We start from the raw sequence: 55,688 nt of genomic DNA on the forward strand, positions 1-55,688 counted from the left end.
GCCGGGTGAACCTGCCGGAGCTGTATAGCGAAAGCCGCGAAGCGGCCTACCACTACAGCGGCGGCGTGAACCTGCGCGCCGTGTCGGCGTTCGTTCCGGCCGCGCTGATCGCCATCGTGCTGGCGCTGGTGCCGGCGTTCGATGCGCTGTCGCAGTTCTCCTGGTTCTTCGGCGCCGGCCTCGGCGCGCTGATCCACTACACCCTGGCCGACCGCAAGCGCCGCTACGCGGATGTCTCCGGCGAGCCCATCGCGGTGGATGCAGCGCACCATTGAGCCTGGATTATCGAGCTTGTGGATAAACGACAAGGCCGCCTTCGGGCGGCCTTGTCCGTTCAGGGCGCCAGCAGGAAATCCAGCACCGCACCTTCGAACTCACGGGGAAACTCGATGTTCGACAAGTGCACCGCCGGCAGCATGAACAGGCGCGCGCCGGGGATCGCCTGGGCAATCAGCTCGCTGTGGTCCGCGGCGGTCACCGTGTCGAACTGCCCGGCGATCACCAGCGTGGACAGACGCACATCGCGCAAGGCGCTGCGCAGATCGGTTTCCTGCACCGCAGCGAAGGACCCGGCCAGCCCATGCCGGTTGGTCGCCAACAGCGTGGCGCGGAACGGCTCCACCTCCGGCCGCCGCGAATCCAGCCAGGCTGGCGGGAACCAGTTGGCAAGGAAGGTCGCCGCAGTGCCCTGCAGATCTTCCGCCGCCAGTACGTCGGCGATGCGCGCGTCCCATTGCTCCTGCGGCCCGAGCCAGGCGGAGGTGTTCGCCAGCACCAGTCGCTCGATGCGCTGCGGAGCCTTCAGCGCCAGCCACTGGCCAACGAAGCCGCCCAGGGAGAGTCCGAGGAAATGCGCACGCTGTACGCCGAGCGAATCGAGCAGCTCGATCACGTCTTCTCCCAACCGCGCCAGTGAATAGGGACCAGCGGGAACGCTGGAGGCGCCGTGCCCGCGAGCGTCGTAGCGCAGCACGCGGAAGTGCTCGCTCAGCGCGGCAACCTGCCCGTCCCACAGGTGCAGGTCGGTGCCGATGGAGTTGGACAGCACCAGTAGGGGCCGCTCGGCGGGGCCGTCCAGGCGATAGGCAATGCGCGCATTGTCGCGGGTAGTCAGATAGTGCAGCTGGCTCATGGCAGCCTCTCCTCAAGGGGTGTGAGACGAGGCTAGTTGCGGCGGACTCTGGAAGAAATTACAAAGAGTGAACGCTCTCTGTCAGGAAAGCTGACATGCACGACTTCACCCTGCACGACCTGCAGTGCTTCGACGCGGTGGTCGAAGCCGGCGGCTTCCAGGCCGCCGCCCAGCAATTGCATCGTTCCCACCCCGCGGTTTTCGCCGCCGTGGCCCGCCTGGAGCGCCAGCTCGGCTTCGAGCTGCTGGACCGCAGCGGCTACCGCGTCGCCCTGACGGCCGCCGGCGAATCCTTCCACCGCCGCGCCCGGGGCCTGCTGCGCGAACTGGGCAGCCTGCGCGACCACGCCGCGCACCTGGCAGCCGGTGAGGAAAGCGAACTACGGGTGGTGCTCGGCGACTTCTGCCCGCGCCCCACCCTGCTGGAAAAGCTCGCACGCTTCTTCGCCACGCAACCCCGCACGCAGCTGCAGTTGTATTTCGAAAGCGTCAGCGGGCCGCTGGAGCGGCTGCTCGATGGCGAGGCCGGGCTGATCCTGCACCGCGTGGACAAGGCCGACCCGCGCCTGGAGTGGCTGGACCTGGGTCAAGTGGACTTCATCCCGGTAATTGCGCCGGGGCTGCTGACGGACATCACGGATATCCGCCCGGAGCACCTGCGCTCGCTCACCCAGTGCGTGATGCGAGACAGCGCCCGGCACTCGCCTCCCGTGGACTTCTTTGCCCTCGAGGGAGCGCCGCAATGCACGGTGCCGGACCAGGCGATGAAGAAGGAGCTGGTGCTGCACGGCCTCGCCTGGGGCCACCTGCCGCGCCACCTGATTGCCGAAGAACTGGCCGACGGTCGCCTGCGCGATCTCAGCGGAACCCACCTGCCCGGCCACCGCGAGGAACTGGTCGCCGCGCGCCTGCGCGACCGCGCCCACGGCCCGGTCGCGCAGCGACTCTGGAGCTTCCTGCAGCAGGCCTGATCAACTGCGGCTCATCGGCCCGCGCACCGGCTGTTCGCGCATGTAGCTGACCTCGCTGACCGGCGCACCCGCGGCAATCAGCGCCTCACGCTGCTGTGCGATGGGCGTGCGGGCGATGGCGCGTTCGAACTGGTTGAGCTTCTGGAACGCCGGCAGCGCAAAGGCCGCGGCGAGCATGGCCGCCAGTTTCGGCCAGCGCTGGGCATCCAGCTCGTAGCGGGCGAACTGCGCGTTGCGCATGAAGCAGGCGACGCTGATGTCGGCGATGGACAGCTCACCGAACAACCAGCCGCTCTCCGGCAACTGCGCCTCGAGGTAATCGAATACTGCCGGCAGGTCGTGCTGGTAGGTCTGCTCCAACAAAGCGGCGTCCGGCTCACGGCCCCACACGCCGCGGCCGATCACCAACTGGTCGAACAGCTGCCAGATCACCACCTGGCCCATGCGGCTGTCGGCAAACTCCTCGATCCAGCGGGCGCGGGCGCGCTTGGCGATATCCGCCGGGTACAGCGCCGGCTGTGGATAACGCTCTTCCAGGTACTGGCAGATCACCGAGGAGTCGTTCAGCACCAGTTCGCCGTCCACCAGCACCGGCACCTGGCGCAGCGGGCTCAGGCGCTCGAACGCCTCGTTGCCAAAGAAGGGCACGACGGAGTCGATGCGGTAGTCCACGCCCTTCATTTCCAGCAGGACCAGCGCCTTGCGCACATAGGGCGAGAGGAAGGAACCGATGATCAACACAGGGTCGGACATGGCGAGGCTTTCCGCGAGAAGGGTCGCCCGATTGTAGAACGACGCCGAAAAGCGGGCGACCGGCAGCAAAAGCCGACGGGTGCCAATTGCGCGCGTGACCGCACTTTGCGATCATTTGCGAATGGTTATCGTTTTTTAACTTGATCCCATTCGAGATCATTGGGGGAGTAGCTTGTCGGCCATCCAGATGGGTAGCGGCGAACTCGTTGGCGCCTTGTATCGCGATCACCGCGACTGGCTGACTGCCTGGCTGAATCGCAGCCTGGGCTGTCCGCAGCGCGCCGAAGACCTGAGCCAGGACACCTTCGTCCGCGTGCTCGGTCGTCGCGAGCTGCCCTCCCTGCGCGAACCGCGCGCCTTCCTGGTGACCGTCGCCAAGGGCCTGCTGGTGGACCACTGGCGCCGCGTGGCGCTGGAACAGGCCTACCTCGACGAACTGAAATGCCTGCCCGAAGCGGTGCAGCCCTCCGCCGAAAACCACTGTCTGATTCTCGCCGACCTGCGCGAGATCGACCGCCTGCTGGGCAAGCTGTCCACCCGCGCGCGCAGCGCCTTCCTGCTCAACCGCCTGGACGGCCTGGGCCACGCCGAAATCGCCGGGCAACTGGGCGTTTCCGTGCCGCGCGTACGCCAGTACATCGCCCAGGGCCTGCGCCAGTGCTACGTCGCGCTCTACGGCGAGCCGACGTGAAGGGACCGGTTTCCCTGCAGGTACTGGACGAGGCGATCAGCTGGCAGCTGCGCCTGGGCTCCGGCGAATCGCGCCCCGACGATGAAGCAGCTTTCGCCCACTGGCATTCGGCCCACAGCGAACACGCCCGTGCCTGGAGCCAGCTGGGCATGCTCGACCGCAGCCTGGCCGGCGCCGCACCCAAGGCAGCGCGCAACGCCTTGCTGCGCTCGCCGGGCGAATCCCGACGCAAAGTCCGGCGCCTGGCTGGCACCGGCTTGTCGTTGCTGCTGGTCGGCGCACTGGCGCTGGGCGTCGGCAACCGTTACACGCCGGTGCGCTATGCCTTCTCCGATCTCGTCACCGCCACCGGCGAGCAGCGCGAACTGCGCCTGCCGGACAACACCCGGCTGGTGCTCAACAGCCGCACCGCCGTCGATGTGCGCTTCGACGCCGAGCAGCGGCGCATTGTCCTGCTCAGCGGCGAAATCCTGGTGGAGACCGCCCACGGCGACAGCCGTCCGTTCATCGTCGAAACCGACGAAGGCCGCCTGCGTGCCCTTGGCACGCGCTTCCTGGTGGAGCGCGACGACGGCGACAGCACCTTGCTGAGCGTCCTGCAGTCCGCCGTGGCCGCACGCCCCGAACAGCTGCCGGACGAACGCGTGGTCAACCAGGGCCAGCAGGTGCGTGTGCGCGCCGATGGATTTGGCGCGCTAGAGGCCAACAGCGTCACCGCCGATGCCTGGACCCACGGCATGCTGGTGGTGGACAACGTGCGCCTGGGCGAGCTGATCCACCAGCTGGCGCGCTACAGCCCCGGCTACCTGGCGCTGGACCCGGCGCTGGCGGACCTGCGCATCACCGGCAGTTTCCCGCTGAAGAACATCGACCTGGCGCTCAGCTCGCTGGAACCGACGCTACCGGTGCGCATAGAGAAGCACGGCCAGTGGTGGTCCCGCGTGGTGCCGCGCGGCTGAATCCCCTGTAGGAGCGGGCCATGCCCGCGATGGCATCCCGCGCGATACGGACCTGTCGCGGACGGAGTCCGCTCCTGGGAAAAGCTGCCTCGGCGAATACCCGAAAAAAATTTTCACCCGGCCCTATCACTTTTCAATTCTCGTCCGGCAAGGAGGCATCGAGAACCGTTTTCATTCAGGAGTCGTTTTCAATGCGCCGCCCGTTCGAACTGTCGCTCCGCCCCTGCCTGCTGGTCACCGCTATCCTGCTGGCCACCTCGTCGGCCATCGCCGCCGAAACCGTGCGTGACTACCAGGTACCCGCCGGCCCGCTCGCCAGCACCCTCAACCGCATCGCCGCCGAAGCCGGCCTGTCGCTGAGCCTCGACCCGGCGCTGGCCCAGGGTCGCAACGCGCACGCCGTGCAGGGTCGCTACGATGCCGCCGGCGCACTGCGCCAGGCGCTGCAGGGAAGCGGGCTGGAACTGGTGGAAAGCGAATCGGGCAGCTACAGCCTGCGCCCGGTGCCCAGCGACACCCTGTCGATGTCCGCCACCACCATCAGCGGCACCCAGGAAGACCCGGACGGCCCGACCGTCGGCTACCTCGCCACCCGCACCCGCGCCGGCACCAAGACCGACACCCCGCTGCTGGAAGCCCCGCGCTCCATCTCCGTCGCCACCCGCGAGCAGATGCAGGACCGCAACGTGCAGAGCCTGGACGACGCAGTGCGCTACATGCCCGGCGTGATCGCCAGCAGCTACGGCAACGACACCCGCGCCGAATGGCTGAAGGTGCGCGGCTTCGAGCCGACCCAGTTCCTCGACGGCCTGCCGCTGCCCAAGGGCTCCTACGTGATGCCCAAGCTGGAAACCTGGGACCTGGAGCGCGTTGCCCTGCTGCGCGGCCCGGCCTCCTCGCTGTACGGCCAGACCCCGCCCGGCGGCCTGCTGGACATGACCAGCCGCCGTCCGGAAGCCGAGAGCAGCCATGAAGTGCAGCTGCAGGTCGGCAGCTACGAGCACAAGCAGATGTCCTTCGACAGCACCGGCAAGGTCGACGATGCCGGCAACCTGCTCTACCGCGTCAGCGGTGTGGTGCGCGACAGCAACACCCAGGTCGATCACGTCGACAACAAGCGCTACAACATTGCCCCGAGCCTGACCTGGAACTTCGACGAAGACACCAAGCTGACCTTCCTCTCCCAGTTCAACCGCGACGATACCGGCATCACCAGCCAGTTCCTGCCGCTGCAGGGCACCAAGCTGTCCACGCCGGCAGGCGAGGTGAAGTACCACGAGAACCTCGGTGATCCGGACTGGGAGTTCTACGACAAGACCTACTACGCCCTGGGTTACGCGTTCGAGCACCGCATCAACGACGTCTGGCAGTTCCGCCAGAACCTGCGCTACACCAAGAGCGACCTGTCCTTCCAGGGCATCACCGCCGGCGGCAGCGCCTACTCGGTAGCCGACGACGGCACCCTCTCCCGTGGCGCCAACGTGGTCGACGAAGACATCAGCCAGTTCGCCATCGACAACAACCTGCAGGCCGACTTCTCCACCGGCCCGTTCAAGCACACCCTGCTGCTGGGCCTGGACCACCAGCGCGCCAACACCAACTACAAGTGGCTGTACGGTACCGCGCCGACCAGCAACATCAGCAAGCCGATCTACGGCCAGGACTTCAGCAACGTCGTCTACACCGCGTACAACGACTACAACCAGAAGATGCGCGATACCGGCCTGTACGCCCAGGACCAGATCGCCCTCGACAACTGGCGCCTGACCCTCGGCGGTCGCCAGGACTGGGCCCACACCGGTTCGAAGTTCTACAACGCCGATGGCGCTACCGATACCCGCCGGGACAGCAATTTCAGCGGTAACGCGGCGCTCAGCTACGTATTCGACAACGGCGTGGCGCCCTACGTGTCCTATGCCGAGTCGTTCCAGACCGAAGCCGGTGGCACCAACGGCGCGGCCTTCGAGCCGAGCACCGGCAAGCAGTACGAGCTGGGCGTGAAGTACCAGCCGGTGGGCACCGACCTGATGCTCAGCGCCGCCGTCTACGACCTGACCCGCAAGAACATCGTCCTCACCGGCAGCGACTTCATCAGCCGCCCGGTGGGTGAAGCTCAGGTCCGTGGCTTCGAGCTGGAGGCCGTCGGCAACGTCACCGAGAACCTCAAGGTGACCGCCGCCTACACCTATGCCAACAGCAAGATGACCAAGGTCGCCAACCCGCTGGACAAGAACCGTCCGCTGCCGCTCACCCCGGAGAATCAGGCCTCGCTGTGGGCCGACTACACCTGGCATGACGGCCTGCTCGACGGCTTCGGCCTGGGCTTCGGCACCCGCTACGTCGGCGAGACCCACAACATCGCCATCGGCAGCATGGGCTATGTACGCGACAAATCGGACGGCGACACCGGTTCCTACACCGTCTACGACGCCGCGGTGCACTACGACCTGGGCCGCCTCGACAACAGCCTCAACGGCCTGAACGTCGCGCTGAATGCCAACAACGTATTCGACAAGGAATACATCTCCACCTGCGACGGCTTCTACTGCTACTACGGCGACCGTCGCAACGTGGTCGCCAGCGTCAACTACAAGTTCTGACGCCCGCGCAGCGCTACAGGCACTCGTAGGGCGCATAACGCGCCAGCGTTATCCGCCGGCACAACGGCGGATAACCGGTTCCAGGTTATTCGCCCCAGGCTTCCGGTGGCCCGCGCAATGCGGGCCGCCCCTACGCAATGCCCACCGTCACCTCTCCCCAGACCACGCTCGCATCGTCATGGATCTTCAGACGCGGATAATCCAGCGCCTGACCATCGGCGCTTTCCAGCGCACGCAGTTCATCGATCAGCGGCTCCACACCACGCTCGGGCAAGGCCGCGAACAACGCGCCCAGATCGTAGCGGCGGAAGTCCAGCAGCCGGTCGAAACCATCGGTGACCAGCATGAACGCCCTCAGCCCCACAGGGTCGAGCACCCGGCGTTGCACGTGGGGAATCCAGCGCTCGCTCGGGTCAAGGCACCAGTAGCCTTCCGGCGTGTTGGCCCGCGCGCGGTTGCACCGCACCCATTCACGACTGGCCTGCCAGAGCTGCGCATGGCTCCAGTGCGGATTCGCCTCGCGGAGCGCCAGCAGGCGCTGCACCGACTGGCGATCGATCTCTTCCAGCGGCGTGTCGCCGAAGCTCTCGACACGGCCATCGTTCCAGGCCAGGTGGATGCAGGTATCGCAGAGATTGAGCAACTCCAGCGAGCCGTCGCCCAGCACCCGCAGCAGGCTCAGGCAAGCGCTGGGCAGGTTGAGATCCAGGCTCACGGCCACGCCGGAGTCACGCCGGAAGTCCGCAGCGATGCCCGCCTGCAATTGCGCCAGCAGCTCGTCGGTCGGTACATACGGCTGCTCCTCCAGCAAGCGCTGCAGGTGCGCATTGGCGCTCTGCGCCAGCCAGCGCGCGTCACTCTCGCCACCCACCAAGCCCTGTCCGAGACTGGTCGCACCATCCAGCACCCAGGCCGCCTGCGCGGTGTAGCCGATGGCATCGTCGTTCACCGGCGAACCCTGGCGGCAGGCCGCCCCGCGTACGGAAATCGTCGTCACAAGCCGTTCTCCTTCGTTTCGTCGGCCACACTGACCGGCGTACAGTCTCACCTGAATCCGGACCCTGCCAAGGAGAGCCCCATGCTTTGCGTCCTGTCCCGCCCCCTGAGCGGCCTGCTCCTGACCGGCCTGCTGCTGGCCACCGGCGCCCATGCCGCCGAGGTGAAGTACTTCGACCTGCCCAAGGGCTCCGGCCCACACGATGTAGCGCCCACCGAGGACGGCAAGGTCTGGTACACCGCGCAGAAGCTCGGCGTTCTCGGCCGGCTCGATCCGCAGACCGGGCAGACCGAACAGATCAGCCTGGGCAAGGGCTCCAGTCCCCACGGCGTGATCGCCGATGGCAACGGCGATGCCTGGGTCACCGACAGCGGCCAGAACGCCATCGTCCACGTGGATGCGCAACGCCTGGGGGTGGAAGTCATCCCGCTGCCCAAGGAGGCGGCCAACGCCAACCTCAACACTGCGGTATTCGATGACGACGGCGTGCTGTGGTTCACCGGGCAGAACGGTTTCTACGGTCGTCTCGACCCGGACAGCCGCGACCTGAAGGTCTGGCCGGCGCCGCGCGGCAAGGGTCCGTACGGCATCGCCGTGGCTCCGGATGGCGGTCTCTGGTACGCCTCCCTGGCGGGCAACTACATCGGCCAGATCGACGGCATCGAAGGCAGCGCCACCCCCTTCGATGCGCCAAGCAAGGACGGCGGCCCGCGCCGCCTCTGGGCAGATTCCGTGGGGCGACTCTGGGTCAGCCAGTGGAACGCCGGGAGCCTCGCGCGCTTCGATCCCAGCGACAACCAGTGGAAAACCTGGAAGCTGCCGGGCGATCATCCGCAGCCTTATGCGGTCTACGTCGATGCCATGGACCAGGTATGGCTGAGCGATTTTTCCGCCAATGCGCTGCTGCGCTTCGACCCGCAGAGCGAGAAATTCACGGCCTTCCCCAGCGATCACGAACACGCCAACGTCCGCCAGCTGCTTGGCCGCCCCGGCGAAGTGTGGGGTGCCGAATCCGGCACCGATCGCCTGGTGCTGATCCGCGATTGAACCGATGACCGAACCCCAGGAGTTGCTGTCGATGAGTACCCGTCCCGTCCTGTTCCACGCCGCCGCATCGCCCTTCGTGCGCAAGGTCATGGTCCTGCTGCACGAGACCGGCCAGGTCGACGCCGTGGAGCTGTACGCCGCCGTCCACACGCCCATCGCGCCGGACGCCGGCGTGCTGCACGACAACCCCGCCGGCAAGATCCCAGCCCTGCGTCTGGCCGACGGTCAGACCCTGCACGACAGCCGGGTGATCCTCGAATACCTCGATCAGCAGCACGCCGGCGAGCCGCTGATCCCCCGCGAAGGCGCAGCGCGCTGGCGGCGTCTCACCCTAGCCTCGCTGGCGGACGCAGTGCTCGATGCGGCCGTGCTGATCCGCTACGAAACCGCCATGCGTCCGCAGGAAAAACACTGGGACCAGTGGCTGGACAACCAGCAGCTGAAGATCGTCCGCGCCCTCGCCTACTTCGACGGTCCGGCCCACTTCGAGCTGGCCGAGCGCTTCGATATCGCCGCCATCGGTGTGGGCTGCGCCCTGGGTTACCTGGACTTCCGCCAGCCGCACTGGGACTGGCGCGCGGATTACCCGCAACTGGCGAAGTGGTTCGCCGAGGTCAGTCAGCGGCCGTCGATGCAGGCCACGGTTCCTGCCTGACCCCTGGATGGGTATCGCTACGCTCCACCCATCCTACGGTGCGCAGCTCATTGAGCGATCCGGTTTGCTCCATACTCGCCAGCCGGCACCGCCCAGCCCCCTCTCCCTTTGAGAGAGGGTTGGGGTGAGGGCGAAGCCTGCGCGCCAGAACTTCACCTCGCACAAACCGCGCCGCACCGCCCGGCGCTGAAACCGCTCATCCCGCACCACCCGCCGCTCCAGCCCCAGTTCGAACAACCCGGCGATCCGCCGCGCCAGCCGCCTCCCCACTTCGCGCTCCTCGCGCAGTCCGCTCCAGGCACTCATCACTTCTTCCCCAATCGGTAGATCGGCAGCGCCAGCAGCAGGCCGAGTTGCGCCACGCCCATGCACATTTCCAGGAAGGAACGCACATGGGGATTGTTCGCCGCGTCCTCGACACCCGTGAGTTGAGTCCACAGCTCACCCGGCAGCAACAGCGCCAGGTGCGCCATCGGCTTGCCGGTGGCCACCAGCAGGGCGATCCAGTCGAAGCGGCCGAGCAGCATCAGCACCGGCAGGCACAAACCACTGAGCAGAAGGCCGGCGAACAGACACAGGGAAAAACGCATCAGGTTGGGCATCTCCATTCTCCTCAGCGCTGCACGCGCACGTCTTCCAGTGAAAATTCCAGGTCATCGCCACGGGGCTTGCCGATGCCGTACCAGTCCAAGTGACGGGTCAGCACCATCACGCCACCGAGCACGCCGAACAACAGCAGCGAACCCATCAGCAACGCGTAGTCCTCGGCGCTGAGCAGCGCGTAGAGCATCCCGTAGAGCCCAGCCAGCCCGAGGCTGAACCCGGCTCCGCGCCACAGGCTGCGCAGCACGTGGCAGAGGTAGAAGCCGATCAGCCCGACGCACGCGCCAGCGGACAGCAGGTAGGCCAGCTCGAAGCCGACATGCTCGGAGAGCGACAGCAGCAGCAGGTAGAACAGCGCCAGTGCCATGCCCACCAGGGCGTACTGGATCGGGTGCACCGACAGGCGCTTGAGCACTTCAAAGAGGAAGAAGCCGGCGAAGGTGAGGACGATGAACAGCAGCGCGTACTTCACCGCGCGGTCGGTCTTCAGGTACTGGTCCACCGGGTCCACCAGCGCGACACCGAAGCGGTGCTGGCCGAACTCGTTGCACTCCGCCGAACTGGCACGGGAGGCGTCCGGATCGACCGCTTCGACCGCACGGGCGACATCCGCCTGGGCCGGCGCGGTGCAGGCACGCAGTTGGTCCTCCAGGTTGGTGGCGAAGAAGCTGGTACGCCAGCGTGCGCTGAAGCCCTGGTCGCTGACGCTGCGTTCGGTGGGCAGGAACTCGCCGCCGAAACTGGGGTGCGGCCAGTCCGAGACCAGGTTGACCTGGCTGTCGCGGCCGACCGGGGTGATGTCCAGGCGGCTGCTGCCCAGCAGCGACAGTTCGAAGGCGTAGTCGAATCGCTGCTCGTGATCGCTGGCCTTGAGTGGCAGCACCGCATGCACGCCGTTGCCGAGGAACTGGCTCTGGGTGCCCGGCTGGAAGTCGCGCAGTTCGTCACCGACCTTCAGCTTCGGTGCGTTCTCGATGCCGCGCACGTCGCTGATGCCCACCGCCAGCAGCGGGTCGTCGAAACGGTAGCTGCCCAGGTCGCTGGTGATGCCGTAGTTGGCCGGCAGGACGAAGCTGCCGCTGACCTGGCTCTCGGCATGGAACAGGCGCGCCTCGTAGATACCGCGATGGCGCAGCTCGGTGCGCATCTGTCCGTCGAGGCTGAAAACTTCCGGCAGGAAGTACAGCCGCCCACGCACTTCGCGCTCCTGCAGCACGCGCTGCTGGCTCGCCTTGTCCAGGCGCCAGCCACGAATGGTGCGGGTGTAGGGCACGACCACCAGCGGGCCGGTGAGCTGCTGGCTGTAGCTGGCGCTGCGGGCGATGTCCTGCAGGACTTCGTCGCGGTAGTTCTGACGCTCGTCGACGAGGCCGTCGATCATCAGCAGGGGTATCAGCAAGAGGACGATCAACAGCGCGATGGCGCCGAGCTTGATGCCGAGGTGGCGGTTCATCGAAGGCTTCTCCGTTGGTGGACGACGGGGCAAGCCTGGGGCCCGCGCGTGGCGACGCTCAGGGCGGAGTGTGGAGACTGTGTGGGTTTTATGTGGCGGCGGAGCAGCCAGTAGGAGCGGGCCATGCCCGCGAGCGGCGCCGACAGGCGCCTTATGTCTACGGCAGGGACAGACTCGCGCGCACGCCACCTTCGACGTTCTCGACGCTCAGCTCACCGCCATGCAGCGCCGCCACCTCGGCGACGAAGTTGAGGCCCAGGCCAGTGCTCTTGCGTCCGCTGATCGGGCGCGGCAGCGAGTAGAAACGCTCGGTCAGACGCGGCAGGGCGAACTCCGGAATCGCTTCGCCCTGGTTGAACAAGTCCACCCGCCAGCCTTCGCCGTCGGGCTGCGCAGCGAAGCGAATCACGCCACCGGCCGGGGTGAAATCCAGCGCATTGTCCAGCAGGTTTCCCAGCGCCTGGCGCAGCAGGAAACGCTCGCCCACCACGCATGCCTGCTGGGGAATCGCGTTCTCCAGCTGCACGCCCTGCACCCGCGCCATGCGCTCATCGATCAGCTCATCCGCCAGCTCGTGCAACGCCACCGGCACATGCTCCTCCAGCCCCTGGCGCTGCTCCACCTGGGCAAGGTTCAGCAGGCGCTCGATCAGCTGCTGCAGGCGCTCGCTCTCCCCGGCGATGTTGCCGACGAAGCGCGCACGCTGCTCGTCGGGCATCTCGCCCTCGAGCAACTCCGCCGCTCCGCGAATCGCCGCCAGCGGGCTCTTCAGTTCGTGGGTCAGGGTATGCACGTAGCGTTCTACGTAGTCCTTGCCTTCCAGCTGCACACGCATGTGCTCCACCGCGCCAGCCAACTGCGCCATCTCGCCGCCGCGGTAGCGGGGCAGCTCGGCGCGCCGGCCCTCGCTGACCGCCTGGGCGTAGCGGGTCAGGCGATCCAGCGAGCGGCTCAGCCACCAGGACAGCCCCGCGCCCACCAGCAGGCCGAGCACGATCAGCCCGGCGCCGAGCCACGCCAGACGGCGCTGCGAGCGATCAATGTAGGGCTGCAGTGTGCGGTTGGGCTTGGAGACCGAGACCACGCCGATGATCTTCTCGCCGTCGCGGATCGGCGCAGCGACGTACATCACCGAGGACTCCGGATCGTCCGCCGACTCACGGCTGGAGCGCGCCCCGTACTCACCATTGAGGGTCCGATAGACGTCGTTCCAGCGCGAATAATCCTGGCCCACGGCCCTGCCGAGGGAGTCCAGCAGGACGATGCCGCGCGCATCGGTGACGTAGATGCGGTGGTTCACAGCCGTCTTGTTCACGCCCCAGATATCGGCCTGCGGGCTGCGCGCGCCGTAGGCGCGGAGCATGTCGGGCAGCCGGCTCTGGTCGAGGGTGCCACTCTTCACGTCGGCCTGGAGAATCTCGGCCAGCAGGTTGGCGGTATCCACCAGCGTCTCTTCGCTGGACTGGCGCACGCCGGGGCGGATTTCGTCCATCACTGTGCGCAGGACGAACCAGCCGGTCAGCCCGACGAAGAAGAAGTAGACCAGGAAGATCCGCAGCGACAGGCGCATCAGCTCTTGTCCGGCGCGTAGCTGTAGCCCAGCCCGCGGTGGGTCTGGATCGGTTCGGCGGCGGGGACGACCTGGCGCAGCTTGGCGCGCAGGCTCTTGATGTGGCTGTCGACATTGCGCTCGTAGCCGGCATCGGCGGCGACGCCCAGCGCATCGAGCAGCTGCTCACGGCTGAACACGCGCTCGGGGCGCGCCAGCAGCGTTTGCAGCAGGCGGAATTCGTGGCGGGTCAGCGCCAGCGAGTGGCCATGGTAGCGAATCTGGAAGCGCTCTTCGTCCACCTCGAACGGGCCGTTGCCGGCGGTCGCCGTGGCCGGCGCTTCACGCGGCGCGGTGCGCTTGAGGATGGCTTTCACCCGCGCGGCGACTTCACGCGGGCTGAAGGGTTTGACCACATAGTCGTCGGCGCCGATCTCCAGGCCCACCACGCGATCGATCTCGGCGTTGCGCGCGGTGAGGAAGATCACCGGCACCTCGGAGAAGCGCCGAAGCTGCTTGCAGGCTTCGAAGCCGCTGATGTCGGGCAGGCCGACGTCGAGGATGACCAGATCGAATGCGTCACGCTGCAGGCGTTCGAGGGCGGGGCCGGCGAGGTTCAGCCAGGTGGTCTCGAAACCCTCGGCCTGCAGGGCATAGAGCAGCGTGTCGGCGATGGCGGCTTCATCTTCGACGATGAGGATGTGGGGCATGGGATTCCGATTCCCGGGAAAGTTCCGGAAGGGTCCATCATGCCCCGCGCCGCGTCAATCGAGGATCAGGAGCAGCTCGGCTTGCCGGCCACGAAGCGCTCGCCCGGGTCCACCGCAACGTGGAATTTGCGCAGGCCCTTGGTGCCCATCAGGAACGGGTAGTTGAAGTGGCTGCGATCGGTGAGGTTGACCTCGATGGTGCGCTGGTCGCCGCCCAGGCACACCGGCAGTTCGATCACCGGGCGCTGGCTGAGGCCGGGGCTGGCCTCTTCCTCTTCGTCCTCGCCGGCGGATTCGGTGCGGTTCTTGATCTTCGAGATGCGCGAGAGCTTGTGCTCGTACACCGAATCGCCGCCGTCCTTGGTGGCCAGCTTGAAGCGCACCCAGTCCTCGCCGTCGCGCTGGAAGATCTGGATGTCCTTGGCCGACAGCGACGAGGTGTAGGCGCCGGTGTCCATCTTGGCCTGCAGGGTCTGGTCGAGCTCGGGCAGGCTGACCCATTCGTAGCGGCCGTAGAGCTTGGTCTCGGCGGCCAGGGCGAGGCCGGGCAGTGCGATGCCGGCCACAGAGAGAAGCGAAAGCAGAGCGAGGGCGCGTTTCACGCGAAATCTCCGGGGTGGAATACGTCGCATAGGACTAGCACGGCGGCCATTGGTTCGCCATACCCGCGCCGCTTGGGCCGGGACAATTGTCTGCGTATCATGGCCGCGCCACCGTCGCACAAGGAATGGACCCCATGCCGGCAGTCAAAGGCGTCATCGCCAGCCTCCTGCTGTTGCTCAATACCCTGATCCTGATCGGGCCGATGCTGCTGATCGCGCTGCTCAAGCTGGTGATTCCCGGCCAGGCCGCGAAGGACGCCTGCTCGCGCGGGGTGATGTGGATCGCCGAGACCTGGGCGGAGATCGACAAGGCTATCTTCGCCCTGATGACCCCGACCGTGTGGGACATCCGCGGCGCCGCCCAGCTGCGCGGCGACACCTCCTACCTGGTGATCAGCAACCACCAGTCCTGGGTCGACATTCCGGCGCTGGTGCAGGCGTTCAACCGCAAGACGCCCTACTTCAAGTTCTTCCTGAAGAAGGAGCTGATCTGGGTGCCCTTCCTCGGCCTGGCCTTCTGGGCGCTCGACTATCCCTTCATGAAGCGTTACAGCAAGGCCTTCCTGGAGAAGCACCCGGAGCTCAAGGGCAAGGACTTGGAGATCACCAAGGCGGCCTGCGAGAAGTTCAAGCGCATGCCGGTGACCGTGGTGAACTACCTCGAAGGCACGCGCTTCACCCCGGCCAAGCAGGCCCAGCAGCAGTCGCCTTACCAGAACCTGCTCAAGCCCAAGGCCGGTGGCGTGGCCTTCGTCCTGGCGGCACTGGGCGAGCAGCTCGATACCCTGCTGGACGTCACCCTGGTCTATCCGAAGGGCCCGCGACCGGGCTTCTGGGACCTGCTGTGCGGACGCGTGCCGCGCGTCATCGTCGATATCCAGGCGCGCGAGATCGACCCCGCGCTATGGCAGGGCGATTACGAGAACGACCCGGAATTCCGCCAGTACGTGCAGCACTGGGTGTCGCAGTTGTGGGAGCAGAAGGATGCGCGCATCGAGCAACTGCGCCAGGAGTTCTGACGCTCCCTACGCGCCTCGTCCGGCGACCGGCGCAGCCGGCGTCAGCGGGGCCGCCGGCGTCCCCCAGAGTCCGCCGAGCGTCCCCAGCAACTGGCTGCTCAGGCCCTGCTCGGTGAAGTAGTCGAGGATCACCCCGGCGAAGCGGCCGATCATCGACTGGTCCATGCCCAGTACGCCGAAGATCTGGTCGACGTCCTGCAGGTTGTTGATCCCGCCAAGCAGCGCCGCGGCGTTGCCCAGTCCACCGAAACCGCCCAGCGCCCCGCCCAGATCACCCAGCGAGCTGTTGCCGGCGAGCTGGTCGAGGTTCGGCAGGGATTTCTGCAATTGCGCCGTGTCGGTTTCCTTCAGGCTGTTCATCGCCATCGCCAACATGGCGCCGGTACCGCCGATGGCCTGCTGCTCGCTGACACCCAGCTGCCTGGTGAGGTTGCCCAGCAACGCGCTGGCGGCCGGCGGCACGCCCTGCCCCTGAGTGGCGGGCTCGCTGGTGTCGGTGAAGGTGGCGGCGAACACGGGGGAAACGGCCAGGCAGGCGGCCAGGAAGACGACGGAACGGATGGGCATCGACGGCTCCGGAAAGCGGATGTCCCGCCCCAGGGCGGGGCCGGATCGTCGATAGGACCGGGGCGCGGCGCGGCGGTTCCGCGCCGGCCGGCGGATATCAGGCGCCGGTGCCCCAGAGGCTGCCCAGGGTGCCGAGCAGGTTGCTGTTCAGGCCCTGCTTGCCGAGGTAATCCAGCAGCACGCTGGAAAACTTGCCGGTCATCTCCTGGTCCATGCCCAGCGCACCGAAGGCCTTGCTCACGTCGCCCATGCTGCTGACGTTGCCCAGCAGGCCGCTGGAGGCGCCGCCACCCAGGTCGCCGAGCTGGCCACCGAGGCCGCCCAGGGCATTGCTGCCGGTGAGCTTGTCGAGGCCGGGAACGGTCTTCGCCAACTGCGAGTAATCGGCGGTGCTCAGTTTGTTCTTCGCCAGGCCCAGCAGCGCGCCGGTACCGCCGAGCGCCTGTTCGTCGCTGACGCCGAGCTGCCCGGTCAGGGCGCCGAGCAGGCCGCTGGTCTGCGGCGTGGAAGCCACGCGCGAGGTGTCGGCGCCGGTCGCGCCGGACACCGCCTTGGCGGCATCGCCCAGGTTGAAGGCGAACGCGGAGGAAGTCGCCAGCAGGGCGGCCAGTGCGAGGGTGACACGGGGTTTGACGGACATCGCTGTCTCCTGGGGGTTCCGGACGCCATATCGACCGGGAGGCAGGGCCATTGTTCCGCCCTGGAAGGCGCAGCGGAGGAAAAACGCGCTCCGTTCACAGGGACAGAAATGTCCGGCGTCATCGGGCTGCGCCAGGGAACTCCTGGCCTGCCGGCAATGAAAGGTCATTCGTCCAATCACTCCGGCTGGCGACGAGGGAGAATCGTCTCGCCACTGCCGCGGCGATTTTCCCCGCGATCGGCAAAGATTCCCTAAGCTAGAGCCATCCCCGCCCGACGGACCGACCATGAGCGAACCCTTCATCCTCACGCCCCGAGTGGCCCGCCTGCTGCCCTGGCTGGTGGCCATCGCCTTCTTCATGCAGGCCCTGGACGGCACCATCCTCAACACCGCGCTGCCGAGCATGGCCCGCTCGCTGGAAGAAGACCCGCTGCGCATGCAGGGCGTGGTGATCGCCTACCTGCTCACGGTAGCGCTGCTGATCCCCTCCTCCGGCTGGATTTCCGACCGCTTCGGCACCCGCCGGGTATTCCTCTTCGCGATCTTCCTGTTCAGCCTCGGCTCGCTGCTCTGCGCGCTCTCGCCCAGCCTCGGCGCCCTGGTCGGCGCCCGCGTGGTGCAAGGCATCGGCGGCGCGCTGATGATGCCGGTGGGGCGCCTGGTGATCCTGCGCGTGTACCCGCGCACGGAGCTGGTGCGCATCCTCAGCTTCGTCACCATCCCCGGCCTGCTCGGTCCACTGGCCGGACCGACCCTGGGTGGCTGGCTGGTGGAGTACGCCAGCTGGCACTGGATCTTCCTGATCAACCTGCCGGTGGGGCTGGTCGGCTTCATCGTCGCCCTGCGCCTGATGCCGGACCTGCGCGGCGTGCGCGCAACGCGTTTCGACTCGATCGGTTTCCTGCTCTTCGGTGGCGCCATGGTACTGATCACCATCGCCCTGGAGGGCCTGGGCGAACTGCACATGCCCCACGTGCGCGTGGTTCTGCTGCTGGTGGGCGGGCTGGTGCTGCTGGCGGCCTACTGGTTGCGCGCGCTGCGCATCGAAGCGCCACTGTTCCCGCCCTCGCTGTTCGCCACGCGGACCTTCGCCGTGGGCGTCCTGGGCAACCTGTTCGCCCGACTGGGCAGCGGCTCCCTGCCCTTCCTCACGCCGCTGCTGCTGCAGATCGGCCTGGGCTTCTCGCCGTCGCGGGCGGGCATGACCATGATCCCGATGGCCCTGGCGGCCATGGTCATCAAGTCGCTGGCGCGACCGCTGCTGGACCTGTTCGGCTACCGCAAGCTGCTGGTCGGCAACACGCTGTTGCTGGGCGCGATGATCGCCAGCCTCGGCCTAGTGGACCAGAACACGCCCTACGCGCTGCTGCTGGTGCAACTGGCGGTCCTGGGCGGGATCAACTCGCTGCAGTTCACCGCGATGAACACCCTCTCGCTGATCGACCTGCGCGACGACAACGCCAGCGCCGGCAACAGCCTGCTCTCGGTGGTCATGCAGCTGTCCATCGGCATGGGCATCGCCTGCGCGGCGGCGCTGCTGGGCGGCTTCAACGGCGATCAGGAAAGCGCCCAGGGCGACGTGCTGTCAGCCTTCCACGCGACCTACTTCAGCGTCGGCATCCTTTCGATGCTGGCGGCGGCGATCTTCTTCCAGCTCAATGCCGACGACGGTCGCACCACGCCACGCCGGGTCGAGCCGGAGCATGGCGTCGACGAACACTGATCAGGGCTTGCAGGTGGGCGCGACGGTCTGGGTCTTCGAGGCGTCCACCGCGCCCAGGTGTTCCAGGGTCCGGCGGCCGAGCAGCACCGGGTAGTCCAGGGTCTGGCGGTCACGCAGGGTGAACTGCTCGCGGTAGACCTTGCCACCCAGGCACACGTCCATCAGCACCACCGGGCTGCGCTCGACGCCGCTCTCGTTCTTGAACTTGAGCACGCGCTCGACGCGCCGCTCGAAGGGCAGGCGCTGCTCCTTGCCGGTGGCCGGATCGGTGAGCATCACGTCGTACTGCACCCAGCGCTCGCCGTTCTTCTTGATCCGGACGATGTTGCGCGCATCCATCACCGAGGTCTGCGCGCCGGTGTCCAGCTTGGCCTTGAGCGGCGCCTGCTCGGGCATCAGCATGAGCGTTTCCACCCAGCCCCAGGTAGCGGGCTGCGCGGGGGCGTCGGCGGCAAGGACACTGCCCGGAATGAGCAGGCCGGCGAGCAGCAGGCGGAAGGTGAATGGCATGGATGGCGGCTCCGGAAAGGCTATGGCGGCACTATAGGCAATAAAAAACCCCGGATGTTTCCACCCGGGGTTTCTTGGCTGACGCCAGGAAGCGTTTAGGCTACCTGTACGCGCTCGGCCTGCATGCCTTTCTGGCCCTGCACGACTTCGAAGGTGACTTTCTGGCCTTCGGCCAGGGTCTTGAAGCCGTTACCTTCGATAGCGCGGAAGTGTACGAACACGTCCGGGCCGCTTTCCGGGGTAATGAAGCCGTAGCCTTTGGTCTCGTTGAACCACTTGACGGTGCCGTTCTGACGATTCGACATGGTGTTCTCCTTGGAACGTATTTTTAAAATTAGCCACGAATGGCCAGGAACTGAGTTGCAAGGAGTTACAAGGAGTCGAGCAGGACGGGGTGGAATAACCGACCGCATCAGGTCACGATCGACGGCGACCCATGCAAACACAGTGCAGAAACTCTACGACAAAAATCTGCGGAAAGCGAATCTCTTGAAAAAACCGCGGATCAGCACCTGGAGAAAATCGGACGAGTGGCCTCAAACCCTTGCCATATCAGCTTCTCAGCCCTCCTGAGGGTGCTCTCCTGCTACACTGCGCGGCCATATGGATTCACCCGGGCTCCCTTCGTGACCACCTCTGCATTTTCCAGCCTCGCGCTGTCGGCCGACCTGCTGGCCAACCTCGACTCTCTCGGCTATCGCGAGATGACGCCGATCCAGGCCGCCGCCCTGCCGGCGATCCTCAAGGGCCGTGACCTGATCGCCCAGGCCAAGACCGGCAGCGGCAAGACCGCCGCCTTCGGCATCGGTCTGCTCAGCCCGCTGAATCCGCGCTACTTCGGTTGCCAGGCACTGGTGCTGTGCCCGACCCGCGAGCTGGCCGACCAGGTGGCCAAGGAAATCCGCCGTCTGGCCCGCGCCGCCGACAACATCAAGGTACTGACCCTGTGCGGCGGCACGCCTTTCGGCCCGCAGATCGGCTCGCTGGAGCACGGCGCCCACGTGGTGGTCGGCACGCCCGGCCGCATCCAGGAACACCTGCGCCGCGGCACCCTGAAGCTCGATGGCCTGAACACCCTGGTACTCGACGAAGCCGACCGCATGCTCGATATGGGCTTCTACGACAGCATCGCCGACATCATCGGCCAGGCGCCGGCGCGCCGGCAGACGCTGCTGTTCTCCGCTACCTATCCCGACGGCATCGGCCAACTGGCGGCGAAATTCCTGAAGAACCCCGAGCGCGTGGAAGTGGAAGCGCTGCACGATGACAGCCAGATCGAGCAGCACTTCTACGAGATCGATCCCAAGCAGCGCCTCGATGCCGTCGTCCGCCTGCTTCAGCATTTCCGCCCGCAGTCCTGCGTCGCGTTCTGCCATACCCGCCAGCAGTGCATGGAAGTCGTCGAGCAGCTCAACGCCCGGAAGATTTCCGCACTGGCCCTGCACGGCGACCTGGAGCAGCGCGAGCGCGACCAGGTGCTGACCATGTTCGCCAACCGCAGCTGCAGCGTGCTGGTGGCCACCGACGTGGCCGCGCGCGGGCTGGACATCGCCGCACTGGAAGCAGTGATCAACGTCGAACTGTCGCGCGATGCGCAGATCCACATTCATCGGATCGGTCGCAGTGGTCGTGCCGGCGAAAAGGGCCTGGCGCTATCGCTGGTCACCCCCGCCGAAGCCAACCGCGCACAGGCCATCGAAGACCTGCAGGGCGCGCCGCTGAACTGGGAGCGCATCGACTTCCTCAAGGCCAGCGACACGCCGCTGCTGCCGCCGATGACCACCCTGGCCATCGCCGGCGGGCGAAAGGACAAGCTGCGTCCCGGCGACATCCTCGGCGCGCTGACCGGCGACGCCGGGCTCAAGGGCACCCAGGTCGGCAAGATCGCCATCTTCGACTTCCAGGCCTTCGTTGCCGTGGAACGCGAGATCGCCAAGCAAGCGCTGAAGCACTTCAACGAAGGCAAGATCAAGGGCCGCTCGTTCAAGGCACGCATCCTCTGACGTCATTCCCCCTGTAGGCGCGCGCCATGCCCGCGATCAAGCGCATGGCTTGCTCCTACAGGTACGACATCCAACCTGTCGCGCTCGCGATAGCCGCGCCCGGAGCGATCCGCTAGTCTGAGCGGCAGACATCCGGAAGTCCCGCACGCGCATGCTCTCCTCCCCACTGCTCCAGTCTCTGCGGCGCCTCTGGGCGCTGGACAAGTTCGCCTACAGCCTGCGGGTGTTCGTCGCCCTCAGCGGGGTCATGCTCGCGTGCTGGCTGCAGGGTCGGCCGGAGCTGGTGATCCCGCTGTTCCTCGGGGTCATCGCCAGCGCCCTGGCGGAAACCGACGACCACTGGCTGGGCCGCCTGCAGGCGTTGCTGGTGACCCTCGCGTGCTTCACCATCGCCTCGCTGGCGGTGGAACTGCTGTTCCCCTACCCGCCGCTGTTCGTCGCCGGGCTCGCACTCTCGACCTTCGCCATGACCCTGCTCGGCGCCCTCGGCGAGCGCTATGCGGCAATCGCCTCGGCGACCCTGATCCTGTCGATCTACACCATGATCGGCGTCGACCAGCGCGGTGGTACGCCCACCGATTTCTGGCACGAACCCCTGCTGCTGGTGGCCGGCGCGCTCTGGTACGGCTTGCTCTCGGTGCTGTGGAACGCACTGTTCGCCAACCAGCCGGTGCAGCAGAGCCTGGCCAAACTGTTCCTCGAACTGGGCGAGTACCTGAAGATCAAGTCGACCCTGCTGGAGCCGCTGCGCCAGCTCGACGTCGAAGCCCAGCGCCTGGCGCTGGCACGGCAGAACGGGCGGGTCGTGGTGGCGCTCAACCAGGCCAAGGAAACCATCCTCGCGCGCCTGTCCCACGGCAGGCCGAGCCCGAAGATCAGCCGTTACCTGAAGCTCTACTTCATCGCCCAGGACGTCCACGAGCGCGCCAGTTCCTCGCACTACCCGTACAACCAGCTGGCCGAAGCCTTCTTCCACAGCGACGTGCTGTTCCGCTGCCAGCGCCTGCTCAACCAGCAGGGCAAGGCGTGCAAGGCACTGGCGAAGGCGATCCAGCTGCGCCATCCGTTCGACTACAACGACAGCGAACTGGCCCTGGCCGACCTCAACGCCTCGCTGGAGTACCTGCGCCAGCAGGGCAACCCGGCCTGGCGCGGACTGCTGCGCTCGCTCGGCGCACTGGCGGCCAACCTCACCACCCTGGACCGCAAGCTCAGCGGCGCGAGCAACCCCGACATGCTCGACGACGAGCAGGACAGCACACTGCTGGACCGCTCCCCCCGCTCATTCAAGGACGCGCTGGAGCGCATCCGCCTGCAGGTCTCGCCGACCTCACTGCTGTTCCGCCACGCCCTGCGCCTGTCGCTGGCCCTGGCCGCCGGCTACGGCATGCTGCACCTGATCCACCCGACCCAGGGCTACTGGATCATGCTCACCACGGTGTTCGTCTGCCAGCCGAACTACGGCGCCACGCGCATCCGCATGGTGCAGCGGATCCTCGGCACGCTGGTCGGCCTGGTGGCCGGCTGGGCACTGATCGACCTGTTCCCCAACCCGCTGATCCAGTCCCTGCTGGCAGTGGTCGCCGGGGTCGCCTTCTTCGCCACGCGGAGCACGCGCTACACGCTGGCGACGGCGGCGATCACCCTGCTGGTGCTGTTCTGCTTCAACCAGGTGGGCGACGGCTACGGGCTGATCCTGCCGCGTCTGTTCGATACCCTGCTCGGCGCGCTGATCGCCGGCATTGCGGTGTTCCTGGTGCTGCCCGACTGGCACGGGCGCAGCCTGCACCGCCTGGTCGGCGGCACCCTGGCGTGCAACAGCCGCTACCTGCGGGAAATCATGCAGCAGTACGCCAACGGCAAGCGCGACGACCTTGCCTACCGCACCGCACGGCGCAACGCGCACAACGCCGACGCGACGCTCTCCACCACGCTGTCGAACATGCTGCTGGAACCCGGCCACTTCCGTAAGGACGCGGAGATCGGCTTCCGCTTCCTGGTGCTGTCGCACACCCTGCTCAGCTACCTCTCCGCCCTCGGCGCGCACCGCAACCAGCTGCCACCGGATGTTAACGACGACCTCATCGCCGAGGCCGCCGAACGCCTGACCAGCAGCCTCGACGACATCGCTGCGCGGCTCAACGAGCGACGCGCGGTGGCTATCTACAGCGACGAGGAAGACGCGCTGGCCAAGCGCCTGGAAGAGCTGCCCGAGGAACAGGACGACGCCCACCGGCTGGTGCAGACCCAGCTGGCACTCATTTGCCGACAGCTCACGCCGCTGCGCACCCTGGCGGCGCACCTGCTGAAGAAGGACCTCGGCGCGGAACAGATCGAGGCCACCTGACGTCGAAACTTCCAGCTGCGTAGGAGCGGACTCCGTCCACGAAACCCTTGTAGGGCGGATATCCCGGAACGGGTTATCCGCCAATGGCACCGCGGCGGATAACGCTGGCGCGTTATGCGCCCTACGGTCTGCAAGGGAACACAGCGACGGCTAAAGCCCGTGTTCGTGCATCAGCTCGTCGTAGCTGCCGTCCTCGTGCATCTCGCGGATCGCCTTGTTGAACGCCGCTATGATCGCCGCGTGGTCGGGCACATGCCGGCCAACCAGAATGTGCAGGCCATTCTCGGTCAGCGGCACCGGCAGGAATTCCAGCTGCCCCTTGAGTTCGGCAAGGTCGCCATTGAAGTGCACCCGCGCGGTGATCTCGTCTTCCAGCGTCAGGTCCACCCGCCCTGCCTGCAGCATCAGCGCCGCGTTGACGAAGCTGAACACCGGTACCCGCTGCAGTTTCGGATCGTTGTTGAACGCCTCGGAATAGGCATACCCGCGCACCATGGCGATGCGGTACGGGTAGAGATCGGCGAGCCTGGCGAAGGTGATGGGCGAGCCCTGGCGTTTGATCAGGCGTACGCGGTTGACCAGGTAGGGCTCGGAGTACACGGCGAAGGCTTCCCGCTCCGGCGAATACCAGGCATCCGCCACCAGGTCGTACTCGCCATTCGCCACGCCATGCAGCACGCGCGGCCAGGGCACTTCGATGTACTCGCTGGCGTACCCGGCGCGCTTGAGGGCAGCCTGCACCAGGTGCACCGCCACGCCGTTGCCGGGCAGTTGGCGATCGGCATAGGGCGGCCAGCGGTCCGCAGCGATGCGCAGCACCTCCCCGGCCCGCGCCGCGCTGGTAACGCACAGGAACAAGAGGATCAGCAGCAGGCGCAACGGCATCGGGTTTGTCGTCCAGAGAGAAGCTTTCAAGACTAGACGCTGCCCACGGCGTCGCGCCAACCTCAGAACAGCATCGCCGCGCGCAGGCTCATCCCGCCGCCGGTTTCCGGCACCACGGTCAGGTTGTAGCGCTCGCTTTCCGGGCCTTCGAGGAACAGGTTGTAGGTGAAGTTGGCGAAGAAGTTGCCCACCGCCATCCCCACCAGCACATCGGTGGGATAGTGCTTGTCGCCTTCCACGCGCGACAGCGCGGTCAGCCCGTCGAGGGTGTAGAGGCCGGCCTTGGCGGTGTAGCGCCAGGTCGGGTCCATGTCGATGTAGTCCAGATTGCGGCGGGTGAAACTGGTGTGCACGGCGGTAACGGCAGTGTGCTTGGACGGGAAGGAGTCGTCGGGAATCCCGTCCGGCCGCTCACGCCCGGACCATTCCTTGGCTTCCTCGACGAAGCCGGTCACGGCGTAGCGGTCCGCCGCCAGCAGCGTCAGGTTGCGCCCGCGCCAGCTCCACTTCTCCTCGCTGCTCACGTCCTTGGGTGAAGCCACCAGGGCAGTGACGACGCTCAGGCCGGTGGCGAGGTTGAGCATGCGGTCGGCCGCCTGGTTGGCGTCGCCGCCGAAGAACCAGTCGTGGTTGCTCGCCGACTTCTGCCACTGGTGGTCCCAGCCACCGGCAGCGATCACTGCCGCGCCAGCCACCGGGGCCCAGACGTCGGCACTGGTGACCGCGCGCTGCGCCGAATCCCCTACCCTCTCCCAGCTCATTTGCGGTGCCCCTGCGCAACCGATGAGCGCGGCGCTGGCCGCCAGAGTGGCGACTGCCAGCAAAGTCCGATTCATGATGCTCCCCCATGCGCCCGGCCCGCTCCAGGGCAGCGGACGCGTCAATGCATGAGCGGGGAAGGATAGTCCGGTGCGCTCTGAAGGCCTCTGCCTTCAGTCACTAATCGGTAACTCTTCGTTTCCTTCAGCGGAAAAAGAAAAACCCCGCCGAGGCGGGGTTCTTCAAATCAGACGGAATCAGCCTTTGAAGACGTCTTCCACCGACTGCAGCGGGTAGTGCTTCGGATACGGCAGGGTCGCCACGCCGGTCTCGATGGCAGCCTTGGCCACCGCGTCGGAAACGACGGTGATCAGGCGCTTGTCCATCGGCTTCGGAATGATGTACTCGCGGCCGAACTCGATGGCGCTCACGCCGTAGGCGTCGCACACGTCCTTGGGTACCGGCAGCTTGGCCAGGTCACGCAGGGCCAGGGCGGCGGCGATCTTCATTTCTTCGTTGATGCGGGTGGCGCGTACGTCCAGGGCACCGCGGAAGATGAAGGGGAAGCCCAGTACGTTGTTGACCTGGTTCGGGTAGTCCGAACGGCCGGTGGCCATGATCACGTCGTCGCGGGTGGCGTGCGCCAGTTCCGGCTTGATTTCCGGGTCCGGGTTGGAGCAGGCGAAGACGATCGGGTTCGGCGCCATGCGCTTGAGGTCGTCCGGGCTCAGCAGGTTGGCGCCGGACAGGCCGACGAATACGTCGGCGCCTTCCAGGGCGTCAGCCAGGGTGCGCTTGTCGGTCTCGGTGGCGAACACGGCCTTGTACTGGTTCAGGTCGTTGCGGCCGGCGTGGATCACGCCCTGGCGGTCGATCATGTAGATGTTCTCGACCTTGCCGCCCATGCTCACCAGCAGCTTCATGCAGGAGATGGCGGCGGCGCCGGCGCCCAGGCAGACGATCTTCGCGGTCTCCAGCTTCTTGCCGGCGATTTCCAGCGCGTTGAGCATGCCGGCGGCGGTCACGATGGCGGTGCCGTGCTGGTCATCGTGGAATACCGGGATGTCGCACTGCTCGATCAGCGCGCGCTCGATCTCGAAGCACTCGGGTGCCTTGATGTCTTCCAGGTTGATGCCGCCGAAGGTGATGGAGATGCGCTTGACGGTATCGATGAAGGCCTGCGGGCTCTCGGCGTCGACTTCGATGTCGAACACGTCGACACCGGCGAAGCGCTTGAACAGCACGCCCTTGCCTTCCATGACCGGTTTGGAGGCCAGCGGGCCGAGGTTGCCCAGGCCGAGAATGGCGGTGCCGTCGGAAATGACCGCGACCAGGTTGCCCTTGCCGGTGTACTTGAAGGCCAGTTCCGGATCACGCGCGATTTCGCGCACCGGCTCGGCGACGCCCGGGCTGTAGGCCAGCGACAGGTCGCGGGCGGTGGCGGTCGGCTTGGTCAGCTCGACGCTCAGTTTACCGGGGCGGGGTTGGGCGTGATATTCGAGGGCAGCGGTCTTGAGATCAGACATTTGGGCACTTCCGCTTTTGTTGCTTGTTGGACAGACGGGGGTCCGAGCATACGCACAAACCCCGCACCTGCCAAGGTAGCCCAAGCCCCTGCTGTCAAGACCTCTAGCGTACGACTTTCAGCCAGTCGCCAGCTTTTGGCTGACCAGTTGGATACAAGTCATTCAATAAACGTATACGATTTATCGAGTCAGATTCCGGACCGGATTCAGCCTTCGCGAACTGCTCTACAGTCTGCCCGGATTTGACCTGAATGACGGCGATCCGGCGCGGTTGTGCGAGTTTCTGCTCGTCGGCGCGCATCGGCCGGAAGCTGCGGATGACCTGCATGAAGTGGTCGTCTTCGCTTTCCAGGGAAGCGCGACCTTTGACCACACCAATGAACAGGTAGGCGCGGTCCTTCTGGTAGATCACCGCGGCGCGGCGGGCGGGCGAGCCGGGCACCACGCCGGTGGCGACGTCGAGACCGGCCTGCTGGAAACTTTCTTCGTTCGATAACCGCCCGCCAGCGCCCTTGCGCAGGTATTCCGCCGGGGTCAGCTGGCCTTCGCGGGGCACCAGCTTCATGCCGATGTAGGCCTGCTGGTCGGCGGTGTAGCCCACCAGCGCGGTCGGCTGGTTGAGGATGCCCCAGCCCGACGGGTAGGTCAGGGTGAAGTCCAGCTCCGAGTGGTAGAAGCTCTGCCCACGGCGCACGCCACTGGAAGCGGAGTCGCCGAAGGGCATGCCGTCGATGGCCTTCAGGTAGCGTTCGGCGCCGATCTCGTGCTGGCTGTTGGCGGCCAGGGTCTGGGCGGGGCCGATGACCTGCTTGAGGCGCTGGTCGTTGTCCGGGTGGGTGTCGAACAACCCGTGGTAGCCGACCGGCTGGGCGGCCTGGCCCTTGCGCGCGGCCTCGTCGCGGGCAAAGTCTTCCTGGTTCTTCAGCACCCGCACCACCTGGATCATGGCGGTCGGGTCATAGCCCGCACGGGCCAGGTACTTGGCACCCAGGCCGTCGGCCTCCAACTCCATGTCGCGGCCATAACCGCGCACGAAGGCGGTGCCGAGCACGTTGGTGAGGTCGGCGGCGGCGCCGACACCGGTGCCGATGGCCACGGCCTGGCCGAGGATGTTCCAGGCGCTGGACTGGCTCTGCTGGCGCACGCTGTGGCGGGCCGTGACGTGGCCGACCTCGTGGCCGAGTACGGCAGCCAGCTCCGCTTCCGAGCCCAGGTACGCCATCAGCCCGCGGTGTATATAGATGTAGCCGCCGGGCAGGGCGAAGGCGTTGATGTCGGGCGTGTCGATGACCGTGAAGTGATATTGCAGATTGGGCCGGTCGCTGGCGCGGGCAACCCGCTCGCCGACCTGCTGGACGTAGGCCTGCAGCTTGCCGTCTTCATAGCGCGGATACTGCTGGGCGATCTGCTGGCTGTACTTCTGCCCCATCTCCAGCTCGCTCTGCTCGCTCATCATCACGAAGTCAGACTTGCCGGTGGCCGGGTTGGTGGCGCAGCCGCCGAGAACGCTCAGCAGCGCCAGCAGGGTCAGAATTCCGAACGAGCGCAAGCTCATGGCAATACCTCCATCATCGCCGGGTCGGTCACAGGCAGCATCCATCGCGCCTGTCCGGGTTTCACGCCACCACGTTCGGCGCGGTCGATGACCCAGCCGCGCGCCTCTACCTGTCGACCCTTGAGATCGCGCAGGGTTGCATCGTCGAAACGCTTCACGAGTCTCGCCTCGATCCGCAGCACCAGCGGGCCGTCGAGATCGATCCACAGCCCGCCGCGATTGCGTTGTACCTGCTCGACCCGTCCGCGAACCACTGCGAATCCGCTTTCGTGAAGTTGTTCCGCCGTCTGTACCGGAGAGCGCTTCCACAGACCGAGCCCGGCGCTGCGGGCTTGCCGCTCGGCAGCCTGCTGGCAGGCGGTGAGATCGGTGTTGGGGGCGATAGCTACAAGGTAGCCCAGGCCTTCGGCGAGCAGACGGGATTCGAGGTTGTTGCCATGGGCGTCATAGGCGTGGGCCAGGGTGCGACCGTACTTGTCCTTGCCCTGCTGGCCGGCAACCAGGCCAACCTCGCCGTCATTGGCCGCCACCAGTTCCTGCAGACGACGCTGGGCGGCGACCGCGAAGGCTTCCTCGGAGCGGCCGTGATGGGCCAGTTCCGGGGCGTTGACGCCGATCAGGCGGACGCTGCGGCCGTCGGCGAGCTTGAGCGTGTCGCCGTCCACCACTCGCGCCACGCGCACCGTTTCGGCCGACGAAGGTTGCGGGCAGGCAGCGGCGCTGGCGTCCAGGGAAAAAAGGACAGCCATAAAAAAGGCGCCCACAAGGGACGCCTTTTTCGAATTACCGTGAAAAACCATCGTCGGCCTTTCCCGGAAATCGATCTTACTTCTTGCCGCCGAACATGGCGAAGCGCTGGTTGAAGCGGTCGATACGGCCGCCGGTGTCCAGAACTTTCTGCTTACCGGTGTAGAAGGGGTGGCACTCGGAGCAGACGTCCAGGTGAATGCCCTTGCACAGGGTGGAACGGGTCTTGATCACGTTGCCACAGCTGCAGGTAGCTTCGATGTCTTCGTACGCGGGATGGATTTCCGGTTTCATGGTCTCTTCCTCTCGGTGGTGTGCCGCCACCCAGTCTCTGGCAGAAGCCGAGCCACGGTCATCGAGGACCGCGGGCGGGATCTTTTACCGGGCACCGCACGGAAATTAAGGGCGTGGATCATACCAGAGAACGCCTTCAACGCAAGATCAGGCATGACCGACCGTCGCATCGCCCATGCTACCATCCGACGCTCCCCGCCGCCCCGGAATCCGTCGCGTGCCGTCACCGTCCATCCTGCGTCTCGCCCTGCCCTCGCCGCTGCGCCGCCTGTTCGATTACCTGCCTCCGCGCGGGGTCGACGTGGCACGCCTGCAGCCCGGCGTGCGCCTGCGCGTCCCCTTCGGCCGCCGCGAGATGGTCGGCGTGCTGGTGGACAAGGTGGAAAACTCCGAGGTCCCGGCAGACAAGCTGCGCCCGGCCCTGGCCGTACTCGACCGCGAGCCGCCGATGCCAGCGCACCTGCTGGAGCTGTGCCGCTGGACGGCGCAGTACTACCAGCACAGCCTGGGCGACACCTTCTCCTGGGCACTGCCCAACCTGCTGCGCCAGGGCGACCCGGCCGAGGCGCGCCAGCAGCGCTTCTGGCATGCCGAACCCGGCGCCCGCGAGGAAGACCCGCGTCTGGCCCGCGCGCCGCGCCAACGCGAGACGCTGAAGATCCTCAAGCAGCATCCCCATGGCGTCGCCCACGACCTGCTCAGCCAGTTGCAGATCAACAAGGACAGCCTCGACCTGCTGCAGGAAAAGGGGCTGGTCACGCTGGAGGTGCGCGTCCACAGCGTGGCGCCACACCACGGCCCGTGGCTGGCGCAGGCGGAACTGCCGCTGAATGCCGAGCAACGCGCCGCCTTCGAGGCCGTGCGCGCCGGGTTTGGCAGTTTCCACAGCTTCCTGCTCGCCGGCGTCACCGGCAGCGGCAAGACCGAGGTCTATCTGCAACTGATCCGCGAGACCCTGGAGGCCGGCAAGCAGGCGCTGGTGCTGATCCCCGAGATCAACCTCGGCCCGCAGACCCTGAGCCGCTTCGAGCGCCGCTTCAACGCGCGCATCGCCCTGCTGCACTCCGCGCTGACCGACCGCGAGCGCCTCGACGCCTGGCTGGCCGCCCGCGACGGCGAGGCGGACATCATCATCGGCACCCGCTCGGCGCTGTTCACCCCCATGAAGAATCCGGGGCTGATCATCATCGACGAGGAACACGACGCTTCCTATAAACAGCAGGAAGGCTTGCGCTACCACGCCCGCGACCTGGCCATGGTGCGCGCGCGACTGGAGAACGTGCCGATCCTGCTCGGCTCCGCCACCCCCGCGCTGGAGAGCCTGCACAACGCCCAGAGCGGCCGCTACGGCTTGCTGCGCCTGACCCAGCGCGCCGGCGGCGCGCACCAGCCGAAGTTCCACCGCCTGGACGTGAAAAGCCTGCCGCTGGATTCGGGCATCTCCATGCCGCTGCAGCGTTCGATCAAGGAGACCCTGGCCGCCGGCCAGCAGGTGCTCGTCTACCTGAACCGCCGCGGTTTCGCTCCGACCCTGCTGTGCCACGACTGCGGCTGGATCAGCCAGTGCCCGCGCTGCGACGCGCGAATGACCGTGCACCAGGGCAGCGGCGAGCTGCGCTGCCACCACTGCGACCACCGCGAGCGGCCGCCGCGCAACTGCCCGAAATGCGGCACGGTTGACCTGCGCCCGGTCGGCGCCGGCACCGAGCGCGCCGAGGAGCGCCTGCGCATCCTTTTCCCGGATTACCCGGTGCTGCGTATCGACCGCGACAGCACCTCGCGCAAGAACGCTATGCGCGACCTGTTCGCCACTATCAATAAGGGCGAGCCGTGCATCCTGGTGGGCACGCAGATGCTCGCCAAGGGGCACCATTTCCCGCGCGTCACCCTGGTGGCGATCCTCGATGCCGACGGCGGGCTGTTCTCCGCCGACTTCCGCGCCAGCGAACGCATGGCCCAGCAGATCGTCCAGGTTGCCGGCCGCGCCGGGCGCGCAGAGGAACCAGGCCGTGTGCTGATCCAGACCCACCTGGCCGACCACCCATTGCTGGTGCAGCTCACCGAGCAAGGCTACTTCGCCTTCGCCGACCAGGCCCTCACCGAGCGCCGCTCCGCCGGCCTGCCGCCCTTCTCGCACCTCGCCCTCCTGCGTGCCGAGGCGCACAAGCCGGGGCAGGCCGAAGGCTTCCTCGACGAAGCCTGTGCCGAGGCCGAACGCCTTCAGGCGACCCTTGGCCACGACGTCGACCTCCTCGGCCCGGTACCGGCGCCCATGGAGCGCCGCGCCGGCCGCTACCGCGCGCAACTGCTGCTGATGAGTACCGCCCGCGCACCACTGCATCGCCTGCTCACGCCCTGGCTGCAGACACTCGAAGGCATGCCCAGCGGACGCCAGGTGCGCTGGTCGCTGGACGTGGACCCGATTGACCTGTTCTGACAGATGCGCCGCACGGATAAAACCCGCCGGGCTTGCGCATCCGTCCTACATTGACTTCCATCAGCCGCGACGGATGGCACAGCGGCGAGACTGAACAAGGAGCGCTCCGCGGTTGGCAAGCCATGCCCGGCCACGGATAATGCGCGGTTCTGAGCCCGATAACCGGTCGCGCGCGCCGGATGCACGCGAGCACGGAGAAAACCATGAAAGACACGATTCGCCACCTGATCCAGCAAGCCCTTGTCAGCCTCACCGAAGACGGCACCCTGCCGGCCGGCCTGACGCCCGACATCCAGGTGGAGAACACCAAGGACCGAACCCACGGTGACTTCGCCAGCAACATCGCCATGATGCTGGCCAAGCCGGCCGGCATGAAGCCGCGCGACCTCGCGACCCAGCTGGTCGCCACGCTGCCGCAGAGCCCGGAAGTGGCCAAGGTCGAGATCGCCGGCCCCGGCTTCCTGAACTTCTTCCAGGACCAGGCCTGGCTTGCCGCCAGCCTCGACAAGGCCCTGGCCGACGGCCACATCGGCGTACGCAAGGCCGGTGCGGCCCAGCGCGTGGTGGTGGACCTGTCCTCGCCGAACCTGGCGAAGGAGATGCACGTCGGCCACCTGCGCTCGACCATCATCGGCGACGCCGTCAGCCGCGTGCTGGAGTTCCTCGGCGACACCGTGATCCGCCAGAACCACGTGGGCGACTGGGGCACCCAGTTCGGCATGCTGCTGGCCTACCTGGAAGAACAACCGGTGGATGCCCAGGCCGAACTGCACGACCTGGAAGTCTTCTACCGCGCCGCCAAGAAGCGCTTCGACGAGTCCGCCGAGTTCGCCGACCGCGCCCGCGAGCTGGTGGTGAAGCTACAGGCCAACGATCCCAAGTGCATCGCCCTGTGGACCCGTTTCAACGACATCTCCCTGTCGCACTGCCAGAAGGTCTACGACCTGCTGGGCGTGAAGCTGACCATGGCCGACGTGAAGGGCGAGAGCGCCTACAACGACGACCTCGCGCAGGTGGTGGCCGACCTCACCGCCAAAGGCCTGCTGGTCGAGAGCGACGGCGCGCTGTGCGTGTTCCTCGATGAATTCAAGAACGCCGAAGGCGAGCCGCTGCCGGTGATCGTGCAGAAGGCCGGCGGTGGCTACCTCTACGCCACTACCGACCTCGCCGCCATGCGCTACCGCCACAAGGTGCTGCACGCCGACCGCGTGCTGTACTTCGTCGACCAGCGTCAGGCCCTGCACTTCCAGCAGGTGTTCGAAGTCGCCCGCCGCGCCGGTTTCGTCCCGGCCAGCATGGACCTGGAGCACATGGGCTTCGGTACCATGAACGGCGCCGACGGCAAGCCGTTCAAGACCCGCGACGGCGGCACCGTGAAGCTGATCGACCTGCTGATCGAAGCCGAAGAGCGCGCCTACACCCTGGTGAAGGGCAAGAACCCCGACTTCAGCGAGCAGGACCTGCGCCAGATCGCCCACGCCGTCGGCATCGGCGCGGTGAAGTACGCCGACCTGTCCAAGCACCGCACCAGCGACTACAGCTTCAACTTCGACCTGATGCTGAGCTTCGAGGGCAACACCGCGCCGTACCTGCTGTATGCGTACACCCGCGTGGCGAGCATCTTCCGCAAGCTGGGCAAGACCTATGACGAAGTGGGCGGCAGCATCCACCTGCAGCAGCCCCAGGAAATCGCCCTGGCCGCGCAGCTGGCGCAGTTCACCGACCTGCTCAACAACGTCGCCGTGAAGGGTGTCCCGCACATCCTCTGCGCCTACCTGTACGAGCTGGCCGGCCTGTTCTCCAGCTTCTACGAGCACTGCCCGATCCTCACCGCCGAAGACCCGGCACAACAGGAAAGCCGCCTGCGCCTTGCCGCGCTGACCGGCCGTACCCTCAAGCAGGGCCTGGAGCTGCTGGGTCTGGAAACCCTGGAGCGCATGTAAGCACCCATGGCGAAGAAGAAACCCGCTCCCAAGCGCGGCGCCAGCCGCTACCAGGCCCCAGCCAAGAAGACGTCGGTCCCCGGCTGGGTCTGGCTGGTCGCAGGCCTCGCCATCGGCGGCTTCATCATGTTCCTGATGAAGCTGGAGCCGGGTCGCAACGACGTCAAACGCGAGAAAGCGGAGGCGCCCAAGGCCGTGGTCGGCTCCAACAAGCCTTCCGGCACCGTGCAGCCACAGCAACCGGCCGCACCGACCGGGGTGAAGCCCAAGTACGACTTCTACACCCTGCTGCCGGGCTCGGAAGTCGCCGTGCCGCCGGAAGCCGTGCCGCCGCCGGCCAAGCCGCAGCAGCCGGCGACCGTGGTCGCGACCAAGGAAGAAGCCGAGAAGATCGACACCCAGCGCGCCCTGGCGGCACTGAGTGGGCAGAATCCGCCGCCGCCCGCGGTGGTCAAGCCGGCAACGCCCACCACGCCGCCCGCGACCCAGGTCGCCAGCGCGCAGAAGCAGGCGCTGCCGCAGGTCCCGGCCAGCGACACCGCTCCAGCCAAGCCGACGCCGCCACCGGCGGTGGCCGCGACCCAGTACTACCTGCAGGCCGGCTCCTTCCGCAAACAGACCGACGCCGACCACCTGCGCGCGCAGATCATCATGATGGGCCAGAACGCCCGCGTGGAGTCCGGCACCGTCCGCGACGAAACCTGGTACCGCGTCATGGTCGGCCCCTACGGCGACCGCGCCAAGGCCTCCGCGGCGCAGAAACAACTCGCCGGCAACGGTTTCAGCAACCTGCTGTTACAGCAGCGCCAGACCCGCTGAACCCCGGCCATTCCAAGGCTTGCGCCGACGGGTGGCGCGCGAAATGCGCGCTACTCGTCCGGTGCAGGACTTGAACCCCGCCTTCCTAGTCCCCATCTGACTCTGCATTCGGGCACATCGCCCCGCTAGTGTGGAGTAAGACCCTTGACCACCATCGTATCTGTCCGCCGCAATGGCAAAGTCGTCATGGGCGGCGACGGCCAGGTTTCCCTGGGCAACACCGTGATGAAAGGCAACGCGAAGAAAGTCCGTCGCCTGTACCACGGTGAAGTACTGGCCGGCTTCGCTGGCGCCACCGCCGATGCGTTCACCCTCTTCGAACGCTTCGAGCAGCAGCTGGAAAAACACCAGGGCCACCTGGTGCGCGCCGCTGTCGAGCTGGCCAAGGACTGGCGTACCGACCGCTCCCTGAGTCGTCTGGAAGCCATGCTGGCGGTAGCCAACAAGGACGCCTCGCTGATCATCACCGGCAACGGTGACGTGGTCGAGCCCGAGCACGGCCTGATTGCAATGGGCTCGGGCGGCGGCTTCGCCCAGGCGGCGGCCCTGGCCTTGCTGCAGAAAGGCAGCGACGACATGAGCGCCCGCGAGATCGCCGAGACCGCACTGAACATCGCCGGCTCCATCTGCGTGTTCACCAACCAGAACCTGACCCTTGAGGAGCTCGACAGCGCCGTCTAAGCGCTGTCGTTCCGGAGTAGCACGTCAAATGTCCATGACTCCCCGCGAGATCGTCCACGAACTCAACCGTCACATCATCGGCCAGGACGACGCCAAGCGCGCCGTCGCCATCGCCCTGCGTAACCGCTGGCGGCGCATGCAGCTGCCGGCCGAGCTGCGCGCCGAAGTGACGCCGAAGAACATCCTGATGATCGGCCCGACCGGCGTCGGCAAGACCGAGATCGCCCGTCGCCTGGCCAAGCTGGCCAACGCCCCCTTCATCAAGGTCGAAGCGACCAAGTTCACCGAAGTCGGCTACGTCGGCCGTGACGTCGAGTCGATCATCCGCGACCTCGCCGATGCCGCGATCAAGATGCTCCGCGAGCAGGAAGTGCAGAAGGTGAAGTACCGCGCCGAAGACGCCGCCGAAGAGCGCATCCTCGACGCCCTGCTGCCGCCAGCGCGTACCACCGGTTTCGGTGACGAACCGGCCCGCGAGGATTCCAACACCCGCCAGCTGTTCCGCAAGCGCCTGCGCGAAGGCCAGCTGGATGACAAGGAAATCGACATCGAGGTCGCCGACATTCCTTCGGGCGTGGAAATCATGGCCCCGCCCGGCATGGAAGAGATGACCAACCAGCTGCAGAGCCTGTTCTCCAACATGGGCAAGGGCAAGCGCAAGAGCCGCAAGCTGAAGGTCGCCGAGGCCATGAAGCTGATCCGCGACGAGGAAGCGCAGCGCCTGGTCAACGAGGAAGACCTCAAGGCCCGCGCCCTGGAAGCCGTGGAGCAGAACGGCATCGTCTTCATCGACGAGATCGACAAGATCGCCAAGCGCGGCAACGTGGGCGGCGCCGACGTCTCCCGCGAGGGCGTGCAGCGTGACCTGCTGCCGCTGATCGAGGGCTGCACCGTGAACACCAAGCTGGGCATGGTGAAGACCGACCACATCCTGTTCATCGCCTCGGGCGCATTCCACCTGTCCAAGCCCAGCGACCTGGTGCCGGAACTGCAGGGCCGCCTGCCGATCCGCGTCGAGCTGAAAGCCCTGAGCCCGAGCGACTTCGAGCGCATCCTCAGCGAGCCGCACGCTTCGCTGACCGAGCAGTACACCGCGCTGCTTAAGACCGAAGGCCTGGACATCGAGTTCGCCGCCGACGGCATCAAGCGCCTCGCGGAGATCGCCTTCCAGGTCAACGAGAAGACCGAGAACATCGGTGCCCGTCGCCTGCACACCCTGCTCGAGCGCCTGCTCGAAGAGGTGTCCTTCGACGCCGCCGACCTCGCCAGCGAGCACAGCGACAAGGCCATCGTGATCGACGCGACCTACGTCAACGGTCACCTGGGCGAGCTGGCCCAGGACGAAGACCTGTCCCGCTACATCCTCTAAGCGATCCCTATCGCTGCGACGGGGCGCCTCAGGGCGCCCCGCTGTTTTTCTGCCGGCGCTACAATGCCGGAATCGCCGTCCAGGAGCCGTCCATGCGCATGCCTTCCGCCATCAAGCTGCACAAGGCCTCGAAAAAGCTTTCGCTGACCTATGGGGAACAGTCCTTTGAGCTGCCCGCCGAGTTCCTGCGCGTGCATTCGCCATCGGCGGAAGTCCAGGGCCATGGCAACCCGGTGCTGCAGGTGGGCAAGCTGAATGTCGGTCTGAGCAACATCGAGCCGGCCGGGCAGTACGCGCTCAAGCTGACCTTCGACGACGGCCACGACAGCGGCCTGTTCACCTGGGACTACCTCTACGAGCTGTGCATGCGCCAGGACGAGCTGTGGGCCGACTACCTGGCGCAGCTGGAGAAGGCCGGCAAGTCACGCGATCCGTCGGAGTCTGTCGTCAAACTCATGCTGTAGGTTTTCCCTGCAGGAGCGCCCCATGGGCGCGATCGCGCCCACATGGCTGGTCTGCATAGCAGCCCGTTCCTGCAGAGATGAATCGACTCTCACGCCAATCCCCCCTCCAACTCCTTCGATCTTTCCTCCCCGCCTCCTCCTGCGCACCAACCTTCGTCGGGCAATCGCTCCAGGGCACGCCATTTGCAACATTCCCGTTGCAGACTGCTGCGTGCAGGTCGGTCACCCCGGGTTTGGCGAGATGCCCCCGCTCTAGGGCGCGTTTTCTAACTTTTCCCGACATACTCCTAGGAGTTGGCCCACGCTGCACCAGCTTGCGCGGCGAAGGAAACTCGGGTAACCAAGGCAGTGCAATGTACGGAACTACAGTGCACAGAGCGTGGTTTCCTGAACTTCCAGTGATGCCGCCAAGTAGATGAATCGCGTGGAGCCCTCTCCACGTTCCGCAACCCCGAGAAGTACTTGGCCTTACGTCACGAAAGGTGAGCCCCGCCAGTATGTGTCTCAGGACAATGGAGCGTCGCCGATGACCCAGAAGAACAACAGCGATCTACCCCAGCAAGCCGCGGAAAACACCCTGAATCTCAGCCCGGTGATCGGCATTCAGGGCAAGGACCTGCTCACCTCTGCCCGCATGGTGCTGCTGCAAGCGGTCAAGCAGCCGTTCCACAGCGCCAAGCACGTAGCCCACTTCGGCCTCGAGCTGAAGAACGTGCTGCTTGGCAAGTCCGACCTCAAGCCCTCGGACGACGACCGCCGCTTCAACGACCCGGCCTGGAGCCAGAACCCGCTCTACCGCCGCTACCTGCAGACCTACCTGGCCTGGCGCAAGGAGCTGCACACCTGGATCGGCGACAGCGACCTGTCCAGCCAGGACATCAGCCGCGGCCAGTTCGTCATCAACCTGATGACCGAGGCCATGGCGCCGACCAACACCCTGTCCAACCCGGCAGCGGTCAAACGTTTCTTCGAGACCGGCGGCAAGAGCCTGCTCGACGGTCTTACCCATCTGGCCAAGGACCTGGTGAACAACGGCGGCATGCCCAGCCAGGTCAACATGGAAGCCTTCGAGGTCGGCAAGAACCTGGCCGTGACCGAAGGCGCGGTGGTATTCCGCAACGACGTGCTGGAAGTCATCCAGTACAAGCCGATCACCGAGAGCGTGCACGAGCGCCCGCTGCTGGTGGTACCGCCACAGATCAACAAGTTCTACGTCTTCGACCTGTCGCCGGAGAAAAGCCTGGCGCGCTTCTGCCTGCGCAACCAGGTGCAGACCTTCATCGTCAGCTGGCGCAACCCGACCAAGGCGCAGCGCGAGTGGGGCCTGACCACCTACATCGAGGCGCTGAAGGAAGCCATCGACGCGGTCCTGGCCATCACCGGCGCCAAGGACCTGAACATGCTCGGCGCCTGCTCCGGCGGCATCACCACCGTCACCCTGCTCGGCCATTACGCCGCCCTGGGCGAGAAGAAGGTCCATGCCTTCACCCAGATGGTCAGCGTGCTGGACTTCGAGATGAACACCCAGATCGCCCTGTTCGCCGACGAGAAGACCCTGGAGGCCGCCAAGCGCCGCTCCTACCAGTCCGGCGTGCTCGAAGGCAAGGACATGGCCAAGGTGTTCGCCTGGATGCGCCCCAACGACCTGATCTGGAACTACTGGGTCAACAACTACCTGCTGGGCAACGAGCCGCCGGCTTTCGACATCCTGTTCTGGAACAACGACACCACGCGCCTGCCAGCCGCGCTGCACGGCGAGCTGGTGGAGATGTTCAAGACCAACCCGCTGACCCGCGCCGGCGCCCTGGAGGTCTCCGGCACGGCCATCGACCTCAAGCAGATCACCTGCGACTTCTACTGCGTGGCCGGCCTGTCCGACCACATCACACCCTGGGAAGCCTGCTACCGCTCCGCTCGTCTGCTGGGCGGCAAGTGTGAATTCATCCTATCCAACAGCGGACACATCCAGAGCATCCTCAACCCGCCAGGCAACCCCAAGGCCCGCTTCATGACCGGCCCTGAACTCTCGGCCGATCCGAAGGCCTGGCAGGAAAACGCCAGCAAGCACGCCGACTCCTGGTGGCTGCACTGGCAGAACTGGCTCGCCGAGCGCTCGGGCAAGACGCGCAAGGCACCGACCGCCCTGGGCAACAAGGCCCACCCGGCCGGCGAAGCCGCCCCTGGAACCTACGTACACGAACGATGAAAACAGAACTCCTCCCGCAAGCCGGCGCCGTGGACGACGCCAACACCCCAGAATCGTCGCAGGCCGTGGAAGTGGCCGCGCCGACGAGCCGGCGCGCGCGCAGCAAGCGCAGCGCGGAGGAAATACTGCCGAGCAAGGCGCCGGCGGCGCAGCCCTTCGAGTTCCGCACCATCGAGCTCGACGGGCAGACCATCCGCACCGCCGTGCGTCCGGGCAAGAGGCACATGACGCCGCTGCTGATCTTCAACGGCATCGGCGCCAACCTGGAGCTGGTCTTCCCCTTCGTCGCCGCGCTGGACCCGGACCTGGAGGTGATCGCCTTCGACGTGCCCGGCGTCGGTGGCTCGTCCACCCCCAGCACGCCGTACCGTTTCCCCGGCCTGGCGAAGCTGGCCGCGCGGATGCTCGACTACCTGGACTACGGCCAGGTGACGGCCATCGGTGTCTCCTGGGGCGGCGCCCTGGCGCAACAGTTCGCCCATGACTATCCCGAGCGCTGCAAGAAGCTGATCCTCGCCGCCACCGCCGCCGGTGCGGTGATGGTGCCGGGCAAGCCGCGGGTGCTCTGGCGCATGGCCAGTCCACGGCGCTACATCCAGCCGTCCTATGGCGTGCACATCGCCCCGGACATCTACGGCGGCGCCTTCCGCCGCGATCCGAAGCTGGCCATGGCCTTCGCCAGCAAGGTGCGCTCGTCCGGCAAGATGGGCTACTACTGGCAGCTGTTCGCCGGCCTCGGCTGGACCAGCATCCACTGGCTGCACAAGATCCGTCAGCCGACGCTGATCCTGGCCGGCGACGACGACCCGATCATCCCGCTGATCAACATGCGCATGATCGCCTGGCGCATCCCCAACTCCGAGCTGCACGTGATCGACGACGGCCACCTGTTCCTGGTGACCCGCGCGGAAACCGTGGCGCCGATCATCATGAAATTCCTCCAGGAAGAACGGCAGCGCGCGATCATCCACCCCCGGCCTTTCGCTCCGAAAGCCAGCTGAAGCATCACAGCTTCGTCACAGTCGGCGGGCATCCTGCCTTGACCGATCGCTGCGCAGGCACTTTTTTTAAAGAGCCGAACAACAAACAGGCGTGTTCACGGGTATCGACACGTAGCGCCTGATTAGGGACCCGCGCTGCGGCCGCCTTCGAAGGTGACCGCAGGGCAGCCCGACTGCTGATCCGCTGCCCTGTTTTCGGGCAGTTACCCTCTCGCGTCGATACCCGTGCACACCCCTCGAACCGGCGGCAGGCGTCTGGAACGGGAGTCTCCCGATTCTGGTACAGGCCTTGCGTCGCCATTGTCAGGTCGGACCCTTTACGGAGTGCTGTTCATGCGAGAGAAAGCTGAGCCTGGTAGCGTCCCCGTCCCCACCCAATACATGAATGCGCAGAGTGCGATGGTCGGCCTGCGCGGCAAGGACATACTGTCCACCCTGCGCATGCTGGCGCTGCAGGGCGTGCGCCAGCCGGTCCATTCGGCGAAGCACCTGGCGGCCTTCGGCAAGCAGGTGGGCAAGGTGCTGATCGGCGACTCGCCGCTGCAGCCCAACCCGCAGGACGCACGCTTCCAGGACCCGTCCTGGCGACTGAACCCCTTCTACCGGCGTACCGTGCAGGCCTACCTGGCGTGGCAGAAGCAACTGCTGGCCTGGGTCGACGAGAGCGACCTGAACAGCGACGACCGCGCCCGCGCGCGCTTCCTCTTGTCGATACTCTCCGACGCCGCCTCGCCATCGAACACCCTGCTCAACCCGCTGGCGGTGAAAGAGCTGTTCAACACCGGCGGGCAGAGCCTGCTCAAGGGCGCGCAGCACCTGCTCGACGACCTGATGCACAACGGCGGCATGCCCAGCCAGGTCAACCGCAGCGCCTTCGAGATCGGCCAGAACCTGGCCATCACGCCCGGCGCGGTGGTGCTGCGCAACGAGGTGCTGGAGCTGATCCAGTACAAGCCGATGGGCGAGCACCTGCATGCCAAGCCGCTGCTGATCGTGCCGCCGCAGATCAACAAGTTCTACATCTTCGACCTGACGACCGAGAAGAGCTTTGTCCAGTACGCCCTGAAGAACAATCTGCAGCTGTTCATGGTGAGCTGGCGCAACCCCGACGCGCGCCACCGCGAGTGGGGCCTGTCGACCTACGTCACCGCGCTGGACGAGGCCATCGACGTGTGCCGCTCCATCAGCGGCAGCCGCAGCGTCAACCTGATGGGCGCCTGCTCGGGCGGGCTGACCATCGCCGCGCTGCAGGGCCACCTGCAGGCGCGCCGGCAACTGCGCAAGGTCGCCAGCGCCACCTACCTGGTGAGCCTGCTGGACAGCCAGGTGGAGACCCCGGCCGCGCTGTTCGCCGACGAGCAGACCCTGGAGACCAGCAAGCGCCGCTCCTATCAGCACGGCGTGCTGGACGGCCGCGACATGGCGAAGATCTTCGCCTGGATGCGCCCCAACGACCTGATCTGGAACTACTGGGTCAACAACTACCTGCTGGGCAAGCAGCCGCCGGCCTTCGACATCCTCTACTGGAACAACGACAACACCCGCCTGCCCGCCGCGCTGCACGGCGACTTCCTCGACTTCTTCAAGCACAACCCGCTGGCCCGCCCCGGTGCCATGGAAGTCAACGGCAGCGCCATCGACCTGAAGAAGGTCGCGGTGGACAACTTCCACGTCGCCGGCATCACCGACCACATCACCCCGTGGGACGCGGTGTACCGCTCGGCCCAGCTGCTGGGCGGCGAGACGCGCTTCGTGCTGTCCAACAGCGGGCACATCCAGAGCATCCTCAACCCGCCGGGCAACCCCAAGGCCTGCTACTTCGAGAACAGCAAGATCAGCTCCGACCCGCGCGCCTGGTACTACGACACCAAGCGCCAGGAAGGCAGCTGGTGGCCGCTGTGGCTGGAGTGGATCCAGGAGCGCTCGGGCGAACGCCGGCCGGTGAACTTCGAGCTGGGCAACGCCGAATACCCGGCCAAGGAAGCCGCACCGGGCACCTACGTGCACGTACGCTGAGGCAAGCATGGATCGGGCAACCCGTTGCGGGTTGTTCGCTCCGCGCCTTCCACTGGCACCGTAGAACGCTCTCGAAGGATGGGTGGAGCGCAACGATACCCATGCTGACGGCGCGCTGAGTCGATGGGTATCGCTACGCTCCACACCATCCTGCGTAGATGCCCTGGCAACCCACGTCGCGGGGGCACCATGCAGAAGTTTGCCGCACAGCAATTGGCAGCCACCCTATCCCGAAGCTATCGTCGGCCCCACTGCGGCTGGAACCTGAACACGGATGAAAACGCGCGACCGGATTCTCGAATGCGCCCTGCAGCTGTTCAACGAGCAGGGCGAGCCCAACGTTTCAACCCTGGAGATCGCCACCGAACTAGGCATCAGCCCGGGTAATCTCTACTACCACTTCCACGGCAAGGAACCGCTGGTGCTGGCGCTGTTCGAACGCTTCCAGGACGAACTGGCGCCGCTGCTCGACCCGCCGGAAGACGTGCGACTGGGCGCCGAGGACTACTGGCTGTTCCTGCACCTGATCGTCGAGCGCCTGGCGCACTACCGCTTCCTCTTCCAGGACCTCTCCAACCTCGCCGGGCGCCTGCCCAAGCTCGCCCGTGGCGTGCGGGCCTGGCTCAACCAGCTCAAGCGCACCCTGGCCACCCTGCTGGCACAGCTCAAGGCGCAGGACGAACTGGCCAGCGACACCGAAGCCCTCGGCCAGTTGGTAGAGCAGATCACCCTGACGCTGCTGTTCTCCCTCGACTACCAGCGCATCCTCGGCCACGAGGGCGACGTCCGCCAGGTGGTGTTCCAGGTCATGATGCTGGTAGCGCCGCATCTGCGGCCGGACTCGCAGCTGATCGCCGAGCGACTCGCCAAGCGCTACCTCACCCCCTGACTTATCCCTGCAGGTTTTTGTCTTGCGAGAATGAAAACGCCCGGCGCGAGGCCGGGCGTGGGTGTTGCAGCAGACCGGTCAGGCCTGGGACGGCGGCGGCGTTGCCGGAGCAGCGGCGGACGGCGTCACGGCCGGCGCAGCGGCGGGAGCCGACGGTGCCGGAGTGGCGACCGGAGCGGTTGCCGGTTTCGCAGCAGCCGGCTTGGCGGCGGCCTTGGGTGCAGCGGGCTTCTTCACGGCAGGCTTCTTCGCCGCGGCCGGCTTGGCTGCAGGTTTCGCAGCGGCAGGCTTGGCGGTGGCAGCCGGTTTTGCAGCGGGTTTGGCGGCAGGCTTCGCGGCGGCTTTCGCAGCAGCGGGCTTGGCAGCCGGTTTCGCGGCAGGCTTGGCCGCAGCCTTGGCAGCCGGCTTCGCAGCAGGCTTGGCAGCCGGCTTCGCAGCAGGCTTGGCAGCGGGTTTCGCGGCAGCCTTGGCAGCCGGTTTGGCGGCGGCTTTGGCAGTGGGCTTGGCGGCCGCCTTCGCTGCAGGTTTGGCAGCAGCCTTGGCAGCCGGTTTGGAAGCCGCGGTCTTCACAGCGGGTTTCGCGGCCGGTTTGGCGGCGGCTTTCGCTGCGGGTTTGGCGGCGGCCTTGGCGGCCGGTTTGGCGACGCTGACGCCGGTGAGCTTCTCGATCTGCTTGGTGAGGCTGTCGACCTTGCTGTGCAGGTCTTTCACTTCACGGCTGCTCGGCACGCCCAGGCGCGAGATCGCGCTGTTCAGGCGCTTGTCGAAGGCCTCTTCCAGTTCGCCCCACTTGCCGATCGCGGCGCCCTTGACGGCATCGACGCGCGCCTTCGCGGAACGGGTGGAGGTCTTCACCGCACCCTCGACTTCGGTCTTGGCCAGTTTCTCAGCCTTCTCGCCGTCCTTGACCAGGGTCTCGAACACCTTGCTGCCGTCTTTGCTGACCTTCGAGTAGGCCCCCAAGCCAGCCAGCCAGATCTGCCGCGAGTATTTCTCGATCTCGCCGATCCAACTGGACTCTTTTTTATCGGTAGTTTTTTTGCCAGCCATCCTGCTCTCCTTATTGGGTTCTCGCGACACGCTCGAGCACTGCGCTCAGCTCATCCAGCTTAGCAGAGAGCGCCTCCACATCACGCCTGGAGGGAATTCCGATTCGGTTGAGGGCGGAGGACACGCGCGCATCGAACGCCTCTTCGATCCTGTCGAAGTTCAGCTTGGCCTTGACGCTGTGCAGACGGCCCTTGACGGTGTCGTTGGCGGCGTCGATCTGGGTGCTCACCAGGTCACGGCCTTTCTTCTCCACGGACTCGCCGGACTTGACCAGTTCCTTGAAGTACTCGCTGCCTTCCTGGCCCACGCGAGCGTAGGAGCCCAGGCCTGCGAGCCAGATCTGCCGGGCGTAGTGCTTGGCATCGGAGTAGAGGGAGGATTGGAGTTCTGCGACTTTCTTCTTGCTGACAGCCTTGGCCATGGTGGCACCTCACAGGTTCAGATTCGATGATGTCGAAAGCTGCCCGCATCAGGCGGGACTGTGGGCCAAGGTATCGGGGAAAATTAGAAAACACATACCAGGCTTTGTAGGAAAGCCGGCGCCGCACGAAAACGGCATGGCCCCGCGGGGAACGGGGCCGGCAGGGGGTCAGGCCAGGGCCTTGTCCAGCGCGCGCTCGATCTCGCCCTTGAGCAGGCCGCCCATGGCCGAGAGCATCAGGCCCAGCTTCACGTCCACCGCGACCTTGTCCGCGCCCACTTCGATGCGCCCGTCCACGCCGCTGCGCTTGAACAGCAGGGTGTCGCCCTGCCACTCGCTGCTCACGCCGTGCTCGCGGGTGAGCTTGTCGGCGAGCTTTTCCGCCTTGGCGCGGGCGGCTTCGAGGCCGAGGGAGTGGGAACGTTCGACGTGGATACGGGACATGCTGGAACTCCGCAGTTGACTGACCCCGCCGATCATACGCGCCGCGCCGTATCGCCGCACCCCGCTGGCGGCGTGACCGGGGCGGCGTTTTCTCTGCATCCTGTTAGAATGCCCGCCACTGACTTCCAGGGTACAAACGCCATGAGCGAACCGCGCAAGCCCCAAGCCGGCCAGGACAGCGCCGATCCCACCACGCACTTCGGCTACAAGACCGTGCGCGAGAGCGAGAAGGCCGAGAAGGTCGCCGAGGTATTCCACTCGGTCGCCGCCAAGTACGACCTGATGAACGACCTGATGTCCGGCGGCGTCCACCGTCTGTGGAAGCGTTTCACCATCGAGCTGTCCGGCGTACGCGCCGGCAACCGGGTGCTGGACATCGCCGGCGGCACCGGTGACCTGACCCGCCAGTTCTCCCGCCTGGTCGGCCCGACCGGCGAAGTGGTGCTGGCCGACATCAACGCCTCGATGCTCAAGGTCGGCCGCGACAAGCTGCTCGACAGCGGCGTCGCCGGCAACGTCAACTTCGTCCAGGCCGACGCCGAGAAGCTGCCGTTCCCCGATAACTACTTCGATGCGGTGACCATCGCCTTCGGCCTGCGCAACGTCACCCACAAGGATGAAGCCATCCGCTCCATGCTGCGGGTACTCAAGCCCGGCGGCCGCCTGCTTGTGCTGGAATTCTCCAAGCCCACCAGCAGCCTGCTGTCCAAGGCCTACGACGCCTACTCCTTCACCCTGCTGCCGCTGATGGGCAAGCTGGTGACCAACGATTCCGAGAGCTACCGCTACCTCGCCGAATCGATCCGCATGCACCCCGACCAGGAAACGCTGAAGTCGATGATGGTGGAGGCCGGCTTCGACCGCGTCACCTACCACAACATGACCGGCGGCGTGGTCGCCCTGCACCGCGGCATCAAGCCCTGATGACCCTGCTCCTGCAGGCCGCGCTGGCCAGCGCCGAAGCCACCGTCAACCGCGTGCTGCGGCTCGACGGCGTGGCCCTGCGGCGTCTCGGCCGGCTCGCCGGCAAGGTGCTGGAAGTGGACTGCCAGGCACCCGCGCTGCGGCTGTTCATCCTGCCCGACGCTGACGGCCTGCATTTGGCCGCGCACCACGAGGCGCCAGCCGACTGCACCCTCGTCGCGCCCGCCGGCAGCCTGCTGCAACTGGCCCTGGCCAAGGACAAGACCCGCGTCCTGCACAGCCCTGAAGTGACCATGGGCGGCGACAGCGCGATGCTGCTGGAGCTGGCCGATATCCTCCAGAGCCTGGAGCTGGACTGGGAATACGAAGTCTCCCGCTGGCTCGGCCCGGTGCCCGCGCACCTGCTCGGCGCGCGTTTGCGCGGCGGCATGGCCTGGGCCGGCGACAGCCTGGAAAGCCTGCGCCTGAGCCTCGCCGACTACCTCGCCGAGGAAAGCCGCAGCCTGGTCGGCCAGCACGAAGCCGAAGCGCGCTTCGCTGAGCTGGACCAGTTGAAGATGTCCCTCGACCGCCTCGACGCGCGGATCAACCGCCTGACCCAGAAGATCAAGCCTGACGCATGAAGCTGCTCGCCTTCCGCCGCCTGCTGCGCATCCAGCGCGTAGCCATCCGCTACCGTCTGGACGACATGGTCCTCGAACTGCCCTTCCTGCCCTGGTGGCTGCGCCTGCTCGGCGGGCTGCTGCCCTGGCGCTGGCTGCCGCGCAAGCCGCTGGAGCTCAGCCGTGGCGCGCGCATCCGGCTGGCGCTGGAAGACCTCGGGCCAATCTTCATCAAGTTCGGCCAGATACTCTCCACCCGCCGCGACCTGCTCCCCGACGACATCGCCCTGGAGCTGGCCTTCCTGCAGGACAAGGTGCCGCCCTTCCCGCCGGAACAGGCCGTGGCGCTCATCGAGCAGCAGCTGGGCGCGAAGATCGAGCAGGTGTTCTCCCGCTTCGAGCGCGAACCGCTGGCCTCCGCCTCGGTGGCGCAGGTGCACACTGCGCAGCTCAAGAGCGGCGAGGAAGTGGTGGTGAAGGTCATCCGCCCGAACCTGGAGCCGGTGATCCGCTCCGACATCGCCTGGCTGCACATCCTCGCCCGCACCGCCGAGCGCATCTCCGCCGACGCCCGCCGCCTGCACCCGGCCGAAGTGGTCAGCGACTACGAGAAGACCATCTACGACGAGCTGGACCTGCTGCGTGAAGCGGCCAACTCCTCTCAGCTGCGGCGCAACTTCGAAGGTTCGCCGCTGCTCTACGTGCCCCAGGTCTACTGGGACTGGTGCCGCCCCAAGGTGCTGGTGATGGAGCGCATCTACGGCATTCCGGTGACCGACCTGGACACCCTGCGCGACCAGCGCACCGACTTCAAGGCACTGGCCGAGCGTGGCGTGGAGATCTTCTTCACCCAGGTGTTCCGCGACAGCTTCTTCCACGCCGACATGCATCCCGGCAACATTTTCGTCAGCACCCGCACGCCGTGGAGCCCGCAGTACATCGCAGTGGACTGCGGGATCGTCGGCAGCCTCACCGACGAGGACCAGGACTACCTGGCGCGCAACCTGATCGCCTTCTTCAAGCGCGATTACCGCAAGGTCGCCCAACTGCACATCGACTCGGGCTGGGTACCGGCGGAAACCAAGGTCAATGATTTCGAAGCGGCGATCCGCACCGTGTGCGAGCCGATCTTCGAGAAACCGCTCAAGGACATTTCCTTCGGCCAGGTGCTGCTGCGCCTGTTCCAGACCGCGCGGCGCTTCAACATGGAAGTGCAGCCGCAACTGGTGCTGCTGCAGAAGACCCTGCTGAACATCGAAGGCCTGGGCCGCCAGCTCTACCCGGAGCTGGACCTGTGGACCACCGCGCAACCGTTCCTGGAACGCTGGATGCGCGAGCGCGTCAGCCCTGGCACTCTGCTGCGCAACGCCCAGCAACACATCGAACAACTGCCGCACCTGGCGCAGATGACCCGTGACACGCTCGAGCGCCTGTCCCGCGAGCCGCAGCCCGAAACGCGCCTGACCGGCGTCCCGGTCGGCATGGCCGGCGCCTGGCCGGCGCGGCTGATTGGCGCGGTGCTGGTCGCCGGGGCCGCCGAAACAGGCCTCGCCACCCACAGCCTCGCGGCCTGGCCGGCGTGGGCGATGCTGGCCGGTGGTCTGTATCTGATTCTGCGCCGATAGCCAGTCGCCGCACTGGCTGGCACACTTAACCGCTAGATGAAGTGGCTTACGAAGTGGCTCTGGGCACCGCGCGTGCCCGCTGTACGGAACCCGAGATGAAAGACTGGCTGGACGAAATCAAGTGGAATGCCGATGGACTGGTGCCGGCGATCGCCCAGGACCATCGCACCGGCCGCGTGCTGATGATGGCCTGGATGAACCGCGAGGCCCTGGCCCTCACCGCCGCCGAGAACCGCGCCATCTACTGGTCGCGCTCGCGCGGCAAGCTCTGGCGCAAGGGCGAGGACTCCGGCCACGTGCAGAAGCTGCATGAGCTGCGCCTGGACTGCGACGCCGACGTGGTGATCCTGATGGTCGAACAGCTGGGCGGCATCGCCTGCCACACCGGCCGCGAGAGCTGCTTCTACCGGGTGTTCGAGAACGGCGCCTGGCAGACCGTCGACCCGGTCCTGAAGGACCCGGATGCCATCTACTCCCACGTAGGTACAGGAAAACCCCATGAGCACTGATACCCTCGCCCGTCTGGCGGAAGTCCTCGAAGCGCGCAAGAATGCCGCACCGGACAGCTCCTACGTGGCCAGCCTGTATCACAAGGGCCTGAACAAGATCCTGGAGAAGGTTGGCGAAGAGTCGGTGGAAACCATTCTCGCCGCCAAGGACGCCGCCGCCAGCGGTGACTGCACGGACCTGATCTACGAAACGGCCGACCTCTGGTTCCACTCCCTGGTGATGCTCGCCGCCCTCGGCCAGCACCCGCAGGCGGTACTGGACGAGCTGGACCGCCGCTTCGGCCTTTCCGGGCACGACGAGAAAGCCGCGCGCCAACCGTCAGCCTGAACCCGACAACTTTGCGAGGAAAACAAGATGGGCATCTTTGACTGGAAACACTGGGTCGTCATCCTGATCGTCGTCGTCCTGGTCTTCGGCACCAAGCGCCTGAAGAACCTCGGTTCGGACGTCGGCGAAGCCATCAAGGGCTTCAAGAAGGCGATGAACACCGAGGAAGACGAGAAGAAGGACCCGAACGCCGCTGCCGGCAACCCGCCGCTGAACCAGCCGCACACCATCGACGCCCAGGCGCAGAAGGTCGAAGAGCCGGCGCGCAAGGACTGATTCATGTTCGGTATCAGCTTCAGCGAACTGCTGCTGGTGGGCCTCGTCGCCCTGCTGGTGCTCGGCCCCGACCGCCTGCCGGGCGCCGCGCGCACGGCCGGCCTGTGGATCGGCCGGCTCAAGCGCAGCTTCAACGCCATCAAGACGGAAGTGGAGCGCGAGCTGGGCGCGGATGAAATCCGCCGCCAGCTGCACAACGAGTACATCCTGCAGATGGAACAGGAAGCCAAGAAGCTGATGGCGCCGCTGACTGACCTGCAGGAGCAGGCGCGGGAAACTTTCAACCCGCAACAGCCGGTCCAGTCCAGCGGCCAGAACGCACCTGCCGAGCCGCCCGCGGCGCCGAGCATCGCGCCCAACAGCCGCCTGAACAGCCTGCCGGGCGCGGGCCTCGCGCCTGCCACTGCGGAGGTTCCCGCCGCTGCACCGCAGGCGCCGGAAGCCGGCCAGCCGAGCCAACCGACTGAACCGACTGGCGCGAGCCAGCCACCCGCTTCGTCCGAGACGCCGCGTACCCCATGAGCGCCGAAAAACCCGACCAGCCCGAACACGACCAGGAAATGCCCCTGGTCTCGCACCTGACCGAGCTGCGTACGCGCCTACTGCGCTGCGTGGTTGCGATCTTCGTGATCTTCATCGGCCTGCTGTACTTCTCGCAGAAGATCTACGCGCTGGCTTCCGAGCCGCTGCGCCGCTTCCTGCCCGAAGGCGCGACCATGATCGCCATCGACCCGGCGTCGGCCTTCCTCGCGCCGCTGAAGCTGACCATGATCGTCGCCGTGCTGTTCGCCATGCCGGTGATCCTCGCCCAGGTCTGGGGCTTCATCGCGCCGGGCCTGTACAAGCACGAGAAGCGCGTCGCCCTGCCGCTGCTGGCCTCCAGCATCGTGCTGTTCTACGCCGGCATGGCCTTCGCCTATTTCCTGGTGTTCCCGTTGATGTTCCACTTCTTCCTCGGCTCGGCCCCGGAAGGCGTGACGCCGATGACCGACATCAACAGCTACCTGGACTTCCTCACCCTGCTGTTCGCCTTCGGCGTGGCTTTCGAGATTCCCGTGGCCACCGTGCTGCTGGTGTGGATCGGGGTGGTCAACGTGGCTTACCTGAAGAAGATCCGCCCCTACGTGATCATCGGCTGCTTCGTCGTCGGCATGATCCTCACCCCGCCGGACCCGCTGTCGCAGACCCTGCTGGCCGTGCCGATGTGGTTGCTGTTCGAGGCTGGCGTGCTGTTCAGCCACCTGATCCGCAAGCGCGGCCCGGAAGAGGAAGAAGAGTCCAAGGGCGACCAGCCTCCGGCCACCCGCTCGTGAACCTGCTGCTCCTCGACGACGCCGACTTCGTGGCGGCGGATCGCGTGATCCTGCGCGACCGCCGCCTGACCCACCTGCAGGAAGTCCACCGCGCCGAAAGCGGCGACCGGATGCGCGTCGGCCGCCTCGGCGGCCTGATGGGCGAAGGCCGCCTGCTGCGCCTGGAAGCCAACGAGGCCGAGTTGCAGGTCAGCTTCGACCAGGCCCCGCCAGCCAAGCTGCCGCTCACCCTGCTGCTCGCCCTGCCCCGCCCGAAGATGCTCCGCCGCGTGCTGCAGACTGTCGCCGCCATGGGCGTGCCGCGGCTGGTGCTGCTCAACAGCTACCGGGTGGAAAAGAGCTTCTGGCAGACCCCCTTCCTCGAGCCAGAGGCCGTGCGCGAGCAACTGATCCTGGGCCTCGAACAGGCCCGCGACACCGTGCTGCCCGAAGTGATCATCGAGAAGCGCTTCAAGCCCTTCGTCGAAGACCGGCTGCCCACGCTGGCCGCCGGCAGCCTCGGGCTGATCGGCCATCCCGGCCCGTGGCCCGAGTGCCCACGGGCGTTGAGCGAGCCGGTGACCCTGGCCATCGGCCCGGAAGGCGGCTGGATTCCCTACGAGGTCGACAAGCTGCGCGAAGCCGGCCTGAACCCCGTGCAACTGGGCGAACGCATCCTGCGCGTCGAGACTGCCGTGACCGCGCTTTTGGCACGACTGTACTAACGAAAAATGGCTAGAGGCCAGTAACCACGCGGCCTCCAGCGTGAACCACCAGTCAGAAAATTACCGTAAAACCCTTCAGTTCCCCGCAGCGAAGCCGATATCAGCGGTACCGGTCGTCCCCACTCTGCGCATTTCCTGCTCAGCCATGCGTACCGGCCCTGTTCATCGCTGGAGCGCCGCCTTCATGTTTCGCTGGTTCAACAACCTGACTGTCAAACTCAAACTCGCCTCGGGCTTCGGCCTGGTGCTGCTGCTCACCCTGCTGATCGCCCTCACCGGCTGGATCAACCTGGGCAACGTGATCGAACGGGGCGACAAGCTCGGCGAGATTTCCGAGCTGATCGCGATCGCCAAGGACCTGCGTATCGCCCGTCTGAAATTCCAGTCCACCCGCGCCCCGGAAGACGCCAAGGCGGTGCTCGATACGCTGGACAAGCTGGACCAGCGCCACCGCGCGCTGAACGAGCGGTTCACCGAGGCCGAGGACCGTCGGGTCATCGACCAGCAGCATGATCTGAGCGTGGAGTACCGCAAACTGTACGCCCAACTGCTGAAGTCCTTCGAAGAGCGCGACGCCGCCAAGCAGGTGCTGATCCAGGCCGCCGGCGCGGTCAGCGAAGGCATGCAGAAGGCCGAGCAGAAGCTGGTCAGCAACGGCAGTCCCGAAGGTCTGCAACATCTGCAGGACCTCTCCGGCCTCGGTCGCAGTGTCATGCAGGCGCGCCTGCAGGTCATGGCCTACACCAGCACCGACGCGCAGAACCTCGAGCAACCCGCCTTCGCTGCCCTGCAGAAGCTCATCGACGGCGTGAAGAGTGACATGAGCACCTCGCCGGCCGAGCTGAACAGCGAGTTCCGCGCCACCCTCGACGCGCTGGAGACCTACCGCAACGCGCTGACCAATTACCGCAACGAGGTCAACGACAGCCAGGCTGCTCGCGACCGCATGCGCGATGCCGGCCAGCAGATCGAGAAGCTCAGCAACGAACTGACCTCCACCCAGACCGCCAAGCGCGACGCCGGCGTCGCCCAGGCCAAGACCCTGCTGGGCCTGGCCGCGCTGATCGCCCTGGTGCTGGGCAGCATCGCTGCCTGGATCATCACCGGGCAGATCGTCAATCCGCTGCGCGACGTGCTGCGCCACGCCGAGCGCATCGCCGACGGCGACCTCAGCCGTGACATCCCCACCAATCGTCACGACGAACTGGGCCAGCTGCAAAAGAGCATGCAGCGCATGAACCTATCCCTGCGCGAGCTGATCGGCCGCATCCACGATGGCGTGACGCAGATCGCCAGCGCCGCCGAGGAGCTGTCCGCGGTGACCGAGCAGACCAGCGCCGGGGTGAACAATCAGAAGGTCGAGACCGACCAGGTCGCTACCGCCATGAACGAGATGGCCGCCACCGTGCAGGAAGTCGCACGCAACGCCGAGGAGGCCTCCGAGGCTGCCTCCGCCGCCGACCGCCAGGCCCGTGACGGCGAAGGCGCGGTGACCGAGGCGGTAACCCAGATGGATCGCCTGGCCGGCGAAGTCGGCCGCACCAACGAATCGGTGCTCAAGCTCAAGCGCGAAAGCGAGAAGATCGGCAGCGTGCTGGACGTGATCAAGGCAGTCGCCGAGCAGACCAACCTGCTGGCGCTCAACGCCGCCATCGAAGCCGCCCGCGCGGGCGATGCCGGCCGTGGCTTCGCCGTGGTAGCTGATGAGGTACGCGGCCTGGCGCAGCGCACCCAGTCCTCCACCGAGGAGATCGAGGAGCTGATCGCCGGCCTGCAGAGCGGTACCCAGCAGGCCGTGCAGATGATGGAAACCAGCCGCGACCTGACCGTCAGCACCGTCGACCTGACCCGCCGCGCCGGCGAGCGCCTGGGCGCCATCACCCGCACCGTGTCGACCATCCAGTCGATGAACCAGCAGATCGCCGCCGCTTCCGAGCAGCAGAGCGCGGTGGCCGAAGAGATCAACCGCAGCGTGATGAACGTGCGCGACATCTCCGAGCAGACCGCCGCCGCCAGCGAGGAGACCGCCGCTTCCAGCGTCGAGCTGGCTCGCCTGGGCAACGAGCTGCAGGTGCTGGTCAGCCGCTTCCGCGTCTGATCCGGCCTCGCCACGAAAAGGCCCGCGCACTGCGGGCCTTTTTTATTCTGCGCAGGGTTTCCGCTGCAGGAGCGACAGCCAGGGTGGCTTTTTTAGGATGGGTGGAGCGCAGCGATACCCATGCTGTCGGCGCGCGATGTTTGATGGGTATCGCTTCGCTCCACACCATCCTACGAGGCGCTGCAACGACGTTCATGGCAACAGGAAGCCGTACCGAGCCGGAAACATCGCGACAAATTCCCGCCTTCAGTTTCCCCTTTCGCCGCCGATAGCCTCTGACGCACGAAGATGCGTCCCGACAATTGCGCCTCGCCTCTGCACACTCGTTCTTGCCAGCCACGGGCCGTCGATCCCGTGGCAACGCCTGCCTGGAGTTTTCGACATGTACGATTGGCTAGTAGTACAGCTGGGACGCCTGAACGTCAGCCTGAAGCTGGTGGTGGGCTTCGGCATCCTCCTCTTCCTTACCCTGCTGGTGCTGCTCAGCGGCCTGCACAGCCTGGATAACCAGGCCGAGCGCGGCGAGCAGATGGCGACCATCACCGAACTCAACGACCTCAGCCAGCAGGCCAACCTCGCGCGCCTGCAGTTCGAGCTGGGCGGCGATCGCAGCCAGGCCGAGCGCGTCGAACAGCACAGCACGAAGATGCTGGAGCTGATCGAGCAGCGCCTGAAAGGCAGCGACGTCGATGCCAGGCAGCTGACAGCAGCGCGCCAGGCGGTCAGCGAGTACCGCGAGGCCTTCACCGCCCTGACCCGCGCCGTCGACCAGCGCACCCAGGCCCGCGGCACCCTGGTGGGCAGCGCACAGAGCGCCCTGCAGGCCTTCGAGGCGCTGGACAAGCAACTCTTCGAGCTGCTCGCCGAACAACCGGGCGACGCCCAGTTGCTGCACGGCGCCCAGGCCGTCGGCCAGCTGCACCAGCAACTGCTGGTGGTGCGCTATCAGGTACGGGGCTATGTCTTCGAACAATCTGCCAGCGCCGAACAGGCTGCGTTCGCCGCCTTCGACAAGCTGCGCGACACCGGCACGACCCTGCAGAGCCAGTTGCCGGCCATCGCCGCCGACGGCCTGGGCGCCGCGCTCAAGGACCTGCAGAACTACCGCAGCGGCATCGAGCACTTCCGCGACGGGGTGAACGCCACCCAGCAGGCCCGCAAGGCGCTGAGCGGCGCCAGCGATGCACTGCTCGCCGCAGCCGACCGCCTCTACGACGACACTCTGGCACGCAACGACGCCGAGACCGCTGCCGCCAAGACCCGGCAGATCCTCATCGCCGTGCTCGCCCTGGCCTTTGGCTTCCTCTCCGGCTGGGCCATCAACCGCCAGATCGTCCGCCCGCTGCACGAGGCCCTGGAACTGGCCGAGCGCATTGCCCAGGGCGACCTCTCCCAGGGCCTGTCGCGCGACCTCAACCTGCAGCGCAGCGACGAGCTGGGCCAGTTGCAGCGGGTGATGTTGCGCATGCGCGAGAGCCTGGCGCAGCTGCTCGGCCACATCGGCGGCAGCGTCAACCAGCTGGCCACCGCCGCCGACGAACTCTCCGCGGTCACCGAGCAGACCCGCGCCGGGGTGAACAGCCAGCGCGTGGAAACCGAGCAGGTCGCCAGCGCCATCCATGAAATGGCCGCTACCGTGCAGGAAGTCGCGCGCAACGCCGAACAGGCTTCCGCCGCCGCCCAGCAAGCCGACCAGCAGGCCCGCGAGGGCGACCAGGTGGTGCAGGACGCGGTCAACCAGATCGACCGCCTGGCCACCGAGGTGGATCGCTCCGCCGAGGCCATGGAACTGCTGCGCAAGGAAAGCGAGAAGATCGGCAGCGTGCTGGACGTGATCAAGTCGGTGGCTGAGCAGACCAACCTGCTGGCGCTCAACGCCGCCATCGAAGCCGCCCGTGCCGGCGAGGCCGGGCGCGGTTTCGCCGTGGTCGCCGATGAGGTGCGCGGCCTGGCCCAGCGCACGCAGTCTTCCACCGCCGAGATCGAGGGCCTGATCGCCGGCCTGCAGCGCGGCGCCCAGGAAGCGGTGACGCGCATGGACGACAGCCGCCGCCTGACCGGCAGCTCGGTGGAACTGACCCGCCGCGCCGGCGAGGCGCTGGGCGTGATCGCCCGCACCGTGGCCGACATCCAGGGCATGAACCTGCAGATCGCCTCGGCCGCCGAGGAGCAGAGCAGCGTTGCCGAGGAGATCAACCGCAGCGTGGTGCAGGTGCGCGAGATCGCCGACCAGTCCGCTGCCGCCAGCGAACAGACGGCCAGCTCCAGCACC

54 protein-coding genes and 2 pseudogenes (2 of these 56 only partly in view) are annotated in these 55,688 nt (G+C 66.4%); 34 read left to right on the forward strand and 22 right to left on the reverse strand.

All coding sequences use genetic code 11. From position 1 onward, the window contains the following. Window positions 1–275 carry the final stretch of an NCS1 family nucleobase:cation symporter-1 gene (locus IB256_RS14715; RefSeq protein ID WP_192293700.1) on the forward strand. 1,255 nt of this gene lie to the left of the window's left edge, so the window shows 275 of its 1,530 coding nt (coding positions 1,256–1,530); its start codon lies off the left edge, out of view; the stop codon is at window positions 273–275. Window positions 276–334: 59 nt separating this feature from the next. Here IB256_RS14715 and pcaD read toward each other — a convergent pair whose 3' ends face one another. Continuing rightward, the gene (gene pcaD / locus IB256_RS14720; protein WP_192403052.1) at window positions 335–1,132 is read right to left on the reverse strand and encodes a 3-oxoadipate enol-lactonase; all 798 of its coding nucleotides are present in this window, start codon (window positions 1,130–1,132) and stop codon (window positions 335–337) included. A gap of 95 nt (window positions 1,133–1,227) precedes the next feature. On the opposite strand from pcaD, the gene IB256_RS14725 reads away from it, so the two are divergent. After that, window positions 1,228–2,103, forward strand: coding sequence for a LysR family transcriptional regulator (locus IB256_RS14725; protein ID WP_192403054.1), 876 nt, complete (start codon window positions 1,228–1,230; stop codon window positions 2,101–2,103). Here the strand turns inward: IB256_RS14725 and IB256_RS14730 are convergent, their stop codons facing one another. Then, window positions 2,104–2,856 carry a glutathione S-transferase family protein gene (locus IB256_RS14730; protein ID WP_192293705.1) on the reverse strand — a complete coding sequence of 251 codons (753 nt, stop codon included), beginning with the start codon at window positions 2,854–2,856 and terminating at the stop codon, window positions 2,104–2,106. It abuts the gene before it with no gap. Window positions 2,857–3,043: 187 nt separating this feature from the next. Here IB256_RS14730 and IB256_RS14735 point away from each other — a divergent pair, with 187 nt between their 5' ends. The 3 genes from IB256_RS14735 to IB256_RS14745 all read left to right on the forward strand — a co-directional run bounded on the left by IB256_RS14735 (window position 3,044) and on the right by IB256_RS14745 (window position 7,106). Further along, window positions 3,044–3,547 carry an RNA polymerase sigma factor gene (locus IB256_RS14735; RefSeq protein ID WP_405307719.1) on the forward strand — a complete coding sequence of 168 codons (504 nt, stop codon included), beginning with the start codon at window positions 3,044–3,046 and terminating at the stop codon, window positions 3,545–3,547. Continuing rightward, entirely contained in the window at window positions 3,544–4,506 is a 963-nt protein-coding gene (locus IB256_RS14740; protein WP_192293707.1) for a FecR domain-containing protein, read from the forward strand. Before IB256_RS14735 ends, IB256_RS14740 begins: the two co-directional genes overlap by 4 nt. A 191-nt stretch (window positions 4,507–4,697) precedes the next feature. After that, window positions 4,698–7,106 carry a TonB-dependent siderophore receptor gene (locus IB256_RS14745; RefSeq protein WP_192293708.1) on the forward strand — a complete coding sequence of 803 codons (2,409 nt, stop codon included), beginning with the start codon at window positions 4,698–4,700 and terminating at the stop codon, window positions 7,104–7,106. 130 nt (window positions 7,107–7,236) lie between these two features. Here the strand turns inward: IB256_RS14745 and IB256_RS14750 are convergent, their stop codons facing one another. Then, window positions 7,237–8,103: a protein phosphatase 2C domain-containing protein gene (locus IB256_RS14750; RefSeq protein WP_192293709.1), complete on the reverse strand. Its 867-nt coding sequence runs from the start codon at window positions 8,101–8,103 to the stop codon at window positions 7,237–7,239. An 81-nt stretch (window positions 8,104–8,184) separates the two neighbouring features. On the opposite strand from IB256_RS14750, the gene IB256_RS14755 reads away from it, so the two are divergent. Continuing rightward, window positions 8,185–9,150 (forward strand): SMP-30/gluconolactonase/LRE family protein, encoded by a 966-nt coding sequence (locus IB256_RS14755; protein ID WP_192403056.1) that lies wholly within the window; start codon window positions 8,185–8,187, stop codon window positions 9,148–9,150. A gap of 25 nt (window positions 9,151–9,175) precedes the next feature. Continuing rightward, complete coding sequence (locus IB256_RS14760) at window positions 9,176–9,805, forward strand: glutathione S-transferase family protein (RefSeq protein ID WP_405307717.1); 630 nt, start codon at window positions 9,176–9,178, stop codon at window positions 9,803–9,805. A 33-nt stretch (window positions 9,806–9,838) separates the two neighbouring features. On the opposite strand, the gene IB256_RS14765 is transcribed toward IB256_RS14760, so the two are convergent. The 6 genes from IB256_RS14765 to IB256_RS14790 form a co-directional block, all read right to left on the reverse strand. Next, window positions 9,839–10,111 carry an ABC transporter substrate-binding protein gene (locus IB256_RS14765; RefSeq protein WP_192403060.1) on the reverse strand — a complete coding sequence of 91 codons (273 nt, stop codon included), beginning with the start codon at window positions 10,109–10,111 and terminating at the stop codon, window positions 9,839–9,841. Beyond that, the gene (locus IB256_RS14770) at window positions 10,111–10,407 is read right to left on the reverse strand and encodes a hypothetical protein (RefSeq protein ID WP_138213057.1); all 297 of its coding nucleotides are present in this window, start codon (window positions 10,405–10,407) and stop codon (window positions 10,111–10,113) included. The genes IB256_RS14765 and IB256_RS14770 overlap by 1 nt, the downstream gene beginning before the upstream one ends. Window positions 10,408–10,418: 11 nt before the next feature. Then, window positions 10,419–11,861 (reverse strand): cell envelope integrity protein CreD, encoded by a 1,443-nt coding sequence (gene creD, locus IB256_RS14775; protein WP_192293713.1) that lies wholly within the window; start codon window positions 11,859–11,861, stop codon window positions 10,419–10,421. Window positions 11,862–12,018: 157 nt separating this feature from the next. Next, window positions 12,019–13,431 (reverse strand): two-component system sensor histidine kinase CreC, encoded by a 1,413-nt coding sequence (gene creC, locus IB256_RS14780; RefSeq protein ID WP_192293714.1) that lies wholly within the window; start codon window positions 13,429–13,431, stop codon window positions 12,019–12,021. After that, on the reverse strand, window positions 13,431–14,120 hold the full coding sequence (gene creB, locus IB256_RS14785; protein ID WP_192293715.1) for a two-component system response regulator CreB: 690 nt from the start codon (window positions 14,118–14,120) through the stop codon (window positions 13,431–13,433). Before creB ends, creC begins: the two co-directional genes overlap by 1 nt. A gap of 65 nt (window positions 14,121–14,185) precedes the next feature. Further along, window positions 14,186–14,722 (reverse strand): ATP-dependent zinc protease, encoded by a 537-nt coding sequence (locus IB256_RS14790; protein WP_081519648.1) that lies wholly within the window; start codon window positions 14,720–14,722, stop codon window positions 14,186–14,188. Window positions 14,723–14,856: 134 nt separating this feature from the next. Between IB256_RS14790 and IB256_RS14795 the strand changes: the two genes are divergently transcribed. Then, a complete protein-coding gene (locus tag IB256_RS14795) occupies window positions 14,857–15,741 on the forward strand; it encodes an acyltransferase (RefSeq protein WP_192403062.1) in 885 nt (294 codons plus the stop codon). A 6-nt stretch (window positions 15,742–15,747) separates the two neighbouring features. Here IB256_RS14795 and IB256_RS14800 read toward each other — a convergent pair whose 3' ends face one another. Together IB256_RS14800 and IB256_RS14805 are read right to left on the reverse strand one after the other, a co-directional pair. Beyond that, window positions 15,748–16,308, reverse strand: coding sequence for a DUF2780 domain-containing protein (locus IB256_RS14800; RefSeq protein ID WP_192293717.1), 561 nt, complete (start codon window positions 16,306–16,308; stop codon window positions 15,748–15,750). Window positions 16,309–16,405: 97 nt separating this feature from the next. After that, complete coding sequence (locus tag IB256_RS14805; protein WP_081519645.1) at window positions 16,406–16,948, reverse strand: DUF2780 domain-containing protein; 543 nt, start codon at window positions 16,946–16,948, stop codon at window positions 16,406–16,408. 286 nt (window positions 16,949–17,234) lie between these two features. Between IB256_RS14805 and mdtD the strand changes: the two genes are divergently transcribed. Next, window positions 17,235–18,671 carry a multidrug transporter subunit MdtD gene (gene mdtD, locus IB256_RS14810; RefSeq protein ID WP_081519644.1) on the forward strand — a complete coding sequence of 479 codons (1,437 nt, stop codon included), beginning with the start codon at window positions 17,235–17,237 and terminating at the stop codon, window positions 18,669–18,671. On the opposite strand, the gene IB256_RS14815 is transcribed toward mdtD, so the two are convergent. Both IB256_RS14815 and IB256_RS14820 read right to left on the reverse strand, forming a co-directional pair. Beyond that, the gene (locus tag IB256_RS14815) at window positions 18,672–19,181 is read right to left on the reverse strand and encodes an ATP-dependent zinc protease (protein WP_151189080.1); all 510 of its coding nucleotides are present in this window, start codon (window positions 19,179–19,181) and stop codon (window positions 18,672–18,674) included. Window positions 19,182–19,276: 95 nt separating this feature from the next. Then, complete coding sequence (locus IB256_RS14820; RefSeq protein WP_081519642.1) at window positions 19,277–19,486, reverse strand: cold-shock protein; 210 nt, start codon at window positions 19,484–19,486, stop codon at window positions 19,277–19,279. A 321-nt stretch (window positions 19,487–19,807) separates the two neighbouring features. Between IB256_RS14820 and dbpA the strand changes: the two genes are divergently transcribed. After that, entirely contained in the window at window positions 19,808–21,184 is a 1,377-nt protein-coding gene (dbpA, locus tag IB256_RS14825) for an ATP-dependent RNA helicase DbpA (RefSeq protein WP_192403064.1), read from the forward strand. Window positions 21,185–21,335: 151 nt separating this feature from the next. Next, window positions 21,336–23,531: a YccS family putative transporter gene (yccS, locus tag IB256_RS14830; protein ID WP_192403066.1), complete on the forward strand. Its 2,196-nt coding sequence runs from the start codon at window positions 21,336–21,338 to the stop codon at window positions 23,529–23,531. Between the two features lie 150 nt (window positions 23,532–23,681). Here yccS and IB256_RS14835 read toward each other — a convergent pair whose 3' ends face one another. From IB256_RS14835 to rpmE, 6 genes are all read right to left on the reverse strand, one after another. Continuing rightward, window positions 23,682–24,416 carry a substrate-binding periplasmic protein gene (locus IB256_RS14835; RefSeq protein WP_192293720.1) on the reverse strand — a complete coding sequence of 245 codons (735 nt, stop codon included), beginning with the start codon at window positions 24,414–24,416 and terminating at the stop codon, window positions 23,682–23,684. A gap of 62 nt (window positions 24,417–24,478) precedes the next feature. Then, a complete protein-coding gene (locus tag IB256_RS14840; protein ID WP_225601776.1) occupies window positions 24,479–25,177 on the reverse strand; it encodes a phosphatase PAP2 family protein in 699 nt (232 codons plus the stop codon). Between the two features lie 255 nt (window positions 25,178–25,432). After that, window positions 25,433–26,701, reverse strand: coding sequence for a malic enzyme-like NAD(P)-binding protein (locus IB256_RS14845; RefSeq protein ID WP_045212856.1), 1,269 nt, complete (start codon window positions 26,699–26,701; stop codon window positions 25,433–25,435). Window positions 26,702–26,804: 103 nt separating this feature from the next. Continuing rightward, on the reverse strand, window positions 26,805–28,256 hold the full coding sequence (locus tag IB256_RS14850) for a M48 family metalloprotease (protein ID WP_405307691.1): 1,452 nt from the start codon (window positions 28,254–28,256) through the stop codon (window positions 26,805–26,807). Then, window positions 28,253–29,005: a thermonuclease family protein gene (locus tag IB256_RS14855; RefSeq protein ID WP_225601777.1), complete on the reverse strand. Its 753-nt coding sequence runs from the start codon at window positions 29,003–29,005 to the stop codon at window positions 28,253–28,255. The genes IB256_RS14850 and IB256_RS14855 overlap by 4 nt, the downstream gene beginning before the upstream one ends. A 76-nt stretch (window positions 29,006–29,081) precedes the next feature. Next, window positions 29,082–29,297 (reverse strand): 50S ribosomal protein L31, encoded by a 216-nt coding sequence (gene rpmE, locus IB256_RS14860; RefSeq protein ID WP_024766509.1) that lies wholly within the window; start codon window positions 29,295–29,297, stop codon window positions 29,082–29,084. A 175-nt stretch (window positions 29,298–29,472) separates the two neighbouring features. Between rpmE and IB256_RS14865 the strand changes: the two genes are divergently transcribed. From IB256_RS14865 to IB256_RS14910, 10 genes are all read left to right on the forward strand, one after another. Further along, window positions 29,473–31,734, forward strand: coding sequence for a primosomal protein N' (locus tag IB256_RS14865; RefSeq protein ID WP_192293725.1), 2,262 nt, complete (start codon window positions 29,473–29,475; stop codon window positions 31,732–31,734). Window positions 31,735–31,937: 203 nt separating this feature from the next. After that, window positions 31,938–33,677 carry an arginine--tRNA ligase gene (gene argS, locus IB256_RS14870; RefSeq protein WP_192403071.1) on the forward strand — a complete coding sequence of 580 codons (1,740 nt, stop codon included), beginning with the start codon at window positions 31,938–31,940 and terminating at the stop codon, window positions 33,675–33,677. 6 nt (window positions 33,678–33,683) lie between these two features. Continuing rightward, the gene (locus tag IB256_RS14875) at window positions 33,684–34,496 is read left to right on the forward strand and encodes an SPOR domain-containing protein (RefSeq protein WP_192403073.1); all 813 of its coding nucleotides are present in this window, start codon (window positions 33,684–33,686) and stop codon (window positions 34,494–34,496) included. A gap of 144 nt (window positions 34,497–34,640) precedes the next feature. Next, window positions 34,641–35,177 (forward strand): ATP-dependent protease subunit HslV, encoded by a 537-nt coding sequence (gene hslV / locus IB256_RS14880; RefSeq protein WP_017520170.1) that lies wholly within the window; start codon window positions 34,641–34,643, stop codon window positions 35,175–35,177. A 28-nt stretch (window positions 35,178–35,205) separates the two neighbouring features. Beyond that, window positions 35,206–36,546: an ATP-dependent protease ATPase subunit HslU gene (gene hslU / locus IB256_RS14885; RefSeq protein WP_192293731.1), complete on the forward strand. Its 1,341-nt coding sequence runs from the start codon at window positions 35,206–35,208 to the stop codon at window positions 36,544–36,546. A 92-nt stretch (window positions 36,547–36,638) separates the two neighbouring features. Continuing rightward, a complete protein-coding gene (locus IB256_RS14890; RefSeq protein WP_192403075.1) occupies window positions 36,639–37,010 on the forward strand; it encodes a gamma-butyrobetaine hydroxylase-like domain-containing protein in 372 nt (123 codons plus the stop codon). Window positions 37,011–37,536: 526 nt separating this feature from the next. Further along, window positions 37,537–39,216 carry a class II poly(R)-hydroxyalkanoic acid synthase gene (gene phaC, locus IB256_RS14895; protein WP_081519632.1) on the forward strand — a complete coding sequence of 560 codons (1,680 nt, stop codon included), beginning with the start codon at window positions 37,537–37,539 and terminating at the stop codon, window positions 39,214–39,216. Further along, window positions 39,213–40,217, forward strand: a complete 1,005-nt coding sequence (gene phaZ / locus IB256_RS14900) for a poly(3-hydroxyalkanoate) depolymerase (RefSeq protein ID WP_225594821.1) — start codon at window positions 39,213–39,215, stop codon at window positions 40,215–40,217. Before phaC (IB256_RS14895) ends, phaZ begins: the two co-directional genes overlap by 4 nt. Before the next feature lie 333 nt (window positions 40,218–40,550). Further along, complete coding sequence (phaC, locus tag IB256_RS14905) at window positions 40,551–42,233, forward strand: class II poly(R)-hydroxyalkanoic acid synthase (protein WP_192403077.1); 1,683 nt, start codon at window positions 40,551–40,553, stop codon at window positions 42,231–42,233. Between the two features lie 274 nt (window positions 42,234–42,507). Continuing rightward, on the forward strand, window positions 42,508–43,122 hold the full coding sequence (locus tag IB256_RS14910; protein ID WP_192293737.1) for a TetR/AcrR family transcriptional regulator: 615 nt from the start codon (window positions 42,508–42,510) through the stop codon (window positions 43,120–43,122). A gap of 78 nt (window positions 43,123–43,200) precedes the next feature. Here the strand turns inward: IB256_RS14910 and IB256_RS14915 are convergent, their stop codons facing one another. The 3 genes from IB256_RS14915 to IB256_RS14925 all read right to left on the reverse strand — a co-directional run bounded on the left by IB256_RS14915 (window position 43,201) and on the right by IB256_RS14925 (window position 45,037). Then, window positions 43,201–44,172, reverse strand: coding sequence for a phasin family protein (locus tag IB256_RS14915; protein ID WP_192403080.1), 972 nt, complete (start codon window positions 44,170–44,172; stop codon window positions 43,201–43,203). Window positions 44,173–44,182: 10 nt separating this feature from the next. Further along, window positions 44,183–44,593: a phasin family protein gene (locus IB256_RS14920; protein ID WP_192293741.1), complete on the reverse strand. Its 411-nt coding sequence runs from the start codon at window positions 44,591–44,593 to the stop codon at window positions 44,183–44,185. A gap of 168 nt (window positions 44,594–44,761) precedes the next feature. Next, window positions 44,762–45,037: a polyhydroxyalkanoic acid system family protein gene (locus tag IB256_RS14925; RefSeq protein ID WP_138213081.1), complete on the reverse strand. Its 276-nt coding sequence runs from the start codon at window positions 45,035–45,037 to the stop codon at window positions 44,762–44,764. Between the two features lie 141 nt (window positions 45,038–45,178). Between IB256_RS14925 and ubiE the strand changes: the two genes are divergently transcribed. The 13 genes and pseudogenes from ubiE to IB256_RS30990 form a co-directional block, all read left to right on the forward strand. Continuing rightward, complete coding sequence (ubiE, locus tag IB256_RS14930) at window positions 45,179–45,961, forward strand: bifunctional demethylmenaquinone methyltransferase/2-methoxy-6-polyprenyl-1,4-benzoquinol methylase UbiE (RefSeq protein WP_151189072.1); 783 nt, start codon at window positions 45,179–45,181, stop codon at window positions 45,959–45,961. Further along, complete coding sequence (locus IB256_RS14935; protein ID WP_081519625.1) at window positions 45,961–46,584, forward strand: SCP2 domain-containing protein; 624 nt, start codon at window positions 45,961–45,963, stop codon at window positions 46,582–46,584. The genes ubiE and IB256_RS14935 overlap by 1 nt, the downstream gene beginning before the upstream one ends. Next, on the forward strand, window positions 46,581–48,188 hold the full coding sequence (ubiB, locus tag IB256_RS14940) for a ubiquinone biosynthesis regulatory protein kinase UbiB (RefSeq protein WP_192293743.1): 1,608 nt from the start codon (window positions 46,581–46,583) through the stop codon (window positions 48,186–48,188). Before IB256_RS14935 ends, ubiB begins: the two co-directional genes overlap by 4 nt. Window positions 48,189–48,283: 95 nt before the next feature. Further along, the gene (hisI, locus tag IB256_RS14945; RefSeq protein ID WP_024766215.1) at window positions 48,284–48,697 is read left to right on the forward strand and encodes a phosphoribosyl-AMP cyclohydrolase; all 414 of its coding nucleotides are present in this window, start codon (window positions 48,284–48,286) and stop codon (window positions 48,695–48,697) included. Then, window positions 48,687–49,025, forward strand: coding sequence for a phosphoribosyl-ATP diphosphatase (locus tag IB256_RS14950; protein WP_045212901.1), 339 nt, complete (start codon window positions 48,687–48,689; stop codon window positions 49,023–49,025). Before hisI ends, IB256_RS14950 begins: the two co-directional genes overlap by 11 nt. A 27-nt stretch (window positions 49,026–49,052) precedes the next feature. Then, window positions 49,053–49,301 carry a twin-arginine translocase TatA/TatE family subunit gene (locus tag IB256_RS14955; RefSeq protein WP_017520155.1) on the forward strand — a complete coding sequence of 83 codons (249 nt, stop codon included), beginning with the start codon at window positions 49,053–49,055 and terminating at the stop codon, window positions 49,299–49,301. 3 nt (window positions 49,302–49,304) lie between these two features. Next, on the forward strand, window positions 49,305–49,823 hold the full coding sequence (gene tatB / locus IB256_RS14960; RefSeq protein ID WP_192403081.1) for a Sec-independent protein translocase protein TatB: 519 nt from the start codon (window positions 49,305–49,307) through the stop codon (window positions 49,821–49,823). Further along, on the forward strand, window positions 49,820–50,614 hold the full coding sequence (gene tatC, locus IB256_RS14965; protein WP_045212907.1) for a twin-arginine translocase subunit TatC: 795 nt from the start codon (window positions 49,820–49,822) through the stop codon (window positions 50,612–50,614). Before tatB ends, tatC begins: the two co-directional genes overlap by 4 nt. Beyond that, entirely contained in the window at window positions 50,611–51,318 is a 708-nt protein-coding gene (locus IB256_RS14970; protein ID WP_192293747.1) for a 16S rRNA (uracil(1498)-N(3))-methyltransferase, read from the forward strand. The genes tatC and IB256_RS14970 overlap by 4 nt, the downstream gene beginning before the upstream one ends. 184 nt (window positions 51,319–51,502) lie before the next feature. Beyond that, window positions 51,503–52,543, forward strand: a pseudogene (locus IB256_RS30975) (methyl-accepting chemotaxis protein); the annotation flags it as partial. A gap of 159 nt (window positions 52,544–52,702) precedes the next feature. Further along, on the forward strand, window positions 52,703–53,416 hold the full coding sequence (locus tag IB256_RS30980) for a methyl-accepting chemotaxis protein (protein ID WP_412547965.1): 714 nt from the start codon (window positions 52,703–52,705) through the stop codon (window positions 53,414–53,416). Window positions 53,417–53,798: 382 nt separating this feature from the next. Continuing rightward, window positions 53,799–54,887: pseudogene (locus tag IB256_RS30985) on the forward strand (methyl-accepting chemotaxis protein); the annotation flags it as partial. A 153-nt stretch (window positions 54,888–55,040) separates the two neighbouring features. Beyond that, window positions 55,041–55,688: the 5' portion of a methyl-accepting chemotaxis protein gene (locus IB256_RS30990; RefSeq protein ID WP_412547966.1), read on the forward strand. The gene runs 57 nt beyond the window's last position; only the first 648 of its 705 coding nucleotides appear in the window; it begins with the start codon at window positions 55,041–55,043; its stop codon lies beyond the right edge, outside the window.

Source organism: Pseudomonas sp. PDM17 (assembly GCF_014851985.1).
In the GTDB taxonomy this organism is placed as follows: domain Bacteria; phylum Pseudomonadota; class Gammaproteobacteria; order Pseudomonadales; family Pseudomonadaceae; genus Pseudomonas.

Excerpts from the sequence above, each read along its gene's own strand:
- IB256_RS14800 (WP_192293717.1), bottom strand. The coding sequence starts at position 16,308 with ATGCCCATCCGTTCCGTCGTCTTCCTGGCCGCCTGCCTGGCCGTTTCC.
- IB256_RS14910 (WP_192293737.1), top strand. The coding sequence starts at position 42,508 with ATGAAAACGCGCGACCGGATTCTCGAATGCGCCCTGCAGCTGTTCAAC.
- IB256_RS14850 (WP_405307691.1), bottom strand. The coding sequence starts at position 28,256 with ATGAGCTTGCGCTCGTTCGGAATTCTGACCCTGCTGGCGCTGCTGAGC.
- IB256_RS14795 (WP_192403062.1), top strand. The coding sequence starts at position 14,857 with ATGCCGGCAGTCAAAGGCGTCATCGCCAGCCTCCTGCTGTTGCTCAAT.
- IB256_RS14920 (WP_192293741.1), bottom strand. The coding sequence starts at position 44,593 with ATGGCCAAGGCTGTCAGCAAGAAGAAAGTCGCAGAACTCCAATCCTCC.
- creB (WP_192293715.1), bottom strand. The coding sequence starts at position 14,120 with ATGCCCCACATCCTCATCGTCGAAGATGAAGCCGCCATCGCCGACACG.
- tatB (WP_192403081.1), top strand. The coding sequence starts at position 49,305 with ATGTTCGGTATCAGCTTCAGCGAACTGCTGCTGGTGGGCCTCGTCGCC.
- ubiB (WP_192293743.1), top strand. The coding sequence starts at position 46,581 with ATGAAGCTGCTCGCCTTCCGCCGCCTGCTGCGCATCCAGCGCGTAGCC.
- IB256_RS14805 (WP_081519645.1), bottom strand. The coding sequence starts at position 16,948 with ATGTCCGTCAAACCCCGTGTCACCCTCGCACTGGCCGCCCTGCTGGCG.
- IB256_RS14725 (WP_192403054.1), top strand. The coding sequence starts at position 1,228 with ATGCACGACTTCACCCTGCACGACCTGCAGTGCTTCGACGCGGTGGTC.
- yccS (WP_192403066.1), top strand. The coding sequence starts at position 21,336 with ATGCTCTCCTCCCCACTGCTCCAGTCTCTGCGGCGCCTCTGGGCGCTG.
- IB256_RS14730 (WP_192293705.1), bottom strand. The coding sequence starts at position 2,856 with ATGTCCGACCCTGTGTTGATCATCGGTTCCTTCCTCTCGCCCTATGTG.
- hisI (WP_024766215.1), top strand. The coding sequence starts at position 48,284 with ATGAAAGACTGGCTGGACGAAATCAAGTGGAATGCCGATGGACTGGTG.
- IB256_RS14835 (WP_192293720.1), bottom strand. The coding sequence starts at position 24,416 with ATGCCGTTGCGCCTGCTGCTGATCCTCTTGTTCCTGTGCGTTACCAGC.
- IB256_RS14765 (WP_192403060.1), bottom strand. The coding sequence starts at position 10,111 with ATGAGTGCCTGGAGCGGACTGCGCGAGGAGCGCGAAGTGGGGAGGCGG.
- IB256_RS14770 (WP_138213057.1), bottom strand. The coding sequence starts at position 10,407 with ATGCCCAACCTGATGCGTTTTTCCCTGTGTCTGTTCGCCGGCCTTCTG.
- IB256_RS14735 (WP_405307719.1), top strand. The coding sequence starts at position 3,044 with ATGGGTAGCGGCGAACTCGTTGGCGCCTTGTATCGCGATCACCGCGAC.
- creD (WP_192293713.1), bottom strand. The coding sequence starts at position 11,861 with ATGAACCGCCACCTCGGCATCAAGCTCGGCGCCATCGCGCTGTTGATC.
- IB256_RS14925 (WP_138213081.1), bottom strand. The coding sequence starts at position 45,037 with ATGTCCCGTATCCACGTCGAACGTTCCCACTCCCTCGGCCTCGAAGCC.
- tatC (WP_045212907.1), top strand. The coding sequence starts at position 49,820 with ATGAGCGCCGAAAAACCCGACCAGCCCGAACACGACCAGGAAATGCCC.
- hslU (WP_192293731.1), top strand. The coding sequence starts at position 35,206 with ATGTCCATGACTCCCCGCGAGATCGTCCACGAACTCAACCGTCACATC.
- rpmE (WP_024766509.1), bottom strand. The coding sequence starts at position 29,297 with ATGAAACCGGAAATCCATCCCGCGTACGAAGACATCGAAGCTACCTGC.
- IB256_RS14755 (WP_192403056.1), top strand. The coding sequence starts at position 8,185 with ATGCTTTGCGTCCTGTCCCGCCCCCTGAGCGGCCTGCTCCTGACCGGC.
- IB256_RS30980 (WP_412547965.1), top strand. The coding sequence starts at position 52,703 with ATGAACGAGATGGCCGCCACCGTGCAGGAAGTCGCACGCAACGCCGAG.
- argS (WP_192403071.1), top strand. The coding sequence starts at position 31,938 with ATGAAAGACACGATTCGCCACCTGATCCAGCAAGCCCTTGTCAGCCTC.
- IB256_RS14875 (WP_192403073.1), top strand. The coding sequence starts at position 33,684 with ATGGCGAAGAAGAAACCCGCTCCCAAGCGCGGCGCCAGCCGCTACCAG.
- IB256_RS14865 (WP_192293725.1), top strand. The coding sequence starts at position 29,473 with ATGCTACCATCCGACGCTCCCCGCCGCCCCGGAATCCGTCGCGTGCCG.
- pcaD (WP_192403052.1), bottom strand. The coding sequence starts at position 1,132 with ATGAGCCAGCTGCACTATCTGACTACCCGCGACAATGCGCGCATTGCC.
- creC (WP_192293714.1), bottom strand. The coding sequence starts at position 13,431 with ATGCGCCTGTCGCTGCGGATCTTCCTGGTCTACTTCTTCTTCGTCGGG.
- phaZ (WP_225594821.1), top strand. The coding sequence starts at position 39,213 with ATGAAAACAGAACTCCTCCCGCAAGCCGGCGCCGTGGACGACGCCAAC.
- IB256_RS14950 (WP_045212901.1), top strand. The coding sequence starts at position 48,687 with ATGAGCACTGATACCCTCGCCCGTCTGGCGGAAGTCCTCGAAGCGCGC.
- ubiE (WP_151189072.1), top strand. The coding sequence starts at position 45,179 with ATGAGCGAACCGCGCAAGCCCCAAGCCGGCCAGGACAGCGCCGATCCC.
- IB256_RS14915 (WP_192403080.1), bottom strand. The coding sequence starts at position 44,172 with ATGGCTGGCAAAAAAACTACCGATAAAAAAGAGTCCAGTTGGATCGGC.
- phaC (WP_192403077.1), top strand. The coding sequence starts at position 40,551 with ATGCGAGAGAAAGCTGAGCCTGGTAGCGTCCCCGTCCCCACCCAATAC.
- IB256_RS14815 (WP_151189080.1), bottom strand. The coding sequence starts at position 19,181 with ATGCCATTCACCTTCCGCCTGCTGCTCGCCGGCCTGCTCATTCCGGGC.
- IB256_RS14855 (WP_225601777.1), bottom strand. The coding sequence starts at position 29,005 with ATGGCTGTCCTTTTTTCCCTGGACGCCAGCGCCGCTGCCTGCCCGCAA.
- IB256_RS14935 (WP_081519625.1), top strand. The coding sequence starts at position 45,961 with ATGACCCTGCTCCTGCAGGCCGCGCTGGCCAGCGCCGAAGCCACCGTC.
- IB256_RS14955 (WP_017520155.1), top strand. The coding sequence starts at position 49,053 with ATGGGCATCTTTGACTGGAAACACTGGGTCGTCATCCTGATCGTCGTC.
- IB256_RS14820 (WP_081519642.1), bottom strand. The coding sequence starts at position 19,486 with ATGTCGAATCGTCAGAACGGCACCGTCAAGTGGTTCAACGAGACCAAA.
- mdtD (WP_081519644.1), top strand. The coding sequence starts at position 17,235 with ATGAGCGAACCCTTCATCCTCACGCCCCGAGTGGCCCGCCTGCTGCCC.
- IB256_RS14890 (WP_192403075.1), top strand. The coding sequence starts at position 36,639 with ATGCGCATGCCTTCCGCCATCAAGCTGCACAAGGCCTCGAAAAAGCTT.
- IB256_RS14745 (WP_192293708.1), top strand. The coding sequence starts at position 4,698 with ATGCGCCGCCCGTTCGAACTGTCGCTCCGCCCCTGCCTGCTGGTCACC.
- phaC (WP_081519632.1), top strand. The coding sequence starts at position 37,537 with ATGACCCAGAAGAACAACAGCGATCTACCCCAGCAAGCCGCGGAAAAC.
- IB256_RS14845 (WP_045212856.1), bottom strand. The coding sequence starts at position 26,701 with ATGTCTGATCTCAAGACCGCTGCCCTCGAATATCACGCCCAACCCCGC.
- IB256_RS14840 (WP_225601776.1), bottom strand. The coding sequence starts at position 25,177 with ATGAGCTGGGAGAGGGTAGGGGATTCGGCGCAGCGCGCGGTCACCAGT.